Source organism: Kitasatospora sp. GAS204B, assembly GCF_029892155.1.
In the GTDB taxonomy this organism is placed as follows: Bacteria; Actinomycetota; Actinomycetes; order Streptomycetales; family Streptomycetaceae; genus Kitasatospora.
In genome coordinates, this window is record NZ_JARZAG010000004.1 from 172,440 (window position 1) to 227,150 (window position 54,711).

At 71.5% G+C, this 54,711-nt stretch carries 59 protein-coding genes and 1 pseudogene (1 of these 60 cut by a window edge); 39 read left to right on the plus strand and 21 right to left on the minus strand.

Annotation, left to right across the window (positions count from 1 at the left end; genetic code table 11):
- Together P3T41_RS07665 and P3T41_RS07670 are read right to left on the minus strand one after the other, a co-directional pair.
- Positions 1–174 carry the 5' portion of a hypothetical protein gene (locus P3T41_RS07665; RefSeq protein WP_280688828.1) on the minus strand. It extends 33 nt beyond the left edge of the window, so only the first 174 of its 207 coding nucleotides appear in the window; its start codon is at positions 172–174; the stop codon falls past the left edge of the window.
- A 244-nt stretch (positions 175–418) separates the two neighbouring features.
- The gene (locus P3T41_RS07670; RefSeq protein ID WP_280688829.1) at positions 419–1,741 is read right to left on the minus strand and encodes an MFS transporter; all 1,323 of its coding nucleotides are present in this window, start codon (positions 1,739–1,741) and stop codon (positions 419–421) included.
- A gap of 331 nt (positions 1,742–2,072) precedes the next feature.
- On the opposite strand from P3T41_RS07670, the gene P3T41_RS07675 reads away from it, so the two are divergent.
- Entirely contained in the window at positions 2,073–3,701 is a 1,629-nt protein-coding gene (locus P3T41_RS07675) for a hypothetical protein (RefSeq protein ID WP_280688830.1), read from the plus strand.
- On the opposite strand, the gene P3T41_RS07680 is transcribed toward P3T41_RS07675, so the two are convergent.
- A complete protein-coding gene (locus P3T41_RS07680; RefSeq protein ID WP_280688831.1) occupies positions 3,690–4,175 on the minus strand; it encodes an SRPBCC family protein in 486 nt (161 codons plus the stop codon). The genes P3T41_RS07675 and P3T41_RS07680 overlap by 12 nt on opposite strands.
- Before the next feature lie 357 nt (positions 4,176–4,532).
- On the opposite strand from P3T41_RS07680, the gene P3T41_RS07685 reads away from it, so the two are divergent.
- Entirely contained in the window at positions 4,533–5,699 is a 1,167-nt protein-coding gene (locus P3T41_RS07685; RefSeq protein ID WP_280688832.1) for a hypothetical protein, read from the plus strand.
- 37 nt (positions 5,700–5,736) lie between these two features.
- On the opposite strand, the gene P3T41_RS07690 is transcribed toward P3T41_RS07685, so the two are convergent.
- A complete protein-coding gene (locus P3T41_RS07690) occupies positions 5,737–7,356 on the minus strand; it encodes a helix-turn-helix domain-containing protein (RefSeq protein WP_280688833.1) in 1,620 nt (539 codons plus the stop codon).
- Positions 7,357–7,565: 209 nt separating this feature from the next.
- Between P3T41_RS07690 and pruA the strand changes: the two genes are divergently transcribed.
- The 8 genes and pseudogenes from pruA to P3T41_RS07730 form a co-directional block, all read left to right on the plus strand.
- Entirely contained in the window at positions 7,566–9,194 is a 1,629-nt protein-coding gene (gene pruA, locus P3T41_RS07695; protein WP_280688834.1) for an L-glutamate gamma-semialdehyde dehydrogenase, read from the plus strand.
- Positions 9,195–9,305: 111 nt separating this feature from the next.
- Positions 9,306–10,235 (plus strand): proline dehydrogenase family protein, encoded by a 930-nt coding sequence (locus tag P3T41_RS07700; protein WP_280688835.1) that lies wholly within the window; start codon positions 9,306–9,308, stop codon positions 10,233–10,235.
- Positions 10,236–10,507: 272 nt separating this feature from the next.
- Entirely contained in the window at positions 10,508–12,976 is a 2,469-nt protein-coding gene (locus P3T41_RS07705; RefSeq protein WP_280688836.1) for a putative Ig domain-containing protein, read from the plus strand.
- Between the two features lie 156 nt (positions 12,977–13,132).
- A complete protein-coding gene (locus tag P3T41_RS07710) occupies positions 13,133–13,711 on the plus strand; it encodes a helix-turn-helix domain-containing protein (protein ID WP_280688837.1) in 579 nt (192 codons plus the stop codon).
- A 132-nt stretch (positions 13,712–13,843) separates the two neighbouring features.
- Positions 13,844–14,743, plus strand: coding sequence for an SDR family NAD(P)-dependent oxidoreductase (locus tag P3T41_RS07715; protein ID WP_280688838.1), 900 nt, complete (start codon positions 13,844–13,846; stop codon positions 14,741–14,743).
- Between the two features lie 135 nt (positions 14,744–14,878).
- The gene (locus P3T41_RS07720) at positions 14,879–15,001 is read left to right on the plus strand and encodes a hypothetical protein (protein ID WP_280688839.1); all 123 of its coding nucleotides are present in this window, start codon (positions 14,879–14,881) and stop codon (positions 14,999–15,001) included.
- Entirely contained in the window at positions 14,979–15,494 is a 516-nt protein-coding gene (locus P3T41_RS07725; RefSeq protein ID WP_280688840.1) for a DUF6879 family protein, read from the plus strand. The genes P3T41_RS07720 and P3T41_RS07725 overlap by 23 nt, the downstream gene beginning before the upstream one ends.
- Positions 15,495–15,522: 28 nt before the next feature.
- Positions 15,523–15,633: pseudogene (locus P3T41_RS07730) on the plus strand (proline dehydrogenase); the annotation flags it as partial.
- 62 nt (positions 15,634–15,695) lie between these two features.
- Here P3T41_RS07730 and P3T41_RS07735 read toward each other — a convergent pair.
- A complete protein-coding gene (locus P3T41_RS07735; protein ID WP_280688841.1) occupies positions 15,696–16,247 on the minus strand; it encodes an NUDIX hydrolase in 552 nt (183 codons plus the stop codon).
- Between the two features lie 13 nt (positions 16,248–16,260).
- Positions 16,261–17,526: a helix-turn-helix transcriptional regulator gene (locus tag P3T41_RS07740; protein WP_280688842.1), complete on the minus strand. Its 1,266-nt coding sequence runs from the start codon at positions 17,524–17,526 to the stop codon at positions 16,261–16,263.
- Positions 17,527–17,894: 368 nt separating this feature from the next.
- Between P3T41_RS07740 and P3T41_RS07745 the strand changes: the two genes are divergently transcribed.
- Positions 17,895–18,824 carry a terpene synthase family protein gene (locus P3T41_RS07745; protein ID WP_280688843.1) on the plus strand — a complete coding sequence of 310 codons (930 nt, stop codon included), beginning with the start codon at positions 17,895–17,897 and terminating at the stop codon, positions 18,822–18,824.
- On the plus strand, positions 18,824–19,180 hold the full coding sequence (locus tag P3T41_RS07750; RefSeq protein WP_280688844.1) for a hypothetical protein: 357 nt from the start codon (positions 18,824–18,826) through the stop codon (positions 19,178–19,180). Before P3T41_RS07745 ends, P3T41_RS07750 begins: the two co-directional genes overlap by 1 nt.
- Here the strand turns inward: P3T41_RS07750 and P3T41_RS07755 are convergent.
- From P3T41_RS07755 to P3T41_RS07765, 3 genes are read right to left on the minus strand one after another with little or no spacing between them, the layout of a single operon-like run.
- On the minus strand, positions 19,111–19,344 hold the full coding sequence (locus P3T41_RS07755) for a hypothetical protein (RefSeq protein WP_280688845.1): 234 nt from the start codon (positions 19,342–19,344) through the stop codon (positions 19,111–19,113). The two genes, P3T41_RS07750 and P3T41_RS07755, sit on opposite strands and share 70 nt — an antisense overlap.
- Before the next feature lie 3 nt (positions 19,345–19,347).
- Complete coding sequence (locus P3T41_RS07760) at positions 19,348–20,484, minus strand: WXG100 family type VII secretion target (RefSeq protein WP_280688846.1); 1,137 nt, start codon at positions 20,482–20,484, stop codon at positions 19,348–19,350.
- A gap of 15 nt (positions 20,485–20,499) precedes the next feature.
- Positions 20,500–20,826: a type VII secretion target gene (locus P3T41_RS07765; protein WP_280688847.1), complete on the minus strand. Its 327-nt coding sequence runs from the start codon at positions 20,824–20,826 to the stop codon at positions 20,500–20,502.
- A 252-nt stretch (positions 20,827–21,078) separates the two neighbouring features.
- On the opposite strand from P3T41_RS07765, the gene P3T41_RS07770 reads away from it, so the two are divergent.
- The gene (locus P3T41_RS07770; RefSeq protein WP_280688848.1) at positions 21,079–21,765 is read left to right on the plus strand and encodes a TetR/AcrR family transcriptional regulator; all 687 of its coding nucleotides are present in this window, start codon (positions 21,079–21,081) and stop codon (positions 21,763–21,765) included.
- Here P3T41_RS07770 and P3T41_RS07775 read toward each other — a convergent pair.
- Positions 21,710–22,324: a TetR/AcrR family transcriptional regulator gene (locus P3T41_RS07775; RefSeq protein ID WP_280688849.1), complete on the minus strand. Its 615-nt coding sequence runs from the start codon at positions 22,322–22,324 to the stop codon at positions 21,710–21,712. The two genes, P3T41_RS07770 and P3T41_RS07775, sit on opposite strands and share 56 nt — an antisense overlap.
- 174 nt (positions 22,325–22,498) lie before the next feature.
- On the opposite strand from P3T41_RS07775, the gene P3T41_RS07780 reads away from it, so the two are divergent.
- Positions 22,499–23,458 (plus strand): ScbA/BarX family gamma-butyrolactone biosynthesis protein, encoded by a 960-nt coding sequence (locus P3T41_RS07780; protein WP_280689050.1) that lies wholly within the window; start codon positions 22,499–22,501, stop codon positions 23,456–23,458.
- Positions 23,451–24,449, plus strand: coding sequence for an NAD-dependent epimerase/dehydratase family protein (locus P3T41_RS07785; protein WP_280688850.1), 999 nt, complete (start codon positions 23,451–23,453; stop codon positions 24,447–24,449). Before P3T41_RS07780 ends, P3T41_RS07785 begins: the two co-directional genes overlap by 8 nt.
- Positions 24,450–24,523: 74 nt before the next feature.
- Here P3T41_RS07785 and P3T41_RS07790 read toward each other — a convergent pair whose 3' ends face one another.
- Complete coding sequence (locus tag P3T41_RS07790) at positions 24,524–25,174, minus strand: adenylate kinase (RefSeq protein ID WP_280688851.1); 651 nt, start codon at positions 25,172–25,174, stop codon at positions 24,524–24,526.
- A gap of 75 nt (positions 25,175–25,249) precedes the next feature.
- Positions 25,250–26,653, minus strand: coding sequence for an MFS transporter (locus tag P3T41_RS07795; protein ID WP_280688852.1), 1,404 nt, complete (start codon positions 26,651–26,653; stop codon positions 25,250–25,252).
- Between the two features lie 304 nt (positions 26,654–26,957).
- Here P3T41_RS07795 and leuC point away from each other — a divergent pair, with 304 nt between their 5' ends.
- The 15 genes from leuC to P3T41_RS07870 all read left to right on the plus strand — a co-directional run bounded on the left by leuC (position 26,958) and on the right by P3T41_RS07870 (position 39,248).
- On the plus strand, positions 26,958–28,400 hold the full coding sequence (gene leuC, locus P3T41_RS07800) for a 3-isopropylmalate dehydratase large subunit (RefSeq protein WP_280688853.1): 1,443 nt from the start codon (positions 26,958–26,960) through the stop codon (positions 28,398–28,400).
- Positions 28,401–28,402: 2 nt separating this feature from the next.
- On the plus strand, positions 28,403–28,996 hold the full coding sequence (gene leuD, locus P3T41_RS07805; protein WP_280688854.1) for a 3-isopropylmalate dehydratase small subunit: 594 nt from the start codon (positions 28,403–28,405) through the stop codon (positions 28,994–28,996).
- Positions 28,997–29,029: 33 nt separating this feature from the next.
- Complete coding sequence (locus tag P3T41_RS07810) at positions 29,030–30,226, plus strand: hypothetical protein (protein ID WP_280688855.1); 1,197 nt, start codon at positions 29,030–29,032, stop codon at positions 30,224–30,226.
- A 39-nt stretch (positions 30,227–30,265) separates the two neighbouring features.
- Positions 30,266–30,688, plus strand: a complete 423-nt coding sequence (locus P3T41_RS07815; protein ID WP_280688856.1) for a heme-binding protein — start codon at positions 30,266–30,268, stop codon at positions 30,686–30,688.
- 149 nt (positions 30,689–30,837) lie between these two features.
- Positions 30,838–31,137: an acyl carrier protein gene (locus P3T41_RS07820; protein WP_280688857.1), complete on the plus strand. Its 300-nt coding sequence runs from the start codon at positions 30,838–30,840 to the stop codon at positions 31,135–31,137.
- 29 nt (positions 31,138–31,166) lie between these two features.
- The gene (locus P3T41_RS07825) at positions 31,167–31,604 is read left to right on the plus strand and encodes a thioesterase family protein (protein ID WP_280688858.1); all 438 of its coding nucleotides are present in this window, start codon (positions 31,167–31,169) and stop codon (positions 31,602–31,604) included.
- Positions 31,601–32,749, plus strand: coding sequence for a beta-ketoacyl synthase N-terminal-like domain-containing protein (locus P3T41_RS07830; RefSeq protein WP_280688859.1), 1,149 nt, complete (start codon positions 31,601–31,603; stop codon positions 32,747–32,749). The genes P3T41_RS07825 and P3T41_RS07830 overlap by 4 nt, the downstream gene beginning before the upstream one ends.
- Positions 32,746–33,825: an NAD(P)-dependent oxidoreductase gene (locus P3T41_RS07835; RefSeq protein WP_280688860.1), complete on the plus strand. Its 1,080-nt coding sequence runs from the start codon at positions 32,746–32,748 to the stop codon at positions 33,823–33,825. Before P3T41_RS07830 ends, P3T41_RS07835 begins: the two co-directional genes overlap by 4 nt.
- On the plus strand, positions 33,822–34,196 hold the full coding sequence (locus P3T41_RS07840; RefSeq protein ID WP_280688861.1) for a hypothetical protein: 375 nt from the start codon (positions 33,822–33,824) through the stop codon (positions 34,194–34,196). Before P3T41_RS07835 ends, P3T41_RS07840 begins: the two co-directional genes overlap by 4 nt.
- Positions 34,183–34,980 carry an SDR family oxidoreductase gene (locus P3T41_RS07845; RefSeq protein ID WP_280688862.1) on the plus strand — a complete coding sequence of 266 codons (798 nt, stop codon included), beginning with the start codon at positions 34,183–34,185 and terminating at the stop codon, positions 34,978–34,980. The genes P3T41_RS07840 and P3T41_RS07845 overlap by 14 nt, the downstream gene beginning before the upstream one ends.
- Entirely contained in the window at positions 34,977–35,891 is a 915-nt protein-coding gene (locus P3T41_RS07850) for an SDR family oxidoreductase (protein ID WP_280688863.1), read from the plus strand. The genes P3T41_RS07845 and P3T41_RS07850 overlap by 4 nt, the downstream gene beginning before the upstream one ends.
- On the plus strand, positions 35,884–36,312 hold the full coding sequence (locus tag P3T41_RS07855) for a hypothetical protein (protein ID WP_280688864.1): 429 nt from the start codon (positions 35,884–35,886) through the stop codon (positions 36,310–36,312). Before P3T41_RS07850 ends, P3T41_RS07855 begins: the two co-directional genes overlap by 8 nt.
- Positions 36,313–36,314: 2 nt before the next feature.
- Positions 36,315–37,049, plus strand: coding sequence for a beta-ketoacyl synthase N-terminal-like domain-containing protein (locus tag P3T41_RS07860; protein ID WP_280688865.1), 735 nt, complete (start codon positions 36,315–36,317; stop codon positions 37,047–37,049).
- Complete coding sequence (locus P3T41_RS07865; RefSeq protein ID WP_280688866.1) at positions 37,046–38,479, plus strand: class I adenylate-forming enzyme family protein; 1,434 nt, start codon at positions 37,046–37,048, stop codon at positions 38,477–38,479. Before P3T41_RS07860 ends, P3T41_RS07865 begins: the two co-directional genes overlap by 4 nt.
- 85 nt (positions 38,480–38,564) lie before the next feature.
- Complete coding sequence (locus tag P3T41_RS07870) at positions 38,565–39,248, plus strand: L-threonylcarbamoyladenylate synthase (protein WP_280688867.1); 684 nt, start codon at positions 38,565–38,567, stop codon at positions 39,246–39,248.
- Between the two features lie 104 nt (positions 39,249–39,352).
- Here P3T41_RS07870 and P3T41_RS07875 read toward each other — a convergent pair whose 3' ends face one another.
- The 3 genes from P3T41_RS07875 to P3T41_RS07885 form a co-directional block, all read right to left on the minus strand.
- Positions 39,353–39,973: a ScbR family autoregulator-binding transcription factor gene (locus P3T41_RS07875; protein WP_280688868.1), complete on the minus strand. Its 621-nt coding sequence runs from the start codon at positions 39,971–39,973 to the stop codon at positions 39,353–39,355.
- Positions 39,974–40,063: 90 nt separating this feature from the next.
- A complete protein-coding gene (locus P3T41_RS07880) occupies positions 40,064–40,969 on the minus strand; it encodes an ornithine cyclodeaminase family protein (RefSeq protein ID WP_280688869.1) in 906 nt (301 codons plus the stop codon).
- A 76-nt stretch (positions 40,970–41,045) separates the two neighbouring features.
- Positions 41,046–41,612, minus strand: a complete 567-nt coding sequence (locus tag P3T41_RS07885) for a helix-turn-helix domain-containing protein (RefSeq protein WP_280688870.1) — start codon at positions 41,610–41,612, stop codon at positions 41,046–41,048.
- A 151-nt stretch (positions 41,613–41,763) separates the two neighbouring features.
- On the opposite strand from P3T41_RS07885, the gene P3T41_RS07890 reads away from it, so the two are divergent.
- Positions 41,764–42,669, plus strand: a complete 906-nt coding sequence (locus P3T41_RS07890; RefSeq protein WP_280688871.1) for an SDR family oxidoreductase — start codon at positions 41,764–41,766, stop codon at positions 42,667–42,669.
- Between the two features lie 122 nt (positions 42,670–42,791).
- Here P3T41_RS07890 and P3T41_RS07895 read toward each other — a convergent pair whose 3' ends face one another.
- Entirely contained in the window at positions 42,792–44,207 is a 1,416-nt protein-coding gene (locus tag P3T41_RS07895) for an MFS transporter (RefSeq protein ID WP_280689051.1), read from the minus strand.
- Between the two features lie 240 nt (positions 44,208–44,447).
- On the opposite strand from P3T41_RS07895, the gene P3T41_RS07900 reads away from it, so the two are divergent.
- Positions 44,448–45,338 (plus strand): helix-turn-helix transcriptional regulator, encoded by an 891-nt coding sequence (locus P3T41_RS07900; protein WP_280688872.1) that lies wholly within the window; start codon positions 44,448–44,450, stop codon positions 45,336–45,338.
- Between the two features lie 151 nt (positions 45,339–45,489).
- Complete coding sequence (locus P3T41_RS07905) at positions 45,490–46,137, plus strand: DUF4232 domain-containing protein (protein ID WP_280688873.1); 648 nt, start codon at positions 45,490–45,492, stop codon at positions 46,135–46,137.
- 57 nt (positions 46,138–46,194) lie between these two features.
- Here the strand turns inward: P3T41_RS07905 and P3T41_RS07910 are convergent, their stop codons facing one another.
- Positions 46,195–47,394, minus strand: coding sequence for a serine protease (locus P3T41_RS07910; RefSeq protein WP_280688874.1), 1,200 nt, complete (start codon positions 47,392–47,394; stop codon positions 46,195–46,197).
- Positions 47,395–47,643: 249 nt separating this feature from the next.
- Positions 47,644–48,300, minus strand: coding sequence for a DUF6461 domain-containing protein (locus tag P3T41_RS07915; protein WP_280688875.1), 657 nt, complete (start codon positions 48,298–48,300; stop codon positions 47,644–47,646).
- A gap of 240 nt (positions 48,301–48,540) precedes the next feature.
- On the opposite strand from P3T41_RS07915, the gene P3T41_RS07920 reads away from it, so the two are divergent.
- Entirely contained in the window at positions 48,541–48,813 is a 273-nt protein-coding gene (locus P3T41_RS07920) for a hypothetical protein (protein WP_280688876.1), read from the plus strand.
- A gap of 165 nt (positions 48,814–48,978) precedes the next feature.
- Positions 48,979–49,689 (plus strand): class I SAM-dependent methyltransferase, encoded by a 711-nt coding sequence (locus P3T41_RS07925; RefSeq protein ID WP_280688877.1) that lies wholly within the window; start codon positions 48,979–48,981, stop codon positions 49,687–49,689.
- A gap of 63 nt (positions 49,690–49,752) precedes the next feature.
- On the opposite strand, the gene P3T41_RS07930 is transcribed toward P3T41_RS07925, so the two are convergent.
- On the minus strand, positions 49,753–50,313 hold the full coding sequence (locus P3T41_RS07930; RefSeq protein WP_280688878.1) for a GNAT family N-acetyltransferase: 561 nt from the start codon (positions 50,311–50,313) through the stop codon (positions 49,753–49,755).
- Between the two features lie 269 nt (positions 50,314–50,582).
- Here P3T41_RS07930 and P3T41_RS07935 point away from each other — a divergent pair, with 269 nt between their 5' ends.
- Together P3T41_RS07935 and P3T41_RS07940 are read left to right on the plus strand one after the other, a co-directional pair.
- Positions 50,583–51,140 (plus strand): DUF3291 domain-containing protein, encoded by a 558-nt coding sequence (locus tag P3T41_RS07935; RefSeq protein ID WP_280688879.1) that lies wholly within the window; start codon positions 50,583–50,585, stop codon positions 51,138–51,140.
- A gap of 89 nt (positions 51,141–51,229) precedes the next feature.
- Positions 51,230–51,766, plus strand: coding sequence for a hypothetical protein (locus P3T41_RS07940; RefSeq protein ID WP_280688880.1), 537 nt, complete (start codon positions 51,230–51,232; stop codon positions 51,764–51,766).
- Positions 51,767–51,883: 117 nt separating this feature from the next.
- On the opposite strand, the gene P3T41_RS07945 is transcribed toward P3T41_RS07940, so the two are convergent.
- Both P3T41_RS07945 and P3T41_RS07950 read right to left on the minus strand, forming a co-directional pair.
- Positions 51,884–52,123 carry a DUF397 domain-containing protein gene (locus tag P3T41_RS07945; RefSeq protein WP_280688881.1) on the minus strand — a complete coding sequence of 80 codons (240 nt, stop codon included), beginning with the start codon at positions 52,121–52,123 and terminating at the stop codon, positions 51,884–51,886.
- Positions 52,120–52,995: a helix-turn-helix transcriptional regulator gene (locus P3T41_RS07950; protein ID WP_280688882.1), complete on the minus strand. Its 876-nt coding sequence runs from the start codon at positions 52,993–52,995 to the stop codon at positions 52,120–52,122. Before P3T41_RS07950 ends, P3T41_RS07945 begins: the two co-directional genes overlap by 4 nt.
- 67 nt (positions 52,996–53,062) lie before the next feature.
- On the opposite strand from P3T41_RS07950, the gene P3T41_RS07955 reads away from it, so the two are divergent.
- Positions 53,063–53,593, plus strand: coding sequence for an ATP-binding protein (locus P3T41_RS07955; RefSeq protein ID WP_280688883.1), 531 nt, complete (start codon positions 53,063–53,065; stop codon positions 53,591–53,593).
- Positions 53,594–53,747: 154 nt separating this feature from the next.
- Positions 53,748–54,671, plus strand: a complete 924-nt coding sequence (locus P3T41_RS07960; RefSeq protein ID WP_280688884.1) for a hypothetical protein — start codon at positions 53,748–53,750, stop codon at positions 54,669–54,671.
- Positions 54,672–54,711 lie beyond the last annotated feature (40 nt).

A 54,711-nucleotide genomic window follows, 5' to 3' on the forward strand; every position in this document is an offset into this window, starting at 1 on the left:
GACCCGGTCGACGTGGGCAGCGCGGTCACGTAGCAATTCGGTGCTGATCAGCACCTGGTGGTCGGTGGCGAGCGGGCGGAACAGCGGGCCGGCGACGGGGACCGCGATGATGTGCAGGTGGAACTCGCCGAGACTGGTGCGCCGCTGGAGTGCGTTGACGGCGTCCGTCATCATGTGGGGTCCACCGGGTCGGCGAAGCCGAGTGCGTCGCGGACGGCGAGCGCGCGGGCCGCGTCCTGGGTGAAGTCCAGAGTGATAGACCACGGTATGCCGGAACGGCTGTGCATACGGTGCCCTCCTCGCGTCAGGGTTCTTCGATGGTGGCACCATTCTGATGGCCCGTCAGGCGAACGCCACGGCCCGGACACCGTCGGGCGTCCGGGCCATGTGCTGTTCCGGGCTCGGCGTCGCGGCGGCCCTAACCCCGCCGCAGCACCGCCCCCGCGAGCCCCAGGCAGGCCGCTGCCGCGATCACCGCGAAGCCGCTGACGGCCGGGAGCAGGCCGTAGTGCTGGGAGAGGGCGCCGACCGCCACGATGGGCAGGGAGCTGCCGAGGTAGACGATCACCCAGAGGGTGCTCATCTCGCTCGCGCGGCGGGCCGGGTTCATGGCGGCCACCGCCGTGGTGAAGAGGGAGCGGAAGGCGATGCCCTGGCAGGCGCCGCCCAGCACGCTGCCGGCGAAGAGCAGGGCCGGTTGGTGGGCGTACTCGGCGGTGACGACCAGGGCGAGGCCGAGGGCGAGGCCGGTCATGCCCAGGGCGATGAAACGGCGGTCACGGGTGGGTGGGACGAGCAGCTGGGCCAGTGCGGAGGAGCCCAGCAGCAGGGCGGCGACCACGGCGCCGACCATCCGGGAGTGGGTGTGCAGCAGGCCGGCCGAGAAGGCGGGGGCCAGGCTCAGGTAGACCCCGAAGACGGCGTACGAGACGAAGCCGGCGCCCGCCGCGAGCAGGAAGGTGCGGCGGCCCTGGGCGGGCAGCGCGAGGCGGCGCGGGCGCAGGTGGAGCGGGGCGGTGACGCGCGGCGGGGCGTCGGCCGGGCGGCGGGCGCCGGGCATCCGGGGGTGCACCAGCGCCAGCGGCACGCAGAGCACCAGCAGCGCGACGGCGTGCGCCAGGAACGGGGTGAGCAACGGGTGCGAGCCGCCGGCCAGCGAGGCGCCGACCACCGGGCCGAGCGCCACGCCGCCCGCCGAGCAGGCCAGGGTGAGCTTGGCCGCCAGCGTCGGGTGGTCCGGCAGCAGGTCGCCGAGGGCCGCGCCGGCGGCGCCGGTGGCCAGGGCGACGGCGATGCCCTGCACGGCCCGTCCGGCGGCCAGCTGGCCGAAGGAGTTGGCGGTGGCGAAGAGCGCGTCCCCGCTGGCGGCCAGGCAGACGGCGGGCAGGATCAGCGCGCGCCGCCCGAGCAGGTCGGACCAGTGGCCGACCGCGGCCAGCACCGGGACCAGCGCGAAGACGTAGACGGTGAAGAGCAGCGTGGTGTCGAAGGCGGTCAGGCCCAGGCGCTGCTGCAGCAGGGGGTAGACCGGGGTGGCCAGGTTGGCCCCGATCAGGAGCAGGAGCAGGGCGGCGGCACAGAGGCCGACGCGGACGCCGCGCAGCGCGTTCCAGCGGCTGACGGCGGCCAGCTGGAGCTGGGTCCGTGGTGCGAGCTCCAGGGGGAGCAGGGCCTCCGAGAGCCGGTGCCCGGGGCGCTGCACGAGGGGCAGGCCGGAACCGGCGGGGGAGAGGTCCGCCATGGCAGGGGTCTCCTGTGTGGCCGGGCGCCACCGCGGGTCGGCGTGGCATGCCGACGCGCCCGTCCGGTGGCGCTGTGGTGGTGGCCGTGGGTGCGGGAGGACCGTGGTGGAGCGGGGTGAGCTGAACAGAGCTGGGCGGCATTGCCCAGGCGTGACCGCGCGCGGGGTGTGCACGGGGTCGAAAGGAAGGATACGGGGTGGTGCGGTACCGGCGTGCACGGGTGGCACGCGCCCCCCGCAGGAGGGGCGCTGCCGAGGCAACGGCCGATACGCTGATCGCAGAGTGTGCAGAGTGTGCAGAACCCGATCCTTCGCTAGGAGCTCGCGCCTGATGGCCGGACGACGTCGTAAGAACCCTGACCACCCGTCGGTGACCGGGCCGGACGCGCTGCCCGGCAACGAGGGTCTGCTGCCGGCCGACTTCGAGCTGGCCGACCTCTACGGCGCGCACGGATCGGACGCGGAGGAGGACCTGGACGACCTCTCGGTCATGGTCCCGCCGGTGCGGCTGCTGCCGGAGGCGGAGCTGGCGGCGGCCGCGCTGGCCGTGCCGCTGATCGAGCGGGCGGTGCGGCTGGCCCGATGGAGCGCGCCCACCCGTCCGGTGGACGAGCTGGGCGACCTGCTGGACGAGGACCGCGAGGCGGCCGCCCGGTTCCTCGACCTGGCACCGGCCGAGGGCGAGGTCGCCGAGGAGGCGGTGCTGGAGGCGATGCGGGTCTGGTCGCTGGCCAGTGACCTGGAGCTGGTGCTGGTCGCGCACGACGAGGCCGGCAACCGCGCGGCGGGCCCGAGCAGCGAGCTGGCCCCGGTGGAGGCCGGCGATCCGGAGTCGGTGCTGGAGCTGTGGCTGGCGGCCGCCGATCTGATCGCCGAGCTGGCGGTGGAGATCGAGCCGCTGGACGCCGAGCCGGACGCGGGCGAGGAGGCCGACGACGCGCGGGCCGAGGAGCTGCTGGCCCAGTACGAGGAGGTCCAGGAAGAGGCCGCCGAGCTGCTGGACGAGGCGCTCCAGGTGCTCTACGAGGCCACCGCGTTCGCCGAGCCGGGGCAGGAGACGGTGCCGCTCGGCGTGCTGGCCGCGCTGCTGGTGGTCCCCGACGGCGAGGAGCCGGACGAGGAGATGCTCGGCGACATCACCGATGTGATGGTCGCCCTGGACCCGATGCTCGCCGACCTGGCCGAGATCGGGTTGCTGGAGTACCAGCCGATCGACCCGGAACTCTTCGACGAGGAGGAGGCCGGGTCCGAGCAGGCGCCGCAGGACACCGAGCGGGCCCTGGACGAGGCCGAGGCCGCCCGGTTCGGCCTGGTCAAGCTGACCCCGCTGGGCCAGTACGGGATCCGCCAGTGGCTGCTCGACGAGGGCTACGAGGCGCCGTTGATCGGCGAGCTGGCCACCGGCGACGCCGTCGCGCTGCTGCAGGGCATCGCCGAGGCCGGCAACGTGCTGCCCGAGCAGGAGATCCGGGTCTGGCTGGCGGACCGCGAGCCGCTGGCCGCCGCCCGCGAGCTGCTGGACGCCGCGCGTGGCGAGGACCGCACCGCGCCGCTGCGCCGGATGCTCGCCCAGCTGGCCCTGACCGAGCTGGGCGAGGCGGCCGAGCCGGCCGCCCGCGAGGTGCTGGACGACGCGGAGCTGGGCGGTGGCGCGCGAGCCTGGCTAGTCTCGCGCGGGGCCGCCGACGTGCCCGCGCCGAGCCGCACGATGGTGCTGTGGACCACCGTGGACACCTTCGCCGCCCAGCTGCTGGACAGCGAGGGCGACGCCGAGGTGTTGCGCGAGCTGATCTCCGGGATGCCGGTGACCGACAACCCGGCGAGCTTCTTCGGCGAGCTGTGGCGGGTCGAGCACCCGTACACCGCTCAGGTGCTGGAGTCGGTCGGCGAGCTGCACCTGGACCGTCAGGTGGCCAAGGAGGCCCGCAAGGCGGCCTTCAAGGCGCGGTCACGGCAGTAGCCGGGCGGGCAGCGGCCCGGCGGACAGGTGGCGGCGCAGTCCGCGCCGCCCCGAGCGCATCATCAGCGCGTGGTTGGCCAGGAAGACCGGCCGCCCGGGCAGCGCGAGGAGCCGCATCAGCGGCTTGCCGCCGCGCACCTGCTCCTCGAAGACGGCCAGGCTGGCCCCGGGACCGTCCGGCGTGACGGTCCACCGGGACCAGCCGGCCAGATCGCCGGTCAGCTCCGCCTCCAGTACCCCGCCCTGCCCGGCACCCCGTTCCTCCTGCCGCCGCTCCCGGGCGGTCAGCACCAGCTCGTAGGGCAGCACCGAGCGGATCCGCAGCCGCCCGCTGCTGCCGTCCAGCCGCTGGACCTGGCGCACCTGCGGCCACCAGCGCGGATAGCCCTCGACGTCGCGCAGCGCCCGGAAGACCGCGTCGGGCGGCGCGGGCAGTCGCCAACTGGTGGTCAGGTGGTACTGGTTGAAGTCCATACCGCCGATGATGCGGCCACGGCGGCTCGGGCGGCCCGAGCGGCTCGCGCCGCCCGGTTTCGGTGCACGGGAACCGGCCGCCACCGTTCGGTCGTCATACGGCCAAGCGTAGGCAGGGGCACCCGACAACATAGGCCCGATCCGCGCGTGGCGGGCCCGGAGCGGGTATCTGCCAACCGTACGAGGGAAGCTGATGGCCCAGCAGGTAGCGCGCACGTATCGTGGGCGAACGCGGCCGACCGGGCGGGCGACTCCCGTCCGCGGGTGGCCGCGGACCGAACGACGGCGAGGCCCGGGGGTGCGGCGAAGGTGACGATCGGCAGCGGGAGCTGGGCCGCGGAACCGGGTGACACGGCCATGCCACTGCGGACCGAGGCGGGGCCCGGGCCCGGCGAATGCCTGGCGGACGAGGAGTACTTCGGGCAGCAGGAGCGCCATGTCCGGCAGGTCTTCGGGGAGTTGGACTTCCCGGTGTACGGCGTGGACCGGGCCGGGCGCGGCGCCCGCGGCATCGCCCCCGAGCCCGGCGCGCACGCCGACAGCGACGCGATGAGCGGCTACGAGACGCACAACGGCGAGATCACCTGGATCGAGCTGCGCTCCGGTGACTGGACCTCGCTGGAGGGCCCGTACGTCACCGTGCGCACCTACCAGCCGGGGGTGGAGCGTTACGCGCCGCTGCCCGAGTTGGAGGAACTGGTCGAGCGCGAGCGGGACCGGATCTACGAGCAGCTCGGCATCGACGAGGGCGACTGCCCGGGGCGGGTCCGCGCGCTGCGCGAGTGGATCAGCGTGGCGGGCGAGCCGACGGCCGTGCAGATCCACGAGGAGAGCGGGGCCGGCAGCGGTCCGGCCGCCCGGGCCCGCACGGTCTGGGCCGGGCGGCTGCTGGTCTACGGCTCGGTGGTGCTGGTCTGCGGTCGCGGGATCGCGCCCGCGGACATCGAGTTGGACCAGCTGGACGGCGCCGGCCACGAGCGCTTCACGGTCGGCCGCACCGAGCTGCTGCGCGGGGTGGCCGCGCGCCGCCGCCGGCGCCTGGCCCAGCTCCAGCGCAGCCACCTGGCGCTCAGCGGCCTGGACGCGCACCGGGCGCTGCTGGAGTTCAGCGTCGAGCGCACGCTGGCCCACCGGGCGCACCGGCTCTCCCGCGGCCGCACCCGGATGCCGCGCCGGCTGCGGGTCGCCGAGCCGCCCGAGCAGTGGGAGGCCGCGGTCCGCCAGCAGATGCACTACGCCTGCGAGAGTCGCACCGAGGCCTGCGCGGCGATCGGCTCGATGGTCGGCCACCTGCTGCTGCTCGCCGAGCGGACCGAGTGGCTGATCGGCAGCGCGCAGGGACGGGCCGCGCTGGAGGAGGTGATCCGCTACACGGCGTTCGCCAGCCAGGTGCCGAGCCTGCCCGCGCAGCGGGCCTGGGAGGAGCTGAGCCGCCGGCGGACGGGCGCGGCCGAGGAGGTGGAGTGCGCCGAGCAGGCGTGGCTGGCGGCCTGGGAGCAGTGGCGCAGGGAGCGCGGGCGCTGAGTAGACAGGGGTGCAGCCGCCCGGGCCAACGCCCCCGTCAGCTCGGCTCGTTCGGCTCCTCGGACGGCAGGCGCAGCTGGAGCATCGCCAGCAGCCGCTGCTGCGGCTGGGCCAGGTCGATCCCGGTCAACTGCTCGGCCCGCCGCACCCGGTAGCGCAGCGTGTTGGGGTGGATGTGCAGCGCCTGCGCCGCCACCCGCACCTCGCCCAGCGCGTCCAGCCAGGCCAGCACCGACTCGGCCAGCCGGGTGCCGTGCCGGGCGTCGTACGCGGTGAGCGCCGCCAGCCGCGGATCGCGCAGCGCCGGCCGCTCCTGGAGCAGCGCGAGCACCTCGCTGACCAGCACCTCCGCCTGCACGTCGATCAGCGCGGCCACCTCGGGCACCACCCCGCCGCGCCCCATCGCGTCCAGGATCCGGTCCGCCTGGGCCCGGGAGGCGGGCACCGCCGCCAGGCCGTGCACGGTGCTGCCGATCGCGGCCCGCAGCGCGATGCCCAGGTGGTCGCGGGCCGCGTCGACCACCTCCTGGGCCCAGTCCCGCACGGTGGTCATCGGCAGGTTGGCCGGCAGTTCGGGCAGCAGCACGTAGACCCGGCTGTCGATCGGCGCGAGCAGCGCGCCCCGGTGCCGGGCGGCGGTGTGCACCGAGATCAGGCCGGTCACCTCGGTGCGGCTCAGGTCGGCGCCGACTGCCGCGTAGGCGAGCACGGTGGCCGGGCGGTGCTGGTGCAGGCCCAGGTGGGTGGCCAGCGACTGGGGTCCGGTGCTGCCTTCGAGCAGGCCGGTGAGCAGGGTCCGGGTCAGCCGGACGTCGGCCGACAGCTCGCGGCGGCGCCGCATCAGTTGGGCCGCCGCCACCCGGGCCGCGCCGACCAGCGCCTGCTCGGCCTGCGGGGCGAGCGGCTGCGAGCCCTCCTGGACCCAGATCGTGCCCAACGGCTGGGCGCCGGCCCTGATCCCGATCGCCAGCCGGCGGCGCAGGCCGAGCTCGGGGTGCGGCTCGACCGCGATCACGCTGTCCGAGCTGCGCAGGTGCTGGAAGATGCCCCACTCGCGGAGCTTGGACAGGTACGGCTCGGGCCCCTGCCAGCCCAGGATGGACAGCCGCCGCAGGTCGTCCACCTCGTCCGAGTCGGCCGACCGGGAGTAGGCCAGCACCCGGCTGGAGGTGTCCTCGATCGAGACGATCCCGCCGGTCAGCACGGCGGTGGTCTGGGCCAGTGCGAAGAGGTCGCCGACGCCGCCGGCCCCCGAGCCGGCCTCGGTGCTCTCCGGCAGGTCCGGGCCGTTGATCACCGCGCGGGCCAGCGCGTCCAGTTGCTCCCAGCGGGTCTCGCTGCGCACCGAGAGCAGCGCCACGCCCGCCTCGGTGGCCGCCTCGCGCAGGGCGTCGGCCTGGCCCGGGGCGTCCAGCTTGACGGCGACGGCCGCCGCCTTGGCCCGTCCGGCGGCGCGCAGCGCGGGCAGCGCGGCGCGGCCGCGGGCGCCGATGGCCAGCACCAGCTCGCCGGGGTTGGCGGTGGCCGGGTCCTCGGGGTCGAGGATCGCCACCTCGCGCACCGGGACGTCCAGGCCGGCGGGCGCGGCCTGCAGCTCGACCAGGGGCTCGCCCAGCGACATGAGCAGTTGACGGAGCGGGAGGCCGGTGGTGCTCATCCGGGGCCTCCTCGGGTTCGTGTTGCCGGGCGTGCGGCTCGTGCTGCCGGACGTACTGCGTGATGTTCATCCACTCGGACAATGCCGTACGGATGACTTTAGCCGCCTGGCCAACCATGCGGGCCCGGCTCGAGCCTTAACGTTCCTTCATGGCCCGCGTGTGACCCCCGCACTGGCCACCCCCACGACTCGAAGGAGAGCGCGCGCTCATGGACGCTGTAACCCAGGTCCCCGCGCCGGTGAACGAGCCGGTCCACAGCTACGCCCCCGGCAGCCCGGAACGGGCTCGCCTGGAGGCCAAGCTGAAGGAGCTGGGGGGCCAGGAGCCCGTCCAGCTGACCATGACGATCAACGGTGAGCGCCGGATGGGCGCGGGCACCGAGATCCACGTCGTCCAGCCGCACAACCACGCGGCTCGGCTCGGCACCCTGCGCAACGCCACCCAGGCCGACGCGCAGGACGCCATCGACACTGCCCTGGCGGCCGCTCCCGCCTGGCAGGCGCTCTCCTTCGACTCGCGCGCCGCGATCTTCCTGCGCGCCGCCGACCTGCTGGCCGGCCCCTGGCGCGAGACGCTGGCCGCGGCCACCATGCTCGGCCAGTCCAAGACCGCGCAGCAGGCCGAGATCGACTCCTCCTGCGAGCTGATCGACTTCCTGCGCTTCAACGTGCACTTCGCCCGGCAGATCATCGCCGAGCAGCCGATCTCCTCCGACGGCGTGTGGAACCGCAGCGACCACCGCCCGCTGGAGGGCTTCGTCTACGCGATCACCCCGTTCAACTTCACCGCCATCGCGGGCAACCTGCCCACCGCTCCGGCGCTGATGGGCAACGTGGTGCTCTGGAAGCCGTCCCCCACCCAGCAGTTCTCCGCGCATCTGCTGATGGAGCTGCTGGAGGAGGCCGGGCTGCCCAAGGGCGTCATCAACATGGTGACCGGCGACGGCCTGGACGTCTCCGCCGTGGCGCTCAAGCACCCCGCGCTGGCCGGCATCCACTTCACCGGCTCCACCCCGACCTTCCAGCACCTGTGGCGCGAGGTCGGCAACAACATCGCCGGTTACCGCAGCTACCCGCGGATCGTCGGCGAGACCGGTGGCAAGGACTTCCTGGTCGCCCACCCGTCGGCCGACCCGAAGGTGCTGAAGACCGCGATGACCCGCGGCGCCTTCGAGTTCCAGGGCCAGAAGTGCTCGGCGCTCTCCCGCGCCTACGTGCCCGCCTCGATCTGGGCCGGTCTGAAGGACGAGTTCCAGGCCGAGGTCGAGGGCCTGACCATGGGCGACGTCACCGACCTCGCGAACTTCATGAGCGCCGTGATCGACGAGCGCGCCTTCGCCAAGAACAAGGCCGCGATCGACCGCGCCCAGGCCGACCCGTCGGTCGAGGTGCTGGCCGGCGGGACCTACGACGACTCGGTCGGCTACTTCGTCCGCCCGACCGTGCTGGTCTGCGCCGACCCGGCGAGCGAGTACTTCCGCGACGAGTACTTCGGCCCGATCCTGGCCGTCCACGTCTACGAGGACGACAAGTACGACGAGATGCTGGCGCAGATGGAGTCGGTCTCGCCCTACGGCCTGACCGGTTCGATCCTCGCCCAGGACCGCGCCGCCGCCCAGGACGCGATGCACAAGCTGCGCTTCGCGGCCGGCAACTTCTACATCAACGACAAGCCGACCGGCGCGGTCGTCGGCCAGCAGCCGTTCGGCGGCGGCCGGGCCTCCGGGACCAACGACAAGGCCGGCGCCAAGCAGAACCTGGCGCGCTGGACCTCGACCCGGTCGATCAAGGAGACGTTCGTCCCGCCGACGGACTACCGCTACCCGCACATGGGCTGACGGTCCATCAGATCCATCCTTCCCGGGGCGGCGGCCCACCCTCAGCCGCCGCCCCACCCCTTTCTCCCCCACGTTCTCTCTCTCCCCCACACCTGTGATCCAGGAGTACCGATGCTCCGTTCCGCCCTCCTCGCCGCCTCCCGCTCGCCGCAGGTGCGCACCCTCGTGGAGAAGTTCCCGCCGACCCACGCGATAGTCGAGCGCTTCGTTGCCGGCGAGCTGCTCGACCAGGGCATCACCGCCACCGACGAGCTGGTCGCCACCGGCCGCAAGGTCACCCTCGACCACCTCGGCGAGGACACCAAGGACGCCGCCCAGGCCGCCGGCACCGCCGAGGCCTACGAGCTGCTGCTGGCCGCGCTCAAGGAGACCGGCCTTGCGGCGAACGCCGAGGTCTCGGTCAAGCTCTCCGCGGTCGGCCAGTTCCTCCCGGTGGACGGCGAGAAGATCGCGCTGGAGAACGCCCGGCGGATCTGCGAGGCCGCCGCGGACGCGGGCACCACGGTCACCCTGGACATGGAGGACCACACCACCACCGACTCGACGCTGGGCATCGCTCGCGAGCTGCGCGCCGACTTCCCGTGGCTGGGCGTCGTGCTGCAGGCCTACCTGCGCCGCACCGAGGACGACTGCCGGGAGTTCGCCGCCGCCGGTTCGCGCGTGCGCCTCTGCAAGGGTGCCTACAAGGAGCCGGAGTCGGTCGCCTTCCAGGGCAAGCACGACGTCGACCTGGCCTACGTGCGCGCGCTCAAGGTCCTGATGGCGGGCGAGGGTTACCCGATGATCGCCTCGCACGACCCCAACATGATCAAGATCGCCGGCCAGCTCGCCGAGTGGAACGGTCGCACCCGCGACAGCTTCGAGTACCAGATGCTCTACGGCATCCGCCCCGAGGAGCAGCTGCGCCTGGCCGAGGCGGGCAACACCATGCGGGTGTACCTGCCGTACGGGCAGGAGTGGTACGGCTACTTCATGCGCCGCCTGGCGGAGCGTCCGGCGAACCTGACGTTCTTCCTGCGGGCGATGGCGACCCGGGGCTGACGGTCGGTCAGCTGGGCTGAGCTGTGGCGGAGTCGAATTCGGCTCCGCCACAGTCGTGTTCGTAGAGCCTGCGTAGTGATCCACTGGGAGCCGACGCTCATCCGCGCGTCCATCGCCGCAACCCTTCCGGCGGACCTGGCGCGAATGCGACATGTCATGTTCCAGCCATGCCATCGGCCTTTCCCGGGGGCGCTGGGGGCGCCAGCATCCGTCTGCCCCGTGTCGGCGGCAGCCGACACTCATCCGGTACCGCTCGGTATGTCAGGAGAGACATGTCCGGACTGGCTAGAAAAGGCTCCTTACTCCTCGCCGGTGCTCTCGCCGCCGCGACGGCGCTCACCGCTCCCGCGTTCGCCGCCGCCCAGACCGCCTCCCACGGCCCGCGCGCGCCCCGCGCCACCGCTCCAGCCCTCACGCCCGCCCTCACGCAGATCAGCAGTGACCCGTACTCCGACTCGCAGGCCCAGCACGCCACCGAGGTCGAGCCGGACACGTTCAGTTCCGGCAGCACGATCGTCTCCGCCTTCCAGGTCGGCCGGGTCACCGGCGGCGGCGCCTCCAACATCGGATGGGCGACGTCGAGCGACGGCGGCCAGAGCTGGACGCACGGGTTCATGCCCGCCACCACCGCCAACACCGGCGGCCCCTACGGGCAGGTGAGCGACGCCTCGGTGGCCTACGACGCCAAGGACGGCGTCTGGATGGTCTCCTGGCTCGGCATCACCACCGGCAGCAACGTCGACGTCGAACTCAGCCGTTCCACCGACGGCGGCCACACCTGGGGCAACCCCGTCGCCGTGTCCACCAACGCGTCGTATGACAAGAACTGGACGGTCTGCGACGACCACGCCGCCAGCCCGTACTACGGGCACTGCTACACCGAGTACGACGACGCCGGCGCCGGCGACATCGAGCACATGCGCACGTCGACCGACGGCGGAGCGACCTGGGGCAACGAGCTGGGCCCGGCCGACAACCCCAGCGGGCTGGGCGGCCAGCCGGTCGTGCAGCCCGGCGGCACCGTGGTGGTGCCGTTCTCGTCGGCCAGTTCGGACGCCGAGGACGCCTTCGTCTCGACCGACGGCGGCGCGAGCTGGGGTGCCAGCGTGCAGATCGCCACCGTCTCGCACCACACGGTCTCCGGGCTTGAGGACGCTGCGGCGGACACCGCGAAGCTGCCCCCGCGCGACACTCTGCGCGAGAGTTCGCTGCCGTCCGCCGAGATCGACGCCTCCGGCACGGTCTACGCGGTCTGGTCCGACTGCCGCTTCCGCAGCGGCTGCACGAGCAACGACATCATCATGTCGACCTCCACCGACGGCACGTCGTGGAGCACGCCGGTGCGGGTGCCGATCGACGCGGCCACCAGCACGGTGGACCACTTCACGCCGGGCATCGGCGTGGATCCGAGCAGCTCGGGCAGCACCGCCCGCCTCGGTCTGACGTACTACTACTACCCGAACGCCTCCTGCACGGACACGACCTGCCAGCTGGACGCGGGCTACGTCTCCTCCACCGACGGCGGTGCCACCTGGACCGCGCCCCTCCAGCTGGCCGGCCCGATGACGCTGGCCTGGCTGCCGAACACCAGCCAGGGCCGGATGTTCGGCGACTACATCTCCACCTCCGTCCTCGCCGGCGGCAACGCCGTCCCCGTCATCCCGGTCGCCCACGCCCCCAACGGCAGCACGTTCGACGTGGCGATGTACGCACCGACCGGCGGTCTGCCGGTCGGTCAGGCCTCGGGAAACACCGTCACCGTCGCCAGCCCGGGCAACCAGACCAGCACCGCCGGCACCGCGGTCTCGCTGCAGATCTCCGGCAGCGACTCCGCCTCCGGCCAGAGCCTGACCTACTCCGCGACGGGCCTGCCGGCGGGGCTGTCGATCTCCGCCTCCGGTCTGATCTCCGGCACCCCGACCACCGCCGGCACCTCCTCGGTGACGGTCAAGGCGACGGACGGCACGGGCGCGTCCGGCCAGATGTCGTTCACCTGGACGATCAACCCCAGCGGCGGCACCGAGACCGTCACCGTGACCGGCCCGGGTAACCAGACCAGCACCGTCGGCACCGCGGCCGCACTGCAGATCACCGGCTCGGACTCGGCGAGCAAACCACTCACCTACTCCGCCACGGGCCTGCCCGCCGGCCTGTCGATCTCCGCCTCCGGTCTGATCTCCGGCACCCCGACCACCGCCGGCACCTCCACGGTGACCGTCACCGCCTCCTCCGGCACCGCCTCCGGGTCCACCACTTTCACCTGGACCGTCAACCCCAGCAGTGGCTGCAGCAGCCCGGGCCAGAAGCTCGGCAACCCCGGCTTCGAGACCGGCACCGCCTCCCCCTGGACCGCCTCGGCCGGCGTCATCGACAACTCCAGCAGCGAACCCGCCCACTCCGGCAGTTGGAAAGCCTGGCTGGACGGCTACGGCAGCACCCACACCGACACCCTCTCGCAGACCGTCACCATCCCCGCCGGCTGCACCGCGACCCTGAACTTCTACCTCCACATCGACACCGCCGAGACCGGCACCACCGCCTACGACACCCTCAAGCTGCAGGTCGGCAGCACCACGCTGGCCACCTACTCGAACCTCAACAGCAACACCGGCTACACCCTGCACTCCTTCAACCTGTCCAGCTATGCCGGACAGACCGTGACCCTCAAGTTCACCGGCACCGAGGACGCCTCCCTGCAGACCAGCTTCGTCATCGACGACACCGCGCTCAACGCCTCCTGATCCCGAGGGGCTCCCCCCGTCACCCGAGCACAGGGGGAGCCCCTCAGCAGGCCCATCCGGCGACCGGTTCGGGAGGCAGCAGCAGCCGTCCACCGGATCGAACCGCCTCGGCCGGCCGCAGTTCCCGGGCCGCAGGCGGCCACTTATGCTGGGGTCGTGACACCGAGAGCGGGGCAGGCGACAACGCTGCGGGCGGATGCCGCGCGCAACCGCGCCCGGGTCCTGCAGGTCGCCCGCGCGCAGTTGGCCGCCGGTGACCGCTCTCTGCAGTTGAACGTCATCGCCCGGCTCGCCGGTGTGGGCGTGGGGACCGTGTACCGGCACTTCCCCAACCGCCATGCGCTGATCGAGGCGCTCTCGGCGGAGCGCTTCCGGGAGCTGGTCGAAGAGGCGCAGGCGGCAGCCGACGCCGAGGACGCGCTCGCGGGCCTGCACCGCCTCCTGCGCTTCGCGCTTGACCGCGCGCTGGACGAGCCTGGTTTCGCGGCCGTGCTGGAGTCCGCGGGCGATGCCGACGCGCAGACCTCGGAAATGAAGGCCGAGCTCGACCGAGCCGTCGCCGATCTGCTGGACCGCGCCCGCCGGGCCGGCGCCATCCGGAGCGGCATCGGGGCGGATGACGTTCGCCGCCTGCTCTGCGGCGTCGAGCATGCCGTGCGCTCCGGGCACAGCGATCCGGCGCGCCGGGAGCTCTACCTCGGCGTCCTCCTCGAGGGTCTGCGCCCTCCGCGCTGACGGCGGCACGACCCACTCCCCACTCCCCACTCCCCACTCCCCGTTAACCGGATAGGTATCCGGTTGTGCTAGCGTGCCCGCACAGAAACGGATAGCTATCCGAATAATCCGGCAGCAGCGAAGGGCAGAGCAATGAGTCAACGGGCAGTGGTGACAGCGGGCACCGGGGGCATCGGCCTGGAGACCGCCAAGGCACTCGCGGAGCAGGGGTTCGCCGTCACTGTGGTCGGCCGCAACGCCGAGCGCGGCACGAGCGCCGTCGAGCGGATCGCAGCGGTGGCAACCGGAGCCGCACCGCGATTCGTGGCTGCCGACCTCGCATCGCTCGACCAGGTACGAGCGCTGGCCGCGCACCTGGCGGCCGAGGGTCCGCTGAAGGTGCTGGTCAATAACGTCGGCGCCATGTTCGCGCGCAGGCAGCAGACGCTCGACGGCATCGAGGCGTCGTTCGCCGTCAACCACCTCTCGCCGTACCTGCTGACCGAGCTACTGCTCGACCAGCTCCAAGCAGACACGCCGAGCCGGATCGTCAACGTCACCTCAGGCGCGATCAAGGTCGCCAAGCGCACCTTCGACGCCGTGGAACCACCGGGCGGCTACTACGGCTTCCACTGGTACGGCCGCGCCAAGCTCGCCAACCTCGCCTACACCCTGCACCTGGCCGAGCGCCTGCACGGCACCGGCATCACCGTCTTCGCAGCCGACCCCGGCGGCGCCGCGACCGACATGACCAACGGCACCATGACCTCACCGAAGATCGTCTCCCCGGCACTGCGCCTGCTGTGGCCGCTGGTCCGCCGGACCTTCGAACGCTCCACCGCCGGCCCGGCAACCGTTGCCGCCCGGCCGTCCGTCTTCGCCGCCACCGACACTTCACTCGACGGGCGGACCGGCCTGCTCATCGGGCCCGAGGCCCGGCCTGTCCCCGCCTTCCGCGGTGCCACCGACCCCCAGGTCATCGACAACGTCCTCAGGCTCAGCCGGCAGTTGGCACCGCTGCATCGCGGTGGGCAGGCCTCAGTGAACATGTAGTCGCGACGTTCTGTGACTGCTGGAGAGACCTGGCAGCCACGACCTGGGAAGCGTGGTTGCCATGAACATCGGCGAGGATATCGCCCGGGTGCTTGCCGCCGAGGGTCTCACCGTGTACGTGTACAGGGCCTGAAGGTGCTCGACAGCGACCGTCTCGAACAGCTGGACCTGCCGGATCACGAGACTGTCGTCGAGTGGCCCGAGTACATGCCCATGTTCTTCCCGGAGGTGAGCGGTGACAGCGGTTCCGACGCTTGAGGAACTCTTCGCCGCGTGCCAACGGTCGGCCGTCCACCTGGAGATGCGCGACGGCTACATGCGTGACGATCCCAGGTTCATCGCCTGGCAGGCCGGGACGCTCAACCTCTCGGCTCTCGACGAGGCAGAGCGACCGTGGATGGCCTTGATGACCGAGACCACCAGCCGCGGCGTCCGAATTCGGCGAGCGCGGATCGTCTCGGAGCCGATCAGTGACTACGTGCGGTACGAGTACGACCTCACCCCGGGCAACGTTGCCTCCGGCGAGCTCGTCAGGTGGCTGCCGCGGCGCCAGAGCACTGACCTGGCTCTGCCGGGCAACGATTTCTGGCTGTTCGACGATGAGACGTTGTTGCTCAACCACTTCGACGGGGACGGCAGTTTTCTCGACCACGAGCTGATCACGGATCCAGCGGTCAGCAAGCTCTGCAGCACCGCGTTCGAATCGGTCTGGAACCGCGCCATCCCGCACGAGGAGTACCGGCCGGCCTGACCGACACCTGCGCGTGGGGATCACCGCCCGGGTGTACCTGCCCTACGGGCAGGAGTGGTACGGCTACTTCATGTGTCGCCTGGCGGAGCGTCCGGCGAACCTGACGTTCTTCCTGCGGGCGGTGGCGACCCGGGGCTGACGGACGGTCAGCTGGGCTGAGCTGTGGCGGAGTCGAATTCGGCTCCGCCACAGTCGCGCTCGCTAGCGCGCGTTGCTGCTCAGCAGGCGGTGCGGGCCAAGGAAGTACGAGAGCGCCGCGAGTGACGGGCCGTCCTGGACCTGACCGGTGGCCAGCAGCTTCAGCAGCTCGGACTCGGGCATCCACTCCACCCGAGTCGCCTCGCTCCCGTCGATGGGCGCCCCGATCTGCTCGCAGGCGGTGGCGTGGAAACACTGGAAGCGCATCGTGCTGATGCCCGCCAGTGCGTCGTACTCCACCAGCGGCGTGACGCTTGCCGGCCGCCAGCCGGTCTCCTCCTCGATTTCCCGGCTGATCGCCACGGCCGGGTCCTCTCCGGGCTCCGCCCAACCGGCCGGGACCTCCCAGCCCCAGTGATCGGTGATGAACCGGTGCCGGTACAGCAACAGGAAACGGCCCTGCTCGTCAGTGACAACGGACGTCACGGACGCCTTCGGCATCGTGACCACGTGATGGTCGATCCGGCCGACGCCGGGGATCTCGACGTCATCCAGCCAGACCTCGACGTAGGGGCTGTCGTAGACGCGCCGCCGCCCGTAGCTCTTCCACTCCACCGGGCGGGCCTCCTCAGACGCGAACGAGCTGGTGCTTCGACTCTCTCACGCGCTCCTCAACCTCCCTCACCGGGGCATCCGCCCGCAGCGGCCGCAACGTGTGCTGGAAGGCCTGCGCCCGCCGGATCAACGGCTCGACCACACTGCCCTGCGCGATGTCCATGGCCAGGTGTCCAAGCGTGCACGCCGCATCAAGGTCGCCCTGGCGGATCCGGCACTCGGCGAGATCGAAGGTGAGGATCGCTCTGCCTTTCGCGTCGGCCCGATCCCGCAGCTCCAGGGCATCGGTCAGCAGGTCTGCCGCGGCATCGTGGTCCCCGAGCAGCGCGTGTGTCTCTCCGGCGAGGCCGGTCAGGCGGGGAGGGGTGAAGAAGTCCAGGCCACCGATGGGATCGCTGGCCTGGGCGAGTAGTTCACCGGCTCGTGTGAGGGCGGTCAGGGCCGGGCGGTGGTCGCGCTGCGCCGTGAGTGCCCGAGCGTAGTTGGCGGCGATCCAGGCGCGCCGGCGCGTTGAGGCGCCGCCGGCCAGACTGTCGGCCTGGGCGAGGAGGGTCAGTGCGTGCTGGGCGCGGCCGGCGGTGTGTTCGGCGATGCTCTGCATCGTCAGGAGCCATGCCTGCAGGGCGTCGTCTTGGGCCTCGCCAATGGCGACTTGGCCCATGTGGAAGAGTGCTGCGGAGCGTGGCCCCTCCCCGGTGTCGAGATAGGCGAGGCCGAGGAGGCCGGACAGGACAGTCAGTATCTGTACGCACCGCCGCCGGGCGCTGAGAGACTGTGGGCGGCTTAGGAGTTGGTGCACGGCGGTGAGCTGGCGCTGCATCGTTGGGACGGTCTCGGCTGGCGAGGACGACGGGTATCGGTAGGCGAGGTCGGCGACCGCGGCTTCCAGGTGAAGCAACGTGGCGTCGCTGGCTGTGGATCGGGTGAGCAGGTCCAGGATTTCCCAGGTCTCGGGGACCGTGGCTGGGCTGTAGTCGGGGACTGCTGGAGTCTCCCACTGGCGGTCGGCGAGGCCGAGGAGGCGGCCGGGGATGCGCAGGCCGTCGGCGATGCGCTCGACGACCTCCATGCTGGTGATGACGCGGTTTCCGTTGATGATCTCGGTGATTCGGCTGGTGGACATGCCCGTGAGGCGGGCGATGCGGGCCGGATAGATGCCGGCGCGGACCTTGGCCAGCCGGAAGACGGCACCCATGTGGCGCTGCGCGCAGGCGGCAACGAACTGACTATCCGCCAACAGGTGTTCTGGCAGGGGCTCTTGCGGTCCGATGTCGGACATCTCGTCTCTCCGCCTCACTTGACCGTGGTCGATGCATCACGGACGGTCATCGGTGACAGGGTAGCGAGTGGAGATGGACCACGATGAGTACTCACAAGGACCCTTGGGCGCTGCCCTGCTGCCGCCGATGCTTCTCCTGCCTGAGCCCGCAGATCGCCGTACCGGGCCATGTCACCGAAAGGCAGTGAGATGCCGGTCAATACAGCCGACGACCCGCCCAGCACCCGGGCATACACCTATGCCCAACTACACGAGGAGCAGTGCGTAACCTGCGACGCCCGCGAGGCTCTGGCCCCAGCCGGGCACCGCACCGTGGACAGCCTTGTGTGGGCCGTGGTCGCTTGCCCCGAGCACGTGAGGGTGGCGGCGTGATCGAGACCGACACTCGGTACCCGGGCCTGCACCGCGCCGTCCTCGCTTTCCTGGAGCGGCACGCCCTGCACCACGACCCGCTCGGCTATCTGGACCACGGCTACGTGACCTTGTTCCTTGCTGCGTGGCGGGGTTCGACCGGGGAGCCGTTGGAGTTGGCCGCGTGCTGGGGCCTGTTGGTGTGGCGGCTCGATGACGTGATCGACACGGAGCTGCGCGACGCGGCACCGAAGGCGGTCGGCCAGCTTGTCGCCCGGTTGGTCGATGTCCTGGATGGGGAGTCTGCCGAGCAGGGCGATCACCCCACGGTCCGGGCGCTCGCGGAGCTGGTCCGGCGGACCTTCACGGTGATGCCGGAGGACTGGTGGGCGCGCTACGCATCCGAGTTGGATGCGTGGATCCGTGCGGCGGTCGACAAGTTGGAGGGCTACGTCCGTCCGCGCCGGACTCCGACGTTGCGGGAGTATGTGACGCTGCGGCCGATCGATGGCGGCATGCTGCTCGCCGCGATGTGGACCGAGCTCGCCCTGCAGTGCGTCACCCCCGACTGGACCTCGCTGCCGGTGAACTCGCTGCTCAGCTGTTTCTCGGAGATCGGCACCCTGACCAACGACCTCGCGGCCAACGGCCAGGGTGACACCTTCACCGCGCAAGACGCCCTGGCCCGCACCACGGGTCTGTCCGCCGAGCAGGCCCGTCAGCGAGTGGGCCAGCAACTGGAAGCGGAGAAGCACCGGTTCGCGTGGCTGCTCATGGCCGTACGCGCCGATGCCATCGCCGACCTCGCAGGCCGCTATCCGGCGCCCCTGTCTCCGGACACCGTGACATTCGCACTCGCGCTCGACCGGTTCCGGCAGGCGCTCACCGACTGGACGGGCACCAGCTCCAGGTACCAGCCGGCCGCTCTGATCGAAAGGACGAGTTGATGAAGCCGTACCAGACCAGGGCGCTCGCCGAACTGCGCGTCCTCGGCCGCCGCCTGGACGCCGCCGCGAAGCAGGGCGCCGACGCGAGCGCGCTGGATCCGCTGCTCGCCGACATGCGGCACCTGCACGTGGGGATCGCCGACCACCTGGCCGCCGAGCTCGGCCTACCGCTCCGCCGCAGGGCGCGCCCGGCGGCGCTGCTCGTACGCGGCCGGACGGTCGGCCCGTGCCCTGGTGTCACCGGGGCACGGGCCGTCGCCGTCCGTGCGGCACGCCTGACCGGCGCTCAGGCCAGCCAGTACCCGAAGTACGCCAGCCCCAGCCCGGCCAGCAGGATCAGCGGTCCGGGCAGGTAGTCCGCCGGCTTCTCGGCGACCTTCCAGGTGCCGACGATCGCCGCGACGCCGGTGCCCACCACGACGAGCGCGATGAGCTCGATCACCGCCACCACCAGGCCGATCCAGCCCGGGGTGTGGTTGGTGACGGTGAAGCTGGCCAGCGGCCGGATCTGGTACCTCACGTGCTACTGCCCTTCCGCCGCCAGTGCCTGGAGATCCGACTCGATGCCGGAGCCCGAAGCATAGACGGAGGCGTTGACGCCGATCGCCCGGCTCTGCTTGTAGATCTCGTCCTGGAGCTTGCCGGTCTCGCTGAGGTTGTCGCCGCCGGTCCGGCCCTTGGCGTCCATGTTCTCGCCGTCCTTGGCGCTGCGGTGATTGCCGAGGGCGCCGGTGGCGGCGTTGGTGAGGGCGTCCTGCCACATCGCGGAGCCGCTGGCGTCGTTCTGCCAGTCGGCGACCTCCGCGCCCGCGACGTTGCCCAGGGCGCCGTTGATCAGGTTGCCGGCCTTGCCGTTCCCGGTGAGCGCGTTGGCCACCATGTTCGGCATCTTCACCCCGCCGGCCAGCACCGCGCCGCCGCCGGCGAAGAGGGCCGTGCCGCCCGCGTCCCAGGCGCCGCCCTCCAAGTCCTTCGTGTAGGTGACCGGTTGGCCGCTCAGCGCCTGGTTCAGCATGGTGCTGCCGGAGTCGGCGACGAAGTTGGTCGCGAAGGTGGGGATCGCCTTCTCCAGGAAGGTGCCGCTGATCTTGGCGACCGTCTTCATGATCGTCTCCAGCACGGAGATGGTCTTCTCGGAGAGGCTGGTGAACTTCTCCAGCAGTTCCGCGATCTTCTCGGCGGCCGTGGTGAAGTTCTTCACCAGCTCCATGATCTTGGCCACCCGGGAGGCCACCGCCGCGTTCGCGACCAGGTCCGAGAGGAAGCCGGTGAAGAACGACAGCGCGGCGCCCGCCACCTCCATCTCGGCGATCTGGACCCCGATGTCGATGATCTCCTTGTTGATGCTGTCGATCTCATCGGCATAGGACCGCAGGCCACCGGCCACCTGGTGGAAGTTCCCGGCCACCTCGTCGACGACCTTCTTGACGCCCTGCCAGTGCTTGACGAACGCGTCGTGCGCCGGACCCGACCAGTCCTTCGCGTCGAGCGCGCTGATCGCGCTGTCGACCGCGGTGCCGAGCCCGGTCAGCTCGTTGCCCATGGTGTCCCAGGTCTGCGCGATCGAGCGCAGCGCGTCCCCGTCACCGCCCGGCAGTTCCACGCCGCACGCTTGCAGGACCTCGAGGACCTTGCCGTCGATCCATCCGTTGATGCTCATCGTGTCGCCCCCCGCTCAGACCGCGCGGCCAACGGACTTGGCCTGCGTCTCCACGGCCCGGTCCACGTCGGTGTAGCAGCCGGCGGTCGCCGTCAGCCGCTCGCCGGTGCCGTCCAGCACCTGGGAGAGCTGGCCCAGTGCCTTGCTGACGTTGGTGAGCAGCGAGGCGTAGTTCTTCGCCGCGCCGTCGCAGGCGCCGAGTACTCCGAAGGCGGCGGCGGGGTTCGAGGCGCCCGACTCGAACGTCGAGATCTGTGTGGTGAGGTCATGCGCCTCGGTGTGGAACTTGGTCGCCAGGCTGGCCACCGTCGGTGGGTGCACCTGGAACTGCTGTCCGGCCATTCTCTATTCCCCGTTCTGGGTGTTGCCTTGCCAATCCACTGGATCCCAGTAGCGCGACATGATGCCACACGGTGGGTCAGGTGCGGCCGGCGAGACCAGATGTGACGAACGGGGCGCGGGTGGTGCGGAGTTGGTGTTGGTCGTGCACGGTCGGAGTGTCGGCGGCAGGGCGGGGCGGGCGCTGCCGATGGTGCGCAGGTGGCTCGTCGGTGGCGGGCCGGCACTTCCTTGTAGGAAAACCGCACAGTTGGTATGGTTTCTCTCTCGGTCGACTCGGCGAAGGGGCGAGCAGTGCAGGTGAGGGCGGAGCGGACGCGGTCGCTGCTGGTGGTGGCGGCGGCGGAGGCCTTCGGTCGGCACGGGTTTCGTGGAGCCACGGTGGGGGAGATCGCCGCGGCGGCGGGGGTGTCGACCGGGGCACTGCACTTTCACTTCCCCACCAAGGGGGACCTCGGGGCGGCTGTTCAGGCTGCCGGGTGCGGGAAGTTGGCGGATATCGGCGCGCGGTTGGAGTCGCGACGCTCGCACCCCGTGCAGGAGTTGATCGATCTCTCGCAGATCGTGCTGGAGTGGCTGGCCCGCGATGTCACGGTGCGGGTGGCCGTCCGGATGTGGCACCAACTGCCGCCGGCGGTCGGGGGCGCGCCGGATTTCTGCGGCGACTGGCTGGAGCGGATCGGCGCTCTGGCGCTGATGACCGAGCGGGCCGGCGTCCTGTGCGAAGGGCGGGCGGCGTCATCGGTGGCGGCGTCGGTGGCGGGGGCGATGGTGGGCGCGGAGTTGCTGGCGGGAGCCGAGGGTCCCTGTCGCAGTGTCGCGCAGGTGGCGGAGTGCTGGCGGCTGTTGCTGCCGGGACTGGTGGGTGAGGCTGCGGCTGCCGGGCTCAATCCGTACGGTTCGTTGCGGCTCGGCGCGGGTGCGGTGGGGCCGAGGGCGTAGTGAGCAGTCGGGCGGCGTACTCGAACTGGGTGCGTACCCCTTCCGGGCCGCCGAGGAACGGGGCCATGGCCTGGGCCCCGAGCAGGGCGCCGAACAGCACCGTGGCGAGCGGGTCGGCGTCGGGGGCGTCGGCGTCGGAGGTGTCGGAGGTGTCGGCGGCCTCGGCGGCCTCGGAGGCATCAGCGGCCTCAGTGGCCGAGACCGGGCTGATGGCGTCGACCAGCCGTCGGCAGTGCCCGGCGGGCGGGGCCGGGGCGCGCTCGACGATCAGGCGAAGTCCGGCCCGGACCACGACGGAGCGGCGGTGCAGGCGCGACAGGGTGGCGGCGGGCGGTGCCTTGGCCTGGGCGAGTTCGGCGAGCAGCCGGGCCGCGCAGGACTCGACCACTCCGGCGGCCAGGTCCTCCTTGTGGGCGAAGTGGAACTGCACTCCGCCGCTCGTCAGGCCGGACCTTCGGACGATCTCCGCGAACCCCGCACCCGCGTAGCCGAGTTCCTCGAAGGCGGCCGCGGCGCCCTCGATGATGGCCATTCTGGAGCGCACCGCGCGCTCTTGCATCGACAGCCACCTCCGTCGCCGGCGTCCTGATCATCACCTTCGTGGGCATCTGTGCCGTGAGCCACCACCGTAAGGGCGGGCGACTCTTGTCGGCAAAAGAAACCGCATGCTAGGTTTGTTATTGCTGCGGGAGCAGCGACCCAATCGGTTGAGGGGGAACCGTTCGTGATCGTCATGGAAAGTGCCGCAAGACCGTTCAGAGTGGAACTCGCGGATCTGGAGAGCCTGTTCGCGGGATCGGTGGCGCGCCGTCTGGTGCACCGGGCGGCCATCTCGGAGGTGCTCATCACGGGATGCCGATCGGTCGAGTCGGATGTCATCACAGTAGGTGCACAACTCCCGAGGGCGCACAGCTTTTATGAATCGATCGAAGGCCGCTGGCACGACCCGATGCTGGTGGCCGAGGCCATCCGGCAGGCCGGACTGGTCATCGCCCACCAGGAGTTCGGTGTCCCGTTCGGGCACCAGTTCCTGATGCAGGACATGACCTACGACGTCGACCCGGGCGGGCTGCTCGTCGGAGGCCTGCCGGCCGATCTGGTGCTGTCGGTCGAGACGGGGGAGATCGTCCGGCGCGGCTACTACATCGCGGGTGCCCGACTGGATGTGACGATCCATCGGGACGGCCACTGGATCGGCACCGGATCGGCCCGCTTCGACTGCGTGTCGCCTGCCGTCTACTCCCGGATGCGGGCGCTCGGCGGCTGCGAACCCGCGGTCCCCCGGCCGCCGGCACCGGTCCCGCCCGTCCTGGTCGGGCGGGAGCGCGCGTCCGATGTGGTGCTGTCGCCCAGCGGTCGGGCCGACTGCTGGCTGCTCCGGGCCGACCCCTCGCACCCGGTGCTCTTCGACCACCCGGTCGACCATGCGCCCGGGATGCTGCTCGCCGAGGCGGCCCGGCAGGCCGCGACCGCACTGCTCGGATCGCGGGGCATGGGCAGCGCGGCGGCGCCGCTGCCGCTGGCCTTCCACATCGGCTACTCCCGGTACGTCGAGCTGAACGCTCCCTGCCTGGTGCGGGCCGTCCTGCTGGAGCAGTTCGGCGAGCTCGCGCTGGTGCGGGTGACCATCGAGCAGGGCGGCAGGAGTGCGGTCGAGGCCAGGCTGACCATGAGGGCCGCGGTCCATGGCTGATCGGACACGGCCGCGCAGGCTGCTGGTCACCGGTGCGACGGGGTTCGTCGGCGCTGCGGTGCTGCGGGAGTTGACGCGGCGTGCGGACCAGGGGGTGGAACTGAGGCTGCTCGCGCGACGGGTTCCGGTGGTCAGCGCGAGGGTGGACGGCATGGCGGCGGACGGCACGTCCGACCGCGCTTTACGAGAGGCCTGGACAGCCGCCGATCTGACCGATCCCGCGTCGGTGGCGGGTTGTTGCGAGGGCGTGGACACGGTGCTGCACCTGGCCTCGCTGATCGGGGGCGATCCCGAGCAGTGCCGCCGGACCAACGTGGACGGCACCGAGGCGCTGCTCGCCGAAGCCGGCCGGGCGGGTGTCCGGCGCGTGATCCAGCTCAGCACCGCGGCCGTGTACGGGGATGGACCGCATCGAGGCTGCCTGGAAGGGGAGTTGATCCCGGAACCGGTGTCGCCGACCAGCCGGACCCGGCTCGCGGCGGAGCAGGCGGTGCTGGCCCGGGGTGGGCTGGTGTTGCGTCCGAACCTGATCTACGGGCGTGGCGATCGGTGGGTGGTGCCGGGCGTGGCCGACCTGCTGCGCAGGGTGCCGGCCTGGCCCGAGGGCGGACGGGCGCGCGTCTCGATGATCTCGGTGGACGGCCTGGCCGGCGCGCTGGTCGAGCTCGCGCTGGGGCGGGCCGAGTGGACGGGCGGCGTGCTGCACGCTGTGCATCCGGAGCCGGTGACGGTCCGGGAGTTGTTGGCAGGTGTCTGCCGCATCCTCGGGTTGGCGGCGCCGACCGAGGAATTGAGCCGGGACCAGCTGGCCGAGCGCCTGGTCGTGGCGGGCGGTCCGGTCGGCGACCGTAGGCCCGCGCTGCTCACCTCGGACCGTTGGTACGAGGGCGGGGCGCTGTGGCGACTGCTCGGCCGATCGCCCGGACCGGGCTTCGCGGACCGGCTGGCGGGAGACGCGCGGTGGTACCGGAGCGTGTTGCGCGCGGGGTGACCTCGAAGGACCTCGAAGGCCGAAGGCGCCAGGGGGCGCTGCCCGATCAGCGGGCAGCGCCCCCTGGCGCCCGGTCAGGCGCGGGTGAGGACGGAGGCCAGTCGGGCTGTGACGTCGGAGATCGGGCCCATCGCGTCGACGCGGCGGAGCAGGCCGCGCTGCCGGTAGTGGTCGGCCAGCGGCGCGGTCTCGGCGTGGTACAGCCGTTGGCGGTGCAGGACCGTCTCGGGCTGGTCGTCGGCGCGCTGGTACAGCTCACCGCCGCAGCGATCGCAGACACCGGGCAGCACCGGCGGTGCGGAGTCCAGGTGGTGGGTGTGGGCCGGTTCGAGGCGGCAGATCCGGCGGCCGGCGATCCGGCGGACCACCTCCTGGTCCGGCAGGTCGAGCAGGAGCGCCGCGTCCAGGGCGCGCTCGCCGGCCTCCAGCAGCGAGTCGAGCGCCCGCGCCTGCTCGATGCTGCGCGGGAACCCGTCGAGCAGGAAACCCTCGGCGGCGTCGGGTTCCCCGAGCCGGGACCGGACCAGCGTGACGGTCAGGTCGGTCGGCACCAGCTCTCCGGCTGCCAGGAGTTCTCGTACCTGGTCGCCGAGCGGGGTGCGGCGGTTGATGTGGTCGCGGAACAGGTCGCCGGTGGAGATGTGCGGTACGCCCAACTCCCCGGCCAGCAGGCCTGCCTGGGTGCCTTTGCCCGCGCCTGGCGGGCCGAGCAGAACGATGCGCATGGAGAGCCTTTCTCGGTCGGCCGACTGCCTGACTGCCAACTGCCTGACTGCCTGGCAACCTAACTGCCTAACTGCCTAACTGCTCGCGACAGTCCGGGGACGCGGGGTGGGTGCGGGCAAGCTGACGGTCTCGACGGCGACTTGACGTCGGCTCAGGATCGCGACGAGACCGGCGGACAGCAGCATCATCGCGCCGGCCAGCCAGAGGCCGGGTTCGGTCGAGCCGGTGAGGTCCTTGAGCCAGCCCGTGACGTACGGGGCGGCGAAGCCGCTGAGGCTGCCCACGGTGTTGACCACGGCGATGCCGACCACGGCCGCGTCACGGCTGAGCATCTCGGTGGGCAGCGCCCAGAACACCGGGATGGCCGACAGGACGGCGACCGCGCAGACGGTGATCGCGGCCATGGTCAGCAGCGGGCCGTGCAGGTAGAGCGCGAACGGGATCACCGCTCCGGCCACCAGGGACGGCCAGATGACGTACGGCGCCCGCGATTCGGCGCGCTGGGCGCGCCTGGCCCAGCCGACCAGGACCGCTGCGGCGACCAGATAGGGGACGGCGTTGATGAGGCCGCGCTGGATGATCGAGAAGTGGTGGCCGGCCTGGGTCTCGAAGCCGCCGATGATGGTGGGCAGGAAGAAGCCGAGCGCGTACTGGCCGTAGATGATGCCGAAGTAGGCGAACGCCAGTCCCCAGACCCGCGGCGCCGGCAGGCTGCCGGACCAGCGGCGGCTCGCGGGCGGGCTGGTCGGCGTGGCGTCCTGGTCGAGGCGCGAGCGCAGCAGCTGCCGTTCCGCTCCGGTCAACCAGCGCGCCTGTTCCGGGCCGTCGGGCAGCAGGTACCAGACCACGACCGCGAGGGCGAGGGCCGGCAGCCCCTCGAAGAGGAACATCGACCGCCAGCCCGCGAGGCCGAACAGCCCGTTGCTCCACTGGATGAGCAGCGCGGAGAGCGGTGCGCCGAGGGCCGTGGAGAGCGGGAGGGAGAGGAAGAACCAGGCGGTGAGCCTGGTGCGGACCTCGCGGGGGAACCACATCGTCAGATAGAGCACGATGCCGGGCAGGCAGCCGGCTTCCGCCATGCCCAACAGCAGCCGGGCGACCTCCAGTTGGCCTGCTCCCTGGACGTAGGCGGTGGCCGTGGCGACCACGCCCCAGGAGACCAGGATGCGCACCAGCCACTTGCGGGCGCCGAATCGGCGCAGCGCCAGGTTGCTGGGCACCTCGAGAAGGGAGTAGCCGAGGAAGAAGATGCCCGAGGCCAACCCGAAGGCGGCCGAGCTCAGACCCAGATCGTGGTTCATGCCGTTCGGGCCGGCGAAGGCGATGTTGCTGCGGTCGAGGTAGCTCACCAGGTAGAGCAGGCCCAGCAGTGGCAGCAGCCGTACGGCCGCCTTGCGGTAGACCGCGCGCGCCGCGCCGTCCTCCGGCCGGCTCCGCTTCGGTCTGACGCCGGTCGGCGGGGTCGCGATTCGGGACATGGGTTTTCCCCCAGAGAGTGTGTGCGGACCGCGGGCGCATTTTGACATGAGCGCGGAAGTCGCGAGATCGATGGAGTTTCCGAGCAGGTCTCGGCCGATCCGGCCGGAATATCAACTGCTTTCGGATCCGGCGTGACGCTAAATGAATGCGAGCGCACAGCGCAAGCTTTTTCGAATCTGCGCAGGTCGGCCTCCCCGGTCGCGGGGCAGGTGGGATCGCGGTTGACAACCAGACCGCACGTGCGGTTTGCTTTGTCCAGTCACCGAAGCGGACCGCGTCCGCCATCCGAGACGGGATCATGAATTGGCTGGTCAGACCCTTGCCGAGAAGGTGTGGAACGCACACCTGGTGAGTCGGCAGTCCGGAGAGCCGGACATCCTCTACATCGACATGCACCTGCTGCATGAGGTGACGAGCCCACAGGCGTTCGACGGGCTCGCACTGCGCGGTCGAAAGGTCCGGCACCCGGAGCTCACGCTCGCCACCGAGGACCACAATGTGCCGACCTCGGACATCTTCCGTCCTATCGCCGATCCGGTTTCCCGGGCTCAGGTCGACGCGATCCGTGAGAACTGCAGGAAATTCGGCGTGAAAATCCACGCACTGGGAGATCCCGGTCAGGGAATCGTCCATGTCATCGGTCCCGAGACGGGTCTCACCCAGCCCGGTATGACGGTGGTCTGCGGCGACTCGCACACCTCGACGCACGGCGCGTTCGGTGCGCTCGCCTTCGGCATCGGCACCAGCGAGGTCGAGCACGTCATGGCCACCCAGACGCTGCGGCTGCGCCCGTTCCGCACCATGGCCGTCAACCTGATCGGGACCCCGCAGCCCGGGGTCACCGCGAAGGACATCATCCTCGCGGTGATCGGCCGGATCGGCACCGGCGGCGGCCAGGGCCACGTCATCGAGTACCGGGGCGAGGTGCTCGCCGGGATGTCGATGGAAGCCCGGATGACCATCTGCAACATGTCGATCGAGGCGGGCGCCAGGGCCGGCATGATCGCGCCGGACGAGACCACCTTCGGCTATCTCAAGGGCCGCACCTACGCCCCGAAGGACGAGCGGTGGGACGCCGCCGTCGAATACTGGCGCACGCTGCGCACCGACGAGGACGCGGTCTTCGACCGGGTGGTCGATGTCGACATCTCCGAGCTGACCCCGTACGTCAGTTGGGGAACCAACCCGGGGCAGGTGGCCCCGCTGGCCGCCACGGTGCCCGCGCCGGGCGACTTCGCGGATCCGGTCAAGCGCGCGGCCTGCGAGCGGGCCCTGGAGTACATGGACCTGACGCCTGGTCAGCCACTGGCCGGGATCGCGGTCGACACCGTCTTCCTGGGTTCCTGCACCAACGGCCGGCTCGAGGACCTGCGGGCGGCGGCCGAGGTGTTGCGGGGCCGCAGGGTCGCCGGAGGCGTGCGGATGCTGGTCGTCCCGGGCTCGGAGCGGGTCCGCGAGGCTGCCGAACTCGAGGGTCTGCACCAGGTGTTCCTGGACGCGGGCGCGGAGTGGCGCAACGCCGGCTGCTCGATGTGCATGGCGATGAACCCGGACTTCCTGCAGCCGGGCCAGCGTGCCGCCTCCACCTCCAACCGCAACTTCGAGGGCCGGCAGGGCGCGGGCTCCCGCACCCACCTGGTCTCACCGGCGGTCGCCGCCGCCACCGCCGTCGCCGGGGCGCTCTGCTCCCCGGGTGCGCTGCCCGCCGCCGAGTCCCTCCCCGCCCAGCACACCGCCGAGGTCTGACCATGGAAGCCTTCCGTATCCACACCGGCCGGGTCCTGCCGATGCGGCGCAGCAACATCGACACCGACCAGCTGATCCCGGTCCGCTTTCTCAAGCGCCTCACCCGTACCGGCTACGCGGACGGCCTGTTCGCCGCCTGGCGCGAGGAGCCCGGCTTCGAGCTCGACCGGCCCGAGTACCAGGGCGCGACCGTCCTGGTCGCGGGACCCGAGTTCGGCACCGGCTCGTCCCGGGAGCACGCCGTCTGGTCGCTGCTCGACCACGGCTTCCGGGTGGTGATCTCCTCCCGCTTCGCCGACATCTTCCGCGGCAACTCGCTCAAGAACGGCCTGCTGACGATCCAGTTGGACCAGGAGGTCGTGGAGGCCCTCTGGGAGCGTGCCGAGCAGGCCCCCGACCAGCCGGTCACGGTCGACCTGGAGGCCCTCCAGGTGCGCGCCGCGGACCTGACCGTCGACTTCGAGCTCGACCCCTACCACCGCATGCGCCTGCTGGAAGGCCTCGACGAGATCGACGCCACCCTGCGGTACGAGGACGCCGTCCGGGCCTTCGAGGCCACCCGGCCCAGCTGGTTGCCGACGGTCGAGGTCGCCTGAATCCACACCGACAACGGCAGAAAGGGGGGAACCATGCTCAGCGGCGTCAGGGGATTCACCGCCTACCGCATCCTGTCCCGTAGCTACTTCCACCTGACCATCCTCTTCGTCTACTTCTACGACCGGCAGCTGTCCATCCCCGCCGTCGAGGCCGTCCTGGCGGTCTACGGGGCCGCCCTGGCCCTCGCCGGACCGGTGGTCCGCCCGATCGCGGCCCGGCTCAGCCTCACCGCGACGGTCGGGCTGGGCGAGGCGCTCAAGGCGCTCGGCCTGCTGCTGCTGGCCGCGCCCGGTGGCACGCCGGTCGCGGTGGTGGCACAGATCATCGCCGCGCTCGGCTTCTCGCTGGCCAGTGGCACTGACTCGGCGCTGCTCTCGGAGCTCTGCCGCCGGGACGGCGAGGACGCCCGCGGCTGGGAGAGCCGCAGCGGCTCGCTGACCTTCATCGCGGCACTGATCGCCGGCATCGCCGGCGCGGTGCTCTACCAGGTGGGGCGTGAACTGCCCTTCATCCTCTCGGCGGTGATGTCGGCGCTGGCCGCGATCGTCGTGGTGAGCGTCGGGCGCGGGCTGGAGCACGTCGCCGCCCCGGCCGGGAAGCCCTCGCAGGCGGCCGCCGGGCGAGCGGGGTTCGGCCCGGTGCTGCGGTGGAGCGCCTTCTACACCGTGGTCCGCGGCTCGGTGCTCGCCCTCTTCATCGGGTTCCTGCCCTACTTGCTGTACGTGCGACTGCACGCCTCACTGCCGGTGTTCGGGCTGATCCTCGGCTCGTACACGCTCAGCGGCTACTTCAGCGCCCGCTTCGCCAAGCCGCTGGTCGAGCGGCTCGGGGCGCGCGGGACGGCCGTGGTGTCCGTGGGCCTGACCGGTCTCGGGCTGCTGGTGCTCCTCTGGCAAGAGAACGTCGCCGGGGCAGCCGTGGCCACGGTGGCGCTCGGCGCCGGTGTCGGTGGCGTGCGGCCCATGGTGGTCGGTGCGGTGAACGCGGCGCTGGCCGACCGTCCCGCCCTCGAGCGGGCCGCCGCGCTGCGCGGCAACGAGGCGCGGTTCGCCGCCTTCAACACGCTGCTGATCCTGCTGGCCGGCGTGGCCCTGGACCGGGTTCCGTTCTCGCACCTGGTGGCCGGCATCGCCGCCGGCTACCTGGCGGTGGCGGCGATCGTCCTGGTCGCGCTGCCCCGCCCGCACGCGGCGGCCGCTCCGGCGGCCCAGCCCGCGACGGCTTCCTGAAACCTGACGCTTCATCACTTATCAAGAAAGGCACACATCATGGCCGACATCCGGCACCGGGCCGCGCTCAGCAACGCCCTCGCCCAGGAGATTCTCGCCGCAGCCGTGCAGGCGGCGGAGGGGCTCGGCATCCCCTCCGCCATCGCGGTGGTCGACGAGTCCGGGCACCTGAACGCCTTCGCCCGGATGGACGGGGCGGCGCTGCTCACCATCGACATCGCCCAGGACAAGGCGTACACCGCGGCCGGCTTCGGCCTCGGCACCGACTCCTGGCACGAGTTCGTCAAGGACGACGCACCGCTCGCCATGGGCGCCCCGACCGGGATCCGCCGCCTGATCGTCTTCGGCGGCGGGCTCCCGATCAGCGTGGACGGCCAGGTCGTCGGCGGCGTGGGCGTCAGCGGCGGCCACTGGTCGGACGACGTCAAGATCGCGAAGGCCGCGCTCGACGTCCTCTCCTGACTCCGTCCCCTGACGCCGTTTCCTGGCTCCGTCTCCTGACTCCGCGGGGGCTCTGCGCCTCCTGCGGTCCGGTGGTGCGGCCGGTACCCCCGGCCGGCCGCACCACCATCTCCAACCAACACACCTGTGAACAGAAGGACTTGACCATCATGACCGTCACCACGCCCGAGACCGTCACCGCCGAGGCCATCGCCGCGCACCTGAAGGAGTTCATCGTGGACTCGCTCTTCATCGACATCGACCCGAGCGAGATCGGCGACGACTCGCTGCTCGGTACCGAGATCGGTGTCGACTCGCTCGGCTTCGCCGAGCTCATGGCCCACCTGGAGGACACCTACTCGATCGCCATCTCGGACGGCGAGTTCCTGCCCGAGAACTTCGCCACCGTCCAGCGCATCGTCGGCCTGGTCCTCGGCAAGCTCGGCGGCGCGGCGCCGAACGCCGCCTGACGACACGTCACACTGAGGGGGACAGTCAAATGATCATCAATGTGGAGCATCCGGTCGAGGATGTCGAGGTGGACGAGTTCGAGGTGGTCCACTTCGCCAACTACGTGCGCTGGTACGGGGCCGCGCTGAAGGAGTTCCTGGCCCGCTACAGCGAGCCGGCCGGCTTCTTCGGCGACGGGATCGAGGTCCGCGTCGCCAGGGTCCGTGCGTCGTACAGCAGTTCCGCCCGGCGCGACGACCGGGTGTCGATCTCGATCAGCCGGGTGGACAACCAGGGCCGATCGCTGCGCCTGCACTTCCGCGCCGAGGCCCGGGGCGAGCTGCTCGCCCGCGCCGAGCTGAACCTGGTCTTCGTCCGGACCGAACCGTACGGCCTGGTCCGGGTACCGCAGGCGCTCGCCGCCCGGCTGGCCGCCGAGCAGGCCGAGTCGGCCGCCCGGCGCGACCCAGCGGGGAGAGCCGCATGAACGGCGCTACCGCTCGCACGGTCGCCGTGGCCGCCGCAGGCGCGGTCACCTGCCTCGGCGACTCGGTCGAGTCGACCTGGTCGGGCCTGCTGGCCGGCCGGACCGGTCTCGGTCCGATCGACCTCTTCTCCGTCGAGAACCGCCGCAGCGCGACCGGCGGCGTCGTCCCCGGCCACGCCGGACTGCGCGGCGGGGCCCGGCTGGCAAAGCTCTGCACCGGTGCCCTGGCGGCGGCGCTCGGCGACGCGGCCGAGGCAGGCCTGACCGCCGAGCAACTGGCCGAGGCCTGGGTGGTGCTGGGGATCAGCCTCGGCGACATCTTCGAGCAGACCGGCCTGGACGTCGAACTCGACCACTTCTGGGAGGAGGTGGCCAGGCCGCTCGGCCTCACCGGACCGGTGATCCCGCTCTCCTCCGCCTGCTCCTCGGGCACCGACGCGGTGGCCTACGGCGCCGACCTGGTCACCTCGGGCGCCGCCCGGGTGGTGCTGGCCATCGGCCTGGACTCGCTGGAGCCCGGCAAGTTCACCGGTCACTCCGGTCTCAAGACGATGTCCCCGGACCGCTGCCGCCCCTACGACGCCGAGTCCGACGGAACGACCCTCGCCGAGGGTGCCTGCTGCCTGGTGCTCACCGCCGGCGGACTGCTCCGCGAAGAGCCGCTCGGCTGGGTCCGGGGCTGGGCCGCCTCCACCGACGTGGAGTCGCTGACCTCTCCCGACATGTCGGGCCGCAACGCCTCCCGCATGATCGCCGAGGCGCTGGCCATGGCGAAGGCGGACGCCGGCCAGGTGGGTTACCTGAACGGCCACGGCTCCGGCACTCCGGTCAACGACGAGATGGAGGCGGCCGTGTACCGCGCCGTCTTCCCAGCCCTGGACGTGCCGGTCTCGGCCACCAAGGGCGCGCTGGGGCACACCCTCGGCGCCACCGGCACGGTCGAGGCGCTGGCCACCGTCCTGGCGCTGCGTGAGCGGACCGCCCCGCCGACCGCGGGTCTGCGCGAGCCGCACCCGCGCTGGGCGGGCGTGCCGCTGGTCACCGACAGCCCGGCCGAGCTGGACGACCGCGAGCTGGGCGTCAGCGTCACCTACGGCTTCGGCGGGGCCAACTCCTGCCTGGTCGTGGCCGGCGGTGCCCGATGAGCCGCGTACTGGTGATCACCGGTGCGAGTGGCCTGGTCGGCGCCGAGCTGACCGCCGCGCTGCTGCCCCGGTTCGACCGGGTGCTGGCGCTGAGCCGGGGAGCCGCCGATCTCGGCGCGCTGCGGGCCGCGGTCCGCGCGGCCCGCCCCGGCGGGGCCGAGGAGACCCGGTTGCTGGACCGTCTCGATGCCATGCCGGTGGGCGAGTTGAGCCGCGGGGCGCTCGCCGCCCGGGGCATCGACGAGATCGCCCAGGTGTGGAACGTGGCGGCGGAGCTCTCGTACGACCACGCCAGGCTGCGCGAGACGGTGGCGGCCAACACCGCTGCCCCGTTGCGGCTGCTCGACCTCTGCCGTCCGACGGAGCGGTTCTTCCAGATCTCGACCGTCGGCGTCACCGGACCCGGCCGGCGCGGCCTGCGCCGGGTGATCCGCGAGGAAGCGCTGTGGGAGGTCGACGCGGTCAACCCGTACGTCGTCGCCAAGCTGATGGCCGAACACCTGCTCGACGCACGCGGCGAGGCGACCGGACATCCCGTCAGCTCGCTGCGGATCGGCTCGGTGCTCGGACCCGCGCACCGCGCGCCGGTGCGCCGCAACCGGGCCGGCTACTTCACCCTGGCCGAGATGACGGCCCGCGCCCTGCGCTCAGGCCGACCGCTCTCCCTGGACGTCGACCCGGCGGGCACCCCGCCGCTGCTGCACGTCGACGATTTGGCCGCCGCCTGCCGCGAGCTCGCCGAGCGGGCGCGGACCGGCGCCGAGGTCCACGGCTACTACCACCTGGGCGACCAGCGGCTGACCAACCAGGCGGCCGCCGCGGCGGTCAACGCCGAGCTCGGTGCCGAGGTGCTGCGCATCGGCGAGCACCGCACCGCGCTCGACCGGGCGCACGCCGCGGTCAACGCGGACAACCTCGCCTTCATGGACTGCGCGTTCACCTTCGACCGCACGGTGCTGGAGTCCCACCTCCCGCCGCTGGCCACCCCGCGCGTCAACGCCGCCTCCTACGCCGGGTTCCTGGCGCGCGAGGTGCGTGGCGCGGGTGCTGCCACCGCCGCGAGGAGGGCCGCGTGACGCCCCGGGTGCTGGGCGCACCGCTGACCGTGACCCCGGTGGCCGACGGCCACGGCGGCTGGTCGGCCGAGCTGGAACTGGACCCGGACTGGCCGATCTTCGCGGAGCACTTCCCGGGCAACCCGATGTTCCCCGGCTCGCTCACCGTCCGGCTGATGTCCGCCCTGGCGGAGAGTGCCCTCGGCGCGGCTCGGTACGAGGTGCGGGAGGTCCGGTTCGGCACCGCCCTGGTGCCACCGGCCGTGGTCCGGCTCCGCGCGGTGCCGGACCCGGCGCGGACCGACACGCTGCGTTGCCAGGTCCTGCTGTCCACCACCGACGGAGAAACCGTCGCCGCCCGAGGGGAGGTCACCCGCCATGTCCACCGATGAAGCCGAGTCCACCGATGAAGCCGAGTCCGCCAGCGAAGCCGAGTCCACCAGTCAGTCCGGGACCCGGCCCGTCGTCATCGTGACCGGCGGTGCCCGGGGCATCGGCCGGGCCGTCGTCGAACGGCTGGCCGGCGCCGGGTACGACGTCGAGTTCACCTATCTGACGTCGCGTCAGGCCGCCGACGAAGTGGTCGCGGCCACCGAGGGCCGGGCCAGGGCCTCCCGGGTCGACGGCCGCGATCCGGTGCAGGTCGCCGATTTCGTGGCCGCTGCGGCCGGCCGGGGTGCGCTGCAGGCGCTGGTCAACAACCAGGGGCTGACCATCGACAAGCTGGTCGGGCAGGTCACCTGGACCGACCTGGAGGAGCTGCTGGTCACCAACCTGGGCAGCGCCGTCACCTTCACCCACGCGGTACTGCCGCACCTGATCCGGGGCCGCCGGGGGGACGTCGTCTTCATCTCATCCCAGGCCCGGCGCAACGCCCGGGTGGGCAACGCGATGTACGGCGTCTCCAAGGCCGCGCTGACCCGTTACGCGGCCAACATCGCGCTGGAGGGCGCCCGGTTCAACGTGCTCGCCAATGTCGTCGAGCCCGGATTCGTCGAGACCGACCTGACCCGCAGCATGCTGACCGGCAAGGCCCGGCAGAAGTACCTGCTGGAGATACCGCTGCGCCGCCTGACCCGGCCGCGTGACGTGGCCGAGGTGGTGGAGGCCCTGGTGCTGCGCCGCCCGTCCCTGGTCGGCGCGGTGCTGCCGGTCGCCGGAGGTGCCCAGCTGTGATCACCGAACGAGGGGAACGAGAGATGCTCACCGCCGAACAGCCCACGCCGGTCCGGGCGGCCGGCCTGCTCGCCGGCCGGCGCGGGCTGGTGCTGGGCGTGGTCAACCAGCGCTCCATCGCCTGGGGGATCGCCGAGCGGCTGGCCGCCGAGGGTGCCGAGCTCGGCTTCACCTACCGCAGCAGGTCGGCCGGGCAGTGGTTGGCCCGCGCCACTCCGAGGCTCGGCGGGCAGCCGTGGCTGTACCGGTGCGATGTCAACGATGACGGCGAACTGGCCTCCGTCGGCGACGAGTTCGCCAAGGCCGGCGGTGCCAGGGCCGGTAGTGCCGGAGACGGTGCTGCCGAGGCTGGTGGCGTCGAGGGCGGGAAGATCGACTTCGTGGTGCACGCCGTGGCCCACGGCGACCGCGAGGAGTTGGCCGGCGGCCTGGCTTCGACCAGCCGCAAGGGATTCACCGAGTGCATGGAGTCCTCGGTCTACTCGCTGATCGGCCTGACCGGCGCGCTGCGCCCCCACCTCTCGGACCGGGCAAGCATCCTGACGCTCTCCTACCTGGGCTCCGAGCGGGTCTGCCACGGCTACAACGTCCTCGGCGTGGCCAAGGCCGCGCTGGAGTCCGCGGCCCGCTACCTGGCGGCCGAACTGGGGCCGCAGGGCACCCGGGTGAACGTGCTCTCCGCCGGGCCGATGCGCACGCTGGCCACCTTCGGGCTGCCGAACTTCTCGGCCTCGATGTCCCAGCGTGCCGGACGCAGTCCGCTCGGCCGGGCGATCAACACGGCGGACGTCGCGGGCACCGCGCTCTACCTGCTCAGCGACCTGTCCTCGGGGGTGACCGGCGAGACCGTCTACGTCGACGCCGGCTACCACATCATGGGCACCTGGCCGGGCGAGCCGAGCCATGACTGAGCTGCTCAGTGCGCCCGCCCGCACGGCGACCGGCTGGTTCCTCGCCCTGTGCGGGCCGCTGGAGACCGCTACCGACGCGGACGGCCACATCACCGCCCGGGCCGACTACCTCCAGCCGCCCGACCTGCCGGCGCAGGCCCTGGAGGCGCTCGCCCTGGAGGCGCTGCACCAGATCAGCTGCCGGCTGGCCGCGCTGGCCAGGGGAGCGGAGCGCTGCGTACCGGCCCGGCTGGTGGAGTTCCGGGCCGTCGACGCGGTCGACGCCGTCGATGTCGGCGAGTCCGGCGCACCCGCCGAGCAGGGCGTGCTCCGGGCCCGGCTGCTGAGGTCGGGCCTGCTGTCCACCGTGGCGGCCTCGCTCGTCCACGGTTCCACCACGTACCACGCGACCGTCTGCGCCCAGGAGATCAGGGGAAGGTGAACATGAACGCAGTTGTCTTCGACGGCCTGCCCGGCCTCTACCGGCTCGGCCGGGCCGTGGTGCTCGCCACCCCAGGCCGACTGGACGCGGTCCATGCGGTGGCGACCGCGACCGCGGTGACCGAGGTGTCCCAGCGCAAGCTGCGCGGCCGGCTCGATCCGGCCTCGCTGCTGGCCGAGCTGGCCGCGACCGAGCTCGCCGCCGTGCAGCCGTCCGCCGCCGAACCGGCCAGGCGCGGGGTCTTCCTCGCCAGCCGGCGCGGCAACCAGGAGTCGGTGCGCCGATTCTCCGGGGAACTGGCCTCGGGGCGGCGCAGCCCCGCCACCTTCTCCGGCGCCGGGTACAACATCGTGGCGCAGAGCGCGGCCCGCGCGCTGCCCGCGCACGGCCCGTCCGTCGTGCTGGCCGGACGCCGGGCGAGCCTGGACGGGGCGCTCTTCCTGGCGGCCCTGCGGCTGCGGTCCGGGGCGGTCGACACCGCCTACACCGGCCTGGTCGGCTGGGTGCCGGGGGAGGGCGGGCCGGCCGGCGGTGAAGGTCTGTGCGTGCTCACCACCCTGACCAGGGCAGCTGCCCTGCCCGAGGCGGAGGAGCCGCACCGGATCGACCCGAGCGCCGCCTTCGAGGCGACCCGGGCCGGTGCCCGTCCGCTCGGGGAGCTCGGGCCCGAGGAGGTCGCGGCGCTGCGCCGGATCGACGCGGCCGCCGGAGCGCCGGTCCTGGTGGGTGCCGCATGACCGCGCCCATCCTGAGCAGCCCGGACCGGACGACCGCCTGGATCCACCCGCAGGCCGAGCTGGTCGAGCACCGGGCCGCCGGGGTCCGGGTGCTGCGCAGCGCCGATCTGCTGGAACTGGTCGAGCACCGGGCCGCGGACTGGCAGCGGCTCGGGCTCGCCCCGGGGGAGCGGGTGATCGTCGCCACCGGCAGCAGGCTCGGCACGCTGCTGGACGTCGCCTCGGCCTGGGACCTGGGGCTGGTCCCGGTGCTGCTCTCGGACAGCCTCGCACCCGAGAGTTACCGCATCCTCGCCGAGCACACCGGCGCGGCAGCCGTGCGGGCGACCCCCGCCGCCGCGCGCTCCTGGTCCGCCGGCCCGGCCCGACCACTGCCCGGACGGGACCAGGACGCGGTCCTGCTGGACCTGCGCGGCGACGGCGGACCACGGACGACCCCGGATGGCCCGGACGTCCCGGCCGAGGAGCCCACCCTGGTGCTGGCCACCTCCGGCAGTACCGGCCTCCCCAAGGCCGTGGTGCACCGCCGGTCGAGCCTGCTGCACAACGCCGCCATGCACTGGTCCAGCGTCGGGGAACCGCGACCCGGTGACCGCTATCTGCTGTCCCAGTCGCTGTTCTTCTCCTCGGCCTTCGTCTGCGGCGTGCTGGGCGTCCTGGCCCGGGGCATGCAACTCTCGCTGCTGGAGCCGCCGTTCGCGGTGACGGCGTGGGCAGAGGTGGCCGCCCGGCGGGAGATCACGCACACCGCGCTCACCCCGCACCTGCTGATGCGGCTGCTCACGGCCGGCGTGGAGCTGCCCGGCAGCCTGCGTCAGGTCACGGTCGGCGGCGACCGCCTGGGCCGTACGGCGGTCGGCGAGCTGCGCCGCAGCGGGGTCCGGGAGATCTTCACCACCTACGGCCTGACGGAGGCGGGCCCCCGGGTGGCCACCAACCGGCTGGGCGAGGACCCGACGGACTGGGACACCCTCGGGGAGCCGCTGCCCGGCGTGGAACTGCGCCTGGCCGACGGCGACGCGGGCCCCGGCGAGTTGCTGGTCCGGACGCCGACCGCGCAGGCCGGGTGCTACCGCGAGGGCAGCTTCGCGGGCTGGCCGGCCGGGACCGAGGTGCCCACCGGCGACCTCGGTGAGCTGACCTCGACGGGCCGGATCCGGCTGGTCGGCCGGGCCCGTCGGGTCGCGTCGGTCGCCGGGGAGAAGATCTACCTGGGCCTGGTGGAAAGGGTGTTGGGCGAGCACCCGGCGGTCGGTGCGGCGCTGGTCGCGCTCGACGCGGACGGTGTGCTCGCCGCCAGCATCCTGCCCCGGAGCGGCGCGGCCGTGTCGCCGCAGGACCTGCGCGGGTGGTGCCGCGGACGGCTGCGCGCGGTCGAGATCCCGCGCCGGTTCACCGCCGTCGATGCCGGCACCCGGCTGAGCAAGTAACGGCCGGCCGGCATCAATCAACTGACACAACGTCAACCGACTGACACAGATCGAAACTGACAGAGCATCAAGAGAGGCTGAAGCCATGAGCACTGCCAATCCCACCCAGGCCGTCGGGAAGGTCGTCCACCCCACCGACGACAATCTGCGGGTCGCCGCCGAGCTGATCACCAACGGTGGTGTGGTGGTGGCCCCGTCGGACACCAACCTGGCGCTGACCCTGGACCCGTGGAACCGTGCCGCGGTCGAGCGCGCCTTCGCCATCAAGCGCCGGCCGCCGACCTCGCCGCTGACCCTGTTCGTCCGTGACCCGCAGGACTGGCGGGACTACACCGTCGTCCCGCAGTCGCTGGTGACCCCGGTGGAGCGGCTGACCGCGGCCTTCTGGCCGGGCCCGTTCAACATCATCCTGCCGCGCAACACCCGGGTCCCGGACCACCTGGTCTGCGGCGGTCCGACCGTCGCGATCGGCTGCCTGTCCAACCCCACCATCCAGCGCCTGCTGGAGTTCACCCAGAAGCCGGTCGCGATGACCTCGGCCAACCTGTCCGGCCAGGCCGACGGTGTGCTGGTGGACCTGGACCTGGCGGTCACTCAGATCGGCGAGGCCGTCGACCTGGTGATCCGCGGCGGCAACCAGGGCACCACGCTGTCCTCCACCATCGTGACCCTGGTGGACGGCCGGTTCCGGATCCAGCGCGCCGGCGATGTCACCGCCGAGCAGATTCGCGCTGCCCTGGGCGACCGGGCCGATCTGCTGGCCGCCTGACGGACCGGAAGTATCCGTCAGGCGGCAGGTGCCTGGAGGGGCCGGAGGAGTCCGACGGGGTGGGAGGGTCGTCCTTCCACCCCTCGGGGCGCTCCGGCGAGCCGTCAGGCGGCGGCCGGCGACCCTTCCAGTCGCAGCTCCGGCAGGGCCTCGGGCCGGGCCAGGTTCGGCAGGACCAGTTCCCACATCGAGGTGATCCGTCGGTCCAGATCCTGGCGGCCGCTGAGCACCTCCGCGATCAGCTGGATCCCGGTGAACATGCCGACCAGGGCCTCGGCCGCGGCGTCGACGTCCACCCCGTCCCGCAGGGCGTCCTCCTCGCGGGCCACCAGCAGCAGCGCGCGCACGCCGGCGATCCACTGGAGGTAGGGCGTGGGGTCGGGGCTGGAGAAGGAGCCGTACTCGATGACCAGCCGGACGGCGCCGCGCGCGATGGGATCGGTCCGCAGGCCGTGCGCGAAGCGGTGCGACAGGTCGATCAGCCCCTGAAGCCCGGAGCCCTCGGCGCTCTCGCCGCCCGCCAGCCAGTTCGCCTGCTCCGCCACGACGGCCTTGGCGAGGTCCTCCTTGGACGAGAAGTGGAAGTAGACCGCGCCCTTGGTCACCCCGGCGGTCGCCAGGATCTGCGCCATGCTGGCGCTCGCGTAGCCGTGTTCGGCGAACACCTGGGCCGCCGCTTCGAGCACTTTCGATCGGGTCTGGACCGCTCGCTCCTGTTGTGCCATGACTCTTCTTTCCGAGGGTGTGGGGAGATTCGGTGCGAGCTCCACTGCTAGAAACCGCACGGTAGGTACTTTACTCTGCGTGGTTCAGCGTCACCAGGCCACGGAAGTCGTGCTCCGCCCCACCAGCGCGGCGGCCACCGCCACCTCGGTCCCGGCCAGGCCCACCGAACAGAACACGGTCAGCTCGTCGGCCGCGGTCCGGCCCGGGTGCGCCCCCGCCACCACCTCGCCCAGCTCCACCACGCGCCGCTGGTCGAAGAGGCTGTCCGCGGCCAGCTGCGCCCGGGAGTCCGTGCACACGGCGTCGGCCCGGGACCGCAGGTCAGGCGGGATCTCGTGCCGCTCGACGCCCTTGAGGCCGAGCGTCTGCAGATGGGTACCGGGCGAGAGCCAGGAGGTCTCGATCACCGGCACCTCGCTGCTGGTCGCCAGCACGACGATATCCCGCTCCCGCACCGCCTCCGAAGCATCGGCCGCGACCCGCACCGGGAGGCCGAACTCCCGTTCCGCCCGGGCGGCGAAGCGCGACGCGCTGGTCCGGCTGCGCGAACAGACGACTACTTCGTCAAGTTCACGGACCGTGCGGATCGCCCAGAGCTGGGCCCAGGCCTGCGGACCGGCGCCGACCAGCCCGATCGACCGGGCCTGCGGCCGGGCCCACAGATCGACCGCGACGGCCCCGATCGCCCCGGTCCGCCGGGCGCCCAGCTGATGGCCGGTGACCAGAGCCCGCAGCGATCGCCGGGGCGTGTCCCAGAGCGCGACCAGTTGCTCGGATCCGCTCAGCGTGTCGTACACCCGGAAGCCGTGCCACTCGCCGTCCAACTGCCCGGCGGTGAAGACCAGATCACCCCCGTTCAGCTCCGCGTGCACCCGCGCGGGGGCGCTGAGTCCGCCGCTGTGGTGCGCGAGCAGGGCCTGGCGGACCGCGGTGATGGCGGTGGCCGGGTCGAGCCGGGCCCGGACGTCGGCGTCCGAGAGTAGAAGGGGAGGCATCCGACGATTCTCCACCGGCTCCGTGGGGCGCGGAAGGGCGCTGCTGGTCCGCGTCCACCGGGTGCGCAGCCGGCGATCAGGCGCCCGCGGTCACGGCCTTGAGCTCGTCGAGCGACTCGCGGAGCACGGCTGACAGTTCCCGCTCGGCGTCCTGCTGGAGCCAGCGCTCGAACCCGACCTTGAAGACGGCGATCCCCGCCTCGGCCGCCAGGCTCGCGGCCGGGTCGGGGACGCCGCGCCCGCGCAACGCGTCCGCCAGGGCTGAGGCGAGTGCGGCGAGCTTGATCAGCTCGCGCTCCTGCAACTCCGGGTGCGCGGCGATGATCGTCTGACGCTGCCGGGAACCTTCACGGCCCCCCTGGAACTCGGCGCCGACCGCCTCGAGCGCTGCGCTGATCGCGTCGATCGGCGGCGCGGTGTCGGGTGCGCCGGTGACCGCGGTCGCCAGGAGTTCCTCCAGAGCGCGCGCGCCCCCGAACAGGACCTCGCGCTTGTCGGCGAAGTGCCGGAAGAACGTCCGCTCGGTGAGCCCCGCCCGCTTGGCGATCTCCGCCACCGTGGTCTGTCCGTACCCGCGCTCGACATACAGCTCGAATGCCGCCTGCTGCAGGCGGCCACGCGCGTTCGGTTCCCATCGACCCATGGCCCGATTCTATGCGATGACAGTAGATGACATCAGCTCGCATCGGAGCTAGGCTGATGACAGCGCCTGACATCGACTGTCGGGCGAGTGGTCGCGACCCGTCGGTCGCGGACCCTGTCACGAGAACAGCCGCTCATCTGGAGGTCTTCTCATGCGTGTCTTCGTCACCGGCGCGTCCGGCTGGATCGGATCCGCTGTCGTTCCCGAGCTCCTCGACGCAGGTCACCAGGTCGTTGGGCTCGCTCGTTCGGACGCCGCAGCGGCAGCCCTCACCGCGGCGGGCGTCGAGGTGCAGCGCGGCACGATCGACGACCTCGACAGCCTGCGGAACGCGGCTGCCGCGTCGGACGGCGTGATCCACCTCGCGTTCAAGCACGACATCGCCTTCAGCGGCGACTTCCAGGGCGCCGCCGACGCGGATCGCCGTGCCATCGAGACCTTCGGCGACGCCCTCGCCGGTTCCGACCGGCCGTTCGTCATCGCCTCCGGCCTGTTCGGGCTCGCCCAGGATCGGGCGTCGACCGAGCAGGACGGGCACGGTCCCGTCACCTCGACCGGCGTCGCGGAGGCCCGGCGGGCCAACGCCGAGCTGACGCTCTCCCTCGCGTCGCGCGGCGTCCGTTCGTCCATCGTGCGCCTGGCGCCGACGGTGCACGGCGAAGGTGACCACGGTTTCATGGCGACCCTGGTCGGCAACGCCCGCGAGAAGGGTGCCTCGGGCTACCTCGGCGACGGGGCCAACCGCTGGCCCGCCGTGCACCGGCTCGATGCCGCACGGCTGTTCCGCCTCGCGCTGGAGCAGGCCCCGGCGGGATCGACGCTGCACGGCGTCGGGGAAGAGGGCGTGCCGATCCGCGCCGTCGCCGAGGTGATCGGGCAGCGGCTCGGCATCCCGGTCGTCCCGGTCGCTCCCGAGCAGGCGGGCGAGTACTTCACCTGGCTGGCCGGCTTCATCGGGCTCGACATCCCCGCCTCGAACGCGCTGACCCGCGAGCTGCTGGGGTGGGAGCCCAAGCAGCCCGGACTGCTCGAGGACCTCGCCGCCCACTACGGCTGATACTGCTGACCGGCGGCGGCTGAGCGGGGCCGCCGCCGTCGTGCCGAAGCCGCGCCGCCACCGTGCCGTAGCACGGTGGCGGCGCGGCTTCGTGTCCCTGGGCGCGCCGGCCGGTGCGCCCGTCAGTGCCCGACCCGCTTCGGCAGCCGGGTCCCCAGCGCGATCACCACGAGCGTGAGCGCCAGTTGCAGCGTCAGCACCAGCGCCAGCGCGTGTTGCATCCCCATCGACGACGAGACCGACAGGAACAGCGTGCCGAGCGTCGCCACGCCCAGGGCCAGGCTGGACTGCTGGGTGGTGGCCAGGATGCCGCCGCCGACGCCGGCCCGCTCCACCGGCACCTCGGAGAGCACCAGGCGGATCAGCGGCGGCATCACCAGGCCCTGCCCGGTACCGGCGAGCGCCATGCCCGGCAGCAGCGTCAGCGGGCTCAGCCCCGACCAGTCGGTGAGGACGGTGGCCACCAGCACCCCCAGGCCGACGACTTGGACGATCGCGCCGGTCACGATCACCTTGGAGCCGAAGCGGGCCAGCAGCCGGGGCCCGGCGAGCGAGGCGGCGAAGAAGCCGACCGCCATCGGCACCATCGCGAAGCCGGAGGCGATCGGGCCCTCGCGCAGGCCGAGTTGCAGCGCGACGGCCATCACCATCATGAAGCCGCCGAAGCCGGCGAAGAACGGCACGGCCATGGTCAGCCCGGTCCGCAGCCCGTGCACCCGCAGCAGCGACATCGGCACGAGCGGGATCCGCCCGGCGCGCTCCGCCGCCCGCTCCACCGCGACGAAAGCGGCCAGCACGAACGGGAAGGCGGCCAGCAGCACCCAGGTCCACCAGGGCCAGCCGAGCGAGCGGCCCTCCATCAGCGGGACGAGCAGCGCCAGCAGCGAGGCGGCGAGCAGCACGGTGCCGGGCAGGTCGACCCGGGCCGGGTGGGCGGAGCGGGTCTCCGGCACCGCGCGCAGCGCCAGCACCGCGGCGACCACCGCGACCGGAACGTTCACCAGGAAGATGAACCGCCAGCCGGTGCCGAACAGGTCCGCCGAGAGCAGCACCCCGCCGAGCACCTGGCCGATCACCACGGCGATGCCGCCGACGGCGCCGTAGATGCCCATCGCCCGGGCCTTGCGCTCGCCCTGGGTGGCGGACTGGATGGTGGCCAGCGCCTGCGGCAGCATCAGCGCGGCCGCGGCGCCCTGCGCCACCCGCGCCGCGACCAGCGCGAGCGCGGTGGGCGCGACGCCGCAGGCCAGCGAGGTCAGCCCGAAGGCCAGCGCACCCGTGATGAACAGCCGGCGGCGCCCGTAGAGGTCGCCGAGCCGACCGCCGAGCACCAGCAGCACCGCGTAGGCGATGCCGTACCCGGCGACGAACAGCTCCAGCATGGCCGGACCGGCGGAGAGGTCGCGGTCGATGGTCGGCAGCGCGACGTTGACGATGAAGAAGTCCAGCATCGGCAGGAAAGCGCCGAGCAGGACGGTGATCAGGCCCAGCGTGCTCAGTTTCGGTTGAGCGGTGCCGGCCTTCGGCGGAGCGGTCAGGTGCTCGGGCTGCGTGGTGTCGGGCTGCGTGGTGTCGAGCCCCGGCTGCACGGGCGAGTTGCCGCCGAGGCGGGTGACGCGCGGTAGCACGTTCGCCCGGCTCGCGGTCGTGCGGAGGGAGGTGGTCTGAGTGCTCACGGGTACTAGACTCGGCCCTGTCTCAGCCTGGTACCAGAGTGTGGTTATCCAGGTATAAGAAGTACCTGGCAATGGGATCGGCGCAGGGGCATCCTAGAAGACATGGCAGCAACCACCGCACCCGCCACCACCGCACCCGCCGCTCTCGAACTGGTCCACTCGGCCTCCGGGCCCGACCAGGTCCGACGCCGCGAGCTGGCCGCGTTCCTGCGCAGCCGGCGCGAGCGCATCTCGCCCGACCAGGTCGGTCTGCCCGCCGGAGGCCGGCGCCGCACGCCGGGGCTGCGCCGCGAGGAGGTGGCGCAGCTCGCCGCCGTCGGAGTCACCTGGTACACCTGGCTGGAACAGGCCCGGGACATCCAGGTGTCCGCCCAGGTGCTGGACGCGATCGCGCGCGGACTGCTGCTGAACGCCGGGGAGCGCGAGCACCTCTTCATCCTCGCGGGCGCCGCCGACCCGTCGCCGGCCAAGGTCTGCCCGGTGGTGACACCCGCCGTGCGGGCGGTCCTGGACCAACTGGGACCGCTGCCCGCCTGCGTGGTCAACCCGCGCTACGACCTGATCGCCTACAACCGGGTGTACCGCCGGCTGGTGGGCGACCTCGACGCCGTCCCGCCCGAGGACCGGAACATCATGTGGCTGGCCTTCACCGACCCGGCCTGGCGCGAGGCGCTGATCGACTGGGAGCGCGCGACGCACTCCATGGTGGGCAAGTTCCGTGCCGCGATGGCGGATCACGTCGCCGAGCCGCCGTACAAGACCCTGCTGAAGAAGCTGCTGCTGGCCTCGCCCGAGTTCGCCGAGCTGTGGGAGCGCCATGACGTCGCCGGCACCGGCGACGGTCAGAAGCGGTTCCTCAACTCCCAAGTCGGCCTGCTGAACTTCGACTTCACCAACCTCTGGCTCGGCCCGCGCCCCGGCTACCGCATGATCACCTACGCTCCGGCCGATCCGGAGACCCGGGCCGGGCTGGAGCGGCTCGCGGCGATGTGACTGCGGGTCAGGATCTTTGGGACAGGAACGGGACACCGTCACAGCCCTGTCCTGGCACGGTGCTCAGCCTGGTTTGACCGTGCTCGGCCGTGTGACCCTGGTGGTGGTCGCGGCGGGGAGCCGCGAACCGACATCCTTGGGAGGGGTCCAGATGCGTGTTCGGCGTGCCCTGGCGGCAAGTGTGGTGGCGGTCGTGGCGGGGTTGGCGCTGACCGCCTGTCAGGACGATGTGAGCGGCAGTGTGACCACGGGCGCCGGGCAGCCGACCGCCGCGCGGACCGGCAGCGGGTCCACCGGCACCGGATCCACCGACACTGGGTCCACCGGCAGTGGCTCGTCGGGCTCGTCCGGTTCAACTGGCTCGTCCGGCGCGGCGGCGAGTGGCCACTGCACCACCGCCGACCTGGGCATCAGCACGTCCGTGGGCAAGGCGACACCGCCGGAGCCCGACCTGGCCTCGGTCAACGTCTCGTTCACCAACAAGGCAGGCGCGCGCTGCACGCTCTACGGCTTCGCCGGGGTGGACCTGACCACCGGCGAAGGCCCCACCTCGGTGCCGCGCGGCCCGCACGACGGGAGCACCGTCACCCTCGCCGCCGGGGCGAGCACCCAGTTCACCATCTGGTACCGCACCAATCCCCCCGGCCACCCCGGCACCAAGGTCACCGGTATGACGATCACCCCGCCCGGCGAGACCCACTCGGTCAAACTGGCCTGGCCCGGCGCCGAGTTCGCCACCGGCGCCGACGCGGGCGGGACGGACACCCTGTACCTGGAGCCGGTCGGCTACCACGGCTGACCTGCCGGCCCCGCACCGCTCGCGTCAACGGTGCGGGGCCTGGTCAGGGGCGGGCGGCTACTTGGCGGGACAGGGGACGACCAGGGAGTCGACCTCGCCCTGCGTGGGTGCGACGACGACGGCGTTGACGCCGAGCGCGCTCATCGCGGTGTCGGTGCCGGCGGCTTCGGTGTCCTCCGGCACGTAGACGCACTCGCCCAGCAGGCCCAGCGCGATGGTGCCCTCGGAGGCGTACTCGGGGGCGAAGCCGGTGTTGTCGACGACCTCGGCGTAGGCGCCGGCCTGGACGGTGAAGGTGGGGCTGGTGGCGTACAGCGCCTGGTTGTCGATGACGGCCGGGTCATCGTTCTGGTAGTCCGCAGTGGTCGTGTAGAGGCAGACGCTGTCGAAGGGGCAGCCGTGGTCGGAACTGGCCGGTGCGGCAAGGGGGGTGGCGGCGGGGCGGGTCACTGCGGCGGACCTGGCGGCGGTGCCGCTGAGGTTGTTGATCCAGGACCGCAAGCCGGGCTCGGCGACATCGGCGAAGACGGCGGGGTAATCCGAGGTGCAGCCGAACTTGCCCCAGGAGACGATGCCGACCAGCACGGCCGTGCCGCCCTGGTCCTGGACGAGCGGGCCGCCGCTGTCACCGTTGCAGGAGGTCAGCCCGTCGTTGGCGCCGCCCGCGCACATCATGTTCTTGGTGATCAGGTTGATGCCGCCCCATCGGCCGTTGCAGGTGGCGCGGTCGACGACGTTCAGGCCGGCGTACTGCGCCTGCACCGGAAGGGGCGCCCCGTACGCCGTCCTGCCCCACCCGGCCACCTGAACCGCCCCGGACGCCACCGAGCCGGCAGCGGCCAGCGGGATCGCGGCGGCGTTGACGCCGTCCAGCGGGATCGGGCTCGACAGCTTGAGGACCGCGAGGTCGTTGTCGATCGTCGAGCTGCTGTAACTCGGGTGCATGATGACGCGGTTGAGGGATGCCTTCGTCCCGGCGGTCCGGTTCGCCGAGCCGTAGGAGACCTTGAGCGAGGACGTCGTGCCGCCGTCCGCGCAGTGCGCCGCCGTCAGCACCGTGGTCGCGTCCAGGATGGCGCCGCCGCAGATGTGCGAGTCGCCGAAGATGCCGGAGGACACGACGGACACCAGGTAGGGGAACTGACCCTGGGCCGCGTCACTGCCGCCGACGACCGCGCCGGCCGGTGGCGCGGCGACGAGTCCGATCAGCAGCGCGACGATCGCGACCAACCCCTGCGTAAGCCTGCTCTTGATCATCTCGGAATCCCTCCCCATCCGGCACTGGGCCCGATGCCCGTGCCGTCGGCCGGGGTTGATCATAGGGAGCTGACGCGAACATGACGGACTGTTACGGGAAACTCGATCCCTCCGAGCGAACACCTCACCCGTCGGCGCGCCGCCGTGCCGTGATCCGCTAGGGTCTCGCTTCGCCGTGTCGCGGCGACGTGGTGAGCGTGTGGGGCAAGTTGAAGCAGCACCGCGGGCACTGACCGGCGGCTGGGGCCATCAGCTGAAGGGCGCGGCCCACAGCGGGATGCGGCGCAGATCGTCCAGCGTGCACCGCAGCCCGGCCAGCGCGCAGAGCACGCGCAGGTTGATCGCCCCGTCCGGTTCGCCCTCGTCGAGGTCCTCCTGGTCGAAGGTTCCGGCGGCCTCGACGGCGTCGCGCAGCGCGGCGGGGATCTCCTCCTCCTCGTCAGCGGTCGGGTCGAGTTCCTCGTAGACCGCGAACAGCGACTCGCCGTCGACCGCGTACTCGAGGTTCGTGTCCGCGTTGATGCTGAAGGTGCTGGTCGCCGCCTCCCTGCCGGTAGCCGACAGCAGCGTCGCCGGGGTGTCGCCGTCGAGTGTGAAGCCGGTCAGCCCGCCGTCGTCGTAGACGAACGTCCAGTCGCCCACCCGCCCGGCCAGCAGGACCGCGCCGCTGTCGGTCGGGCCGATCGCCGCCCGCGCGAGCGACGTCCACTCGTCGGGGCGTTCGGCGGGCAGCTCGCAGGAGGTGATGAGCGCGGGCTTGGCACCGAGCGCCAGCAGGGCGTCCTGCGGGCTCAGGTCGCGGACCACGTGCACGGTGTGGTTCGGGTGCTCGGACGCCAGGTCGGTGATCCAGACGGGGGTGCCGTCCTCGTCGAGCGTGTCTGCGGGGAAGCCGGGGGTCGGCATGTTCTCTCCTCGGGCGGATGGTGCTTCGCTTGAGGACACGGATGGGGAGCGCTCGGCGGATCAATTCCGGTTGCAGCAGGCCCTGGCACTTGGAGCAGGTCGACAGCCATGCGGGGGCCGAAGCCGCTGGCGGGTCAGAAGGGGCTCAGCTCGTCATTGGCCACGTCCACCGATTCCGCCACCGAACCATCCGAAAATCCGATGGCCGGATCGTGCACGCCGACCTACGCTCCGACCATCATGAAGTTCCGTGTCGAGTTCACCGAGCAGGCGGGAAGGCTCCGCGACTACCTCCCACCCGCTGACCGGCGGTCGCTGTTGAGGCTCGTCAGCAAGATCGCCGAGAATCCCTACGGCCCCGACACCCACCTCGCCTACACGAACGACGACCTCACACGGTCGAGTTGGTCCGATTCCGCCATGGTGAAGTACATCGTGGTCCCGGCTTGGAAGGTCGTCTACGTCGTGGAAGCGGACATCTACGACGCGGACCGGGGTTTCAACATCATCTGAGGCCGCGCCGCCCAACGCTGCGAACGCACCCACAACCGCAGCGAGTAGCGTCCGCTGGAGCGGCCCCCGCCGCGAAGTGCAGCCCCTGCTCCCCGCCTGGCGCGGACGAGTGAAATTCCCTCGAAGCCGCCCGCCGCCACGTGCCGGGCCGCCAGGATTGGCCGGGTGACCGCGACCACGCCCGCCCGCCCCGCCCCGGCAGACCTCTGGCACCACTACGGCCGCAACCGGGCCGCCACCGACCGCACCGTCCCCTCCTCCTTCTTCTGGACCTGGGGCCAGGACACCGGTCCGGGCGCCGAACTCCTCGGTGCCCTGGCCGGCCGGCACGTGGCCGACCTCGGCTCCGGCGCCGCTCGCCACGCCGCCCACCTCGCCGTCCAGCACAACCCCGCGCAGGTCGACGCCATCGACGCATCGCCCGCCCAGCACGCCATCGCGCTCGACCTCTACAGCCATCTCGCGCCCACGCTGCGACCCGTCCACGCCGACGTGACCCAGCACCTGATCGACCACCCCGACCACTACGACGCCGCCTACAGCGTCTTCGGCGCCGTCGACTTCGCCGACCCCCGCCGGTTGCTGCCCGCCACCGCCACGGCGCTGCGTCCCGGCGGGCTGTTCGTCGTCGCCACGCTCGGCCACTACCTGACCGGCGCGCCGGCCGAGCCGGATGTCGTCCACGCCGACATCCCGGCCAAGAACCCCGATGGCACCGCGGCGACGATGCGCCGCTGGGTCCTCCAGGAGCACGTCTGGACCAAGCTGTTGGACGAGGCAGGGTTCACCGGCATCACCGCCGACCTCCTGCCGCCGGCTACGCCGGGCCCGCGCGCGGCCGACACCCTGCTGCTGCGCGCCTGCCGCCAGCCCTGAACCTGCTCGCCCAGTAAGGGGTGTCGTTGACGGTGACCAGCAGTCCGTGGCGCGCCGTGGCTACTACTGCCCCCACTGCTCCTTGGTGATCTCGTACCGCACGCCTCCATGCTCGGAGCCCTCGATCATCTCCATGTCGGCGGGAGTAGGGATGGTGTCCGCGAGCGTCATTTCGAGCTTCTCCATGACGTTGCGCGAACCGTGGTTCACGGACATCGTGTCAGCCCAGACCATGCGCACACCGAGCTCCGTGAACGCCTTGCCCAGCAAGGCTCGCGAGCCCTCGGTGGCATAACCCTTGCCCCAAGCCGCTTGCCGCAGCCGGTAGCCGAGCTCGACTTCGTCCAGCGGGCCCTCCGGCTCGGGACGCAGGATGAACCAGCCGATGAACGCGCCGCCGTCCTTCTCGTGCGCGGCGAACAGTCCGAGGTCGCCGCCCCACTTCTCGTAGCCGGCGAGGATGTTCGGCAGGTGGCGCTCGCGGACGACCTCCGGTGCTGTCGGATTGCCGCCGGTCAGGTAGCGCATCACCGCCGGGTCGCTGTCCAGCTCGATCAGCAGGTCCGCGTCATCGGCAGTGAAGCGGCGCAGGGCCAGGCGCTCGGTCTCCAGGTAGGTGTCCACGAGTCGATCATGCCTGAAGCTGGTCGGACAGCCCAACGGTTTTCCTCGGCAACGGGGGCGCCCTGGTGCCCGCCCGAGGGTCACCGCCCAGGCCCCCGCAATGACCTGTGCAAGAGGCCACTTGGGCAGGGAAAACGCAACTTCGACATGGGGCGCGGAGGCAGCTACCTTCACCTGGTCTTCGGCTATCGCCCACGGCCGCACAGGAGTTCCTTCAGGCCGAGCCGCCCGCAGGTCCACACCAGGCACCCCCAACCAGGGAGAGACGCATGCCCCATCTTGCGCTGTACACATTCGGCGTTCTGAAGTCACCTCTCGCCGATCCCGCACCTCTCACGAACGAGTTCTACGACAGCGGCGAGGCCATCTACCGGAAGATCAGCCAGCACCCCGGGTACCTCGCTCGCGCTGAAGCGGCAGACGGCGACCGGGGCGCACTCTTCGACTTGGACTGGGGTGCATGGGGAGAGTTCGCCGTACCGACCTGGTACGGCAAGGGTCGTACGGTGGAAACCACCGCCCTGGCCGCGACCCTCTCACTCTGGACCGACCTGCACCTCGCCTTCGACGCCATCTACACCGGTCTGCACCGTGGGGCGCTGAACAGGCGTTACGACTGGTTCGAGAGGACAGGACGCCCGAATTACGTGTGCTGGTGGGTCTCTGACGGCGTGACACCCACCTGGCAGGACGGGGTTTCCAGGCTGGAACACCTCCACGACCACGGCTCCGCGCCGCACGCCTTCACCTTCCACCACTCGTTCGCCCCGGAGGGAACTCCGACCAGGATCGAAGGCATCGGGTCGAAGAGCGACCAGGTTCGCTGACAAGGAAGCCTGAACGACCAAAGGTGATGTGTCAGTACCAGGGGCGAGGGTCAGGTATCGACAGTTCGAGTACCAGGGATGGGGACACGATGCGGATCCTGTTCGACGGCGAGATCCATGTGCACTACGGCCAGTTCTATGTCGAGAGCGACGATGACTTCGAGGTCGATCTGGCCCAGGCGTTCGCCGGGCAGGTCGTCGGGCTGTGCGGTGGTGCGCGGGAGGGTGCGCTGTTCTTGCAGACCGGTCTGCACACCGGCAAGGTCGGGCTGGCCGTCGAACTGCACGACGAGCAGCCGGTGTTGGATGATGCATGGGAGGAGGCCGTGGAGGTTCCGTTCACTCCGGTCTCGCCGTCCTCCAACCTGCTCGAGTGGGCCGGTGCGGCCGAATGGTCGCTGGACCTCGAGGAGCGGTCGTATCGGGTCCGCTACTGCGCCCGGGGGATGGCGGAGGGGAGGGAGGCGGACACCCGGAAGCGGGAGGAGCCCCAACTGGATCGTTATCTGCTTCAGTTCTGGCCGTGCCCGCCCGCCCCTGATCGCGTGCTGAGGCAGACCACCGAGATAGCGGCCTACTGGCACGAGTACGCCCGCGAGCTCCCGGCGCCCCGCTCTACTCCGTGACCCCTGCCTGAGCCGGGCGACCGCCGCCGAAGGTGATTCTGTACCGGTTGTCGGGTGCTCGCGGGGAGGGGTGCGGGGCGCGTGGGTGGGTGCGCCCCGCTGGGGGGTGATGGGGGGTCAGGTGGTGGTGGCGAGGGTGAGGAAGGCGGTCCAGCTGGGGGACGGGAAGGAGAGGGCTGGGCCGGTCTTGTCCTTGGAGTCGCGGACGTGGATGGTGGTGGGGGTGGTCGCGACCTCGATGCACTCGCCACCTTCGGCGTTGCTGTGGCTGCTCTTGACCCAGGCGATCTCGATGCAGTTGCCGCCCTCGTCGCCGCTGTAGCTGCTCTTGAACCAGGTGAGTTGCGCGGTGCTCATAGTTCTCCCAGCATCTTCTCGATCAGAGCCAGGGACTCGGGTGGCGTGAGCGCCTGGGCCCTGAGGCTGCCGTACTTTGCCGCCAGGATACGGACCTCCTCATGGTCCCTGGTCAGGTGGCTGAAGCTCTGAGCCTCGATGTAGCCGAGCTGTGGCTTGCCCTTGGGGGTGAGGAGGATGAACGAGCCACTCAATCCGGCGTGTTCGATGCGGTCGAGCGGCATCACCTGGAGCTCGACGTTGCGCTTCCGGCCAACCTTGAGCAGCTTCTCCAACTGTCCGGTGTGTACGGCTCGGCCGCCGATCGGTCGGCGCAGTACGGCTTCCTCGATGATCCAGCTGAGTTCCGGCGCTGGCCAGCGGTCCAGGAGTTCCTGACGGGCCATGCGGGCCATGACCCGATCCTCGATGGTCTGTTCGGCGAGGAGGGGCTTGCGCATCGCGAACACTGCGCGGGCGTGGTCTTCGGTCTGGAGTAGGCCTGGGACGTCGTGAATGCTGTACTCGTGCCGCTCGACAGCCAAGGCTTCGAGTCTTGCGTAGCTCCGGAAGAACGCCGGATGCCGCACCTTTGCCTTCAGCTTGGCCTGCTCGACCTCGTCCTGGATGACCTCGAACAGTCCGCCCGCGTCCAGCTTCATCTCCACCGCAAGGAGGAACTCCTTCTGCATCACCCGCCGCCCGCGCTCCAGCGAGGAGATCAGGTCCTCGCTGTAGCCGAACAGGTCGGCCGTCTGTTTCTGCGTCAGATTCGCGCGCTCGCGCAGGACTTTGAGCTGCTTCCCGATCGCGCGGAAGAACTCCGTACTGTCGTCCGAGTCCTCCGGCGCCTCCGGGCGCTCTTCGTCGTCATGCTGGTCCGCTGCCGTCATTGGTGACCACCGCCCCGCACCTGGTTACTGCCGCAGTTCCGTACTGGGTACGGAGCGTATTCGTACCGTGCACGCTCTGTACCGGCTGACCCTCTGGTCAGCGTACGCGGATCCCGCCACGCTCGATGGCATGAAGTCCGAAATCACCCTTGCCCAGCAGACCGACACCGCACTCTGCGCCGGCTGGCAGTTCCCCTCAACGAGACGCGGCGCGCGCCGGGCGCGGCAGACGGCGGCCCGTCAACTGATCTGCTGGGGCTGGACTCCCAGCGACGAGCTGTTCCAGGACGCCGAACTGATCGTGGCCGAGCTGGCGTCGAACGCGATCATGCATGGTCATGTACGAGGCGACGACTTCGAGTTGGGGATGCGGCTCGGGCCGTGTCCGGGGCTGGCGACGCTGCTGCGGATCGAGGTGTCGGACTGGCGCGGGGAGCAGGTGCCGAGCTTGCCGGAGGGCCCGGCGCTCGACGCGGAGTCGGGGCGTGGGCTGCTCCTGGTGGACGCGTTGGCCGATCGGTGGGGGGCGGTGGCGCGGCCGCCCTCGCGGAAAACGCTCTGGTGTGAGCTGGATCTGACGGGAAGTCAGCAGAAATGATCAGTTGCGGACAGTGTCCGGATGTGCGCGAAGCGTGGTGTACGGTGGCCGCGAAAGCGCGGTAGCCCTGCAAGAAATGGGCGAGCCCGGCAGGTGTTGGTAGCACCGGCGCCGGGCTCTTCACCGCCCAGTGGATGCTAGGAGTCCACGAGAGATGCTTAGGCATGTTAGCGCGCCCACGCGCGACTTCACGAGGATTCGCAACTCCCAGATCTGGGATGACGACCTGTCAGACAGCGCCTTCCGGCTGGCGGTCCGGGGCCAGGCGCTCACGGAGACCAAGGCTGCCCGCACCACCGTCACCGAACTGGCCGACGGCTTGACCGGCGGACGAGTCACCGCAGCGAGGGCGCGCAAGAACCTCGCGCACGCCGGTCTGCTGCACCACACGCGCTGGCGCGGCCGGAGCGGGCAGATTCGCAGCGAGTCACTGCTGTGCGATGAGCCGATGAGCGAGAAGGACGCTGAGCGGTTGTTCGCCGCGCACTTCGCGCAGCTGGAGCGGCTGGAGCGGCTGGATCAGAGCGATGACGAACCGGATGCCGGAGGACGAGAGGACGGTGAGGCCGAGGCGCCGTCACCCGGCACCGTCCTCCCAGAGGAGGAAAGACTGGGGGAGGATGAGACTTCCCCCCTCCCGGTCCCGCCGCCCACGGAAGAACGCGCCAAAGCTGAGCGCGTGTTGCTCGCGCTGCGGCGCAGTGACCCGCGCCTGGTGCTCGGCGGCTCCGAGGTGCGGCGGTTGGCGCCGCTGGCGGCCGAGTGGCTGGCCAGGGGCGTGAGTTCGGAGTCGCTGCGGCATGTGCTCACCGCCGGGTTGCCGGGGGAGTTGAAGAGTGCGTATGCGTTGCTGCACCACCGGCTGGTGCACAAGATCCCGGACGCGCCGGAGCGATCCGCCGTGGTGGCGCTGGTGAACTGCGATGGGTGCGAGCGCCCGTTCCGGCCGGTCAGCGGCGAGGCCGCCTGCGGAGAGTGCCGACAGGCAGCGGCGGCGGCAGCGAGCGCACGCAGTGGCCCCGGACCCGTTCGGATGGGCTGGCGTGAACGGGTGGCATCCGTGACCGCCACTACATGACAGATCGTCAGACAACGGTCGCCGCCTACTCCGTAAAGTC

Bases quoted from the DNA above. Each gene is read 5' to 3' on its own strand.
- P3T41_RS07670 (WP_280688829.1), bottom strand. From the start codon at position 1,741: ATGGCGGACCTCTCCCCCGCCGGTTCCGGCCTGCCCCTCGTGCAGCGC.
- P3T41_RS07675 (WP_280688830.1), top strand. From the start codon at position 2,073: ATGGCCGGACGACGTCGTAAGAACCCTGACCACCCGTCGGTGACCGGG.
- P3T41_RS07680 (WP_280688831.1), bottom strand. From the start codon at position 4,175: ATGGACTTCAACCAGTACCACCTGACCACCAGTTGGCGACTGCCCGCG.
- P3T41_RS07685 (WP_280688832.1), top strand. From the start codon at position 4,533: ATGCCACTGCGGACCGAGGCGGGGCCCGGGCCCGGCGAATGCCTGGCG.
- P3T41_RS07690 (WP_280688833.1), bottom strand. From the start codon at position 7,356: ATGAGCACCACCGGCCTCCCGCTCCGTCAACTGCTCATGTCGCTGGGC.
- pruA (WP_280688834.1), top strand. From the start codon at position 7,566: ATGGACGCTGTAACCCAGGTCCCCGCGCCGGTGAACGAGCCGGTCCAC.
- P3T41_RS07700 (WP_280688835.1), top strand. From the start codon at position 9,306: ATGCTCCGTTCCGCCCTCCTCGCCGCCTCCCGCTCGCCGCAGGTGCGC.
- P3T41_RS07705 (WP_280688836.1), top strand. From the start codon at position 10,508: ATGTCCGGACTGGCTAGAAAAGGCTCCTTACTCCTCGCCGGTGCTCTC.
- P3T41_RS07715 (WP_280688838.1), top strand. From the start codon at position 13,844: ATGAGTCAACGGGCAGTGGTGACAGCGGGCACCGGGGGCATCGGCCTG.
- P3T41_RS07740 (WP_280688842.1), bottom strand. From the start codon at position 17,526: ATGTCCGACATCGGACCGCAAGAGCCCCTGCCAGAACACCTGTTGGCG.
- P3T41_RS07750 (WP_280688844.1), top strand. From the start codon at position 18,824: ATGAAGCCGTACCAGACCAGGGCGCTCGCCGAACTGCGCGTCCTCGGC.
- P3T41_RS07760 (WP_280688846.1), bottom strand. From the start codon at position 20,484: ATGAGCATCAACGGATGGATCGACGGCAAGGTCCTCGAGGTCCTGCAA.
- P3T41_RS07765 (WP_280688847.1), bottom strand. From the start codon at position 20,826: ATGGCCGGACAGCAGTTCCAGGTGCACCCACCGACGGTGGCCAGCCTG.
- P3T41_RS07770 (WP_280688848.1), top strand. From the start codon at position 21,079: ATGGTTTCTCTCTCGGTCGACTCGGCGAAGGGGCGAGCAGTGCAGGTG.
- P3T41_RS07775 (WP_280688849.1), bottom strand. From the start codon at position 22,324: ATGCAAGAGCGCGCGGTGCGCTCCAGAATGGCCATCATCGAGGGCGCC.
- P3T41_RS07780 (WP_280689050.1), top strand. From the start codon at position 22,499: ATGGAAAGTGCCGCAAGACCGTTCAGAGTGGAACTCGCGGATCTGGAG.
- P3T41_RS07785 (WP_280688850.1), top strand. From the start codon at position 23,451: ATGGCTGATCGGACACGGCCGCGCAGGCTGCTGGTCACCGGTGCGACG.
- P3T41_RS07790 (WP_280688851.1), bottom strand. From the start codon at position 25,174: ATGCGCATCGTTCTGCTCGGCCCGCCAGGCGCGGGCAAAGGCACCCAG.
- P3T41_RS07795 (WP_280688852.1), bottom strand. From the start codon at position 26,653: ATGTCCCGAATCGCGACCCCGCCGACCGGCGTCAGACCGAAGCGGAGC.
- leuD (WP_280688854.1), top strand. From the start codon at position 28,403: ATGGAAGCCTTCCGTATCCACACCGGCCGGGTCCTGCCGATGCGGCGC.
- P3T41_RS07810 (WP_280688855.1), top strand. From the start codon at position 29,030: ATGCTCAGCGGCGTCAGGGGATTCACCGCCTACCGCATCCTGTCCCGT.
- P3T41_RS07815 (WP_280688856.1), top strand. From the start codon at position 30,266: ATGGCCGACATCCGGCACCGGGCCGCGCTCAGCAACGCCCTCGCCCAG.
- P3T41_RS07820 (WP_280688857.1), top strand. From the start codon at position 30,838: ATGACCGTCACCACGCCCGAGACCGTCACCGCCGAGGCCATCGCCGCG.
- P3T41_RS07825 (WP_280688858.1), top strand. From the start codon at position 31,167: ATGATCATCAATGTGGAGCATCCGGTCGAGGATGTCGAGGTGGACGAG.
- P3T41_RS07830 (WP_280688859.1), top strand. From the start codon at position 31,601: ATGAACGGCGCTACCGCTCGCACGGTCGCCGTGGCCGCCGCAGGCGCG.
- P3T41_RS07835 (WP_280688860.1), top strand. From the start codon at position 32,746: ATGAGCCGCGTACTGGTGATCACCGGTGCGAGTGGCCTGGTCGGCGCC.
- P3T41_RS07845 (WP_280688862.1), top strand. From the start codon at position 34,183: ATGTCCACCGATGAAGCCGAGTCCACCGATGAAGCCGAGTCCGCCAGC.
- P3T41_RS07855 (WP_280688864.1), top strand. From the start codon at position 35,884: ATGACTGAGCTGCTCAGTGCGCCCGCCCGCACGGCGACCGGCTGGTTC.
- P3T41_RS07860 (WP_280688865.1), top strand. From the start codon at position 36,315: ATGAACGCAGTTGTCTTCGACGGCCTGCCCGGCCTCTACCGGCTCGGC.
- P3T41_RS07865 (WP_280688866.1), top strand. From the start codon at position 37,046: ATGACCGCGCCCATCCTGAGCAGCCCGGACCGGACGACCGCCTGGATC.
- P3T41_RS07870 (WP_280688867.1), top strand. From the start codon at position 38,565: ATGAGCACTGCCAATCCCACCCAGGCCGTCGGGAAGGTCGTCCACCCC.
- P3T41_RS07875 (WP_280688868.1), bottom strand. From the start codon at position 39,973: ATGGCACAACAGGAGCGAGCGGTCCAGACCCGATCGAAAGTGCTCGAA.
- P3T41_RS07880 (WP_280688869.1), bottom strand. From the start codon at position 40,969: ATGCCTCCCCTTCTACTCTCGGACGCCGACGTCCGGGCCCGGCTCGAC.
- P3T41_RS07885 (WP_280688870.1), bottom strand. From the start codon at position 41,612: ATGGGTCGATGGGAACCGAACGCGCGTGGCCGCCTGCAGCAGGCGGCA.
- P3T41_RS07890 (WP_280688871.1), top strand. From the start codon at position 41,764: ATGCGTGTCTTCGTCACCGGCGCGTCCGGCTGGATCGGATCCGCTGTC.
- P3T41_RS07900 (WP_280688872.1), top strand. From the start codon at position 44,448: ATGGCAGCAACCACCGCACCCGCCACCACCGCACCCGCCGCTCTCGAA.
- P3T41_RS07905 (WP_280688873.1), top strand. From the start codon at position 45,490: ATGCGTGTTCGGCGTGCCCTGGCGGCAAGTGTGGTGGCGGTCGTGGCG.
- P3T41_RS07910 (WP_280688874.1), bottom strand. From the start codon at position 47,394: ATGATCAAGAGCAGGCTTACGCAGGGGTTGGTCGCGATCGTCGCGCTG.
- P3T41_RS07915 (WP_280688875.1), bottom strand. From the start codon at position 48,300: ATGCCGACCCCCGGCTTCCCCGCAGACACGCTCGACGAGGACGGCACC.
- P3T41_RS07920 (WP_280688876.1), top strand. From the start codon at position 48,541: ATGAAGTTCCGTGTCGAGTTCACCGAGCAGGCGGGAAGGCTCCGCGAC.
- P3T41_RS07935 (WP_280688879.1), top strand. From the start codon at position 50,583: ATGCCCCATCTTGCGCTGTACACATTCGGCGTTCTGAAGTCACCTCTC.
- P3T41_RS07940 (WP_280688880.1), top strand. From the start codon at position 51,230: ATGCGGATCCTGTTCGACGGCGAGATCCATGTGCACTACGGCCAGTTC.
- P3T41_RS07945 (WP_280688881.1), bottom strand. From the start codon at position 52,123: ATGAGCACCGCGCAACTCACCTGGTTCAAGAGCAGCTACAGCGGCGAC.
- P3T41_RS07950 (WP_280688882.1), bottom strand. From the start codon at position 52,995: ATGACGGCAGCGGACCAGCATGACGACGAAGAGCGCCCGGAGGCGCCG.
- P3T41_RS07960 (WP_280688884.1), top strand. From the start codon at position 53,748: ATGCTTAGGCATGTTAGCGCGCCCACGCGCGACTTCACGAGGATTCGC.